The 57671-nt window shown below is 37.0% G+C and carries 60 protein-coding genes and 4 pseudogenes (2 of these 64 cut by a window edge); 43 read left to right on the top strand and 21 right to left on the bottom strand.

Annotation, left to right across the window (positions count from 1 at the left end; all coding sequences use genetic code 11):
• The 7 genes and pseudogenes from AC1DKZ_RS07640 to aceA all read left to right on the top strand — a co-directional run.
• Nucleotides 1–378, top strand: partial view of a DMT family transporter gene (locus AC1DKZ_RS07640; protein WP_476995889.1) — the 3' portion only. It extends 531 nt beyond the left edge of the window; the window shows 378 of its 909 coding nt (coding positions 532–909); its start codon lies off the left edge, out of view; it ends in the stop codon at nt 376–378.
• Nucleotides 379–455: 77 nt separating this feature from the next.
• The gene (locus AC1DKZ_RS07635; RefSeq protein ID WP_476995888.1) at nt 456–1133 is read left to right on the top strand and encodes an S-layer homology domain-containing protein; all 678 of its coding nucleotides are present in this window, start codon (nt 456–458) and stop codon (nt 1131–1133) included.
• 85 nt (nt 1134–1218) lie between these two features.
• A pseudogene (locus AC1DKZ_RS07630) lies at nt 1219–1323 on the top strand (S-layer homology domain-containing protein); the annotation flags it as partial.
• 629 nt (nt 1324–1952) lie between these two features.
• Nucleotides 1953–2603: an S-layer homology domain-containing protein gene (locus AC1DKZ_RS07625; protein ID WP_404445976.1), complete on the top strand. Its 651-nt coding sequence runs from the start codon at nt 1953–1955 to the stop codon at nt 2601–2603.
• A 361-nt stretch (nt 2604–2964) separates the two neighbouring features.
• Nucleotides 2965–3630 (top strand): S-layer homology domain-containing protein, encoded by a 666-nt coding sequence (locus AC1DKZ_RS07620; protein ID WP_113937642.1) that lies wholly within the window; start codon nt 2965–2967, stop codon nt 3628–3630.
• A 187-nt stretch (nt 3631–3817) separates the two neighbouring features.
• Nucleotides 3818–5407, top strand: coding sequence for a malate synthase A (aceB, locus tag AC1DKZ_RS07615; RefSeq protein WP_476995887.1), 1590 nt, complete (start codon nt 3818–3820; stop codon nt 5405–5407).
• Nucleotides 5408–5432: 25 nt separating this feature from the next.
• On the top strand, nt 5433–6710 hold the full coding sequence (aceA, locus tag AC1DKZ_RS07610) for an isocitrate lyase (RefSeq protein WP_002125874.1): 1278 nt from the start codon (nt 5433–5435) through the stop codon (nt 6708–6710).
• A 136-nt stretch (nt 6711–6846) separates the two neighbouring features.
• Here aceA and AC1DKZ_RS07605 read toward each other — a convergent pair whose 3' ends face one another.
• A complete protein-coding gene (locus tag AC1DKZ_RS07605; protein ID WP_113937645.1) occupies nt 6847–7341 on the bottom strand; it encodes a DUF6584 family protein in 495 nt (164 codons plus the stop codon).
• A 279-nt stretch (nt 7342–7620) separates the two neighbouring features.
• On the opposite strand from AC1DKZ_RS07605, the gene cspA reads away from it, so the two are divergent.
• On the top strand, nt 7621–7824 hold the full coding sequence (cspA, locus tag AC1DKZ_RS07600; RefSeq protein ID WP_002011282.1) for an RNA chaperone/antiterminator CspA: 204 nt from the start codon (nt 7621–7623) through the stop codon (nt 7822–7824).
• Between the two features lie 58 nt (nt 7825–7882).
• Nucleotides 7883–8111: pseudogene (locus tag AC1DKZ_RS07595) on the top strand (hypothetical protein).
• A 50-nt stretch (nt 8112–8161) separates the two neighbouring features.
• Here the strand turns inward: AC1DKZ_RS07595 and AC1DKZ_RS07590 are convergent.
• Nucleotides 8162–8347: a hypothetical protein gene (locus AC1DKZ_RS07590; RefSeq protein WP_219301615.1), complete on the bottom strand. Its 186-nt coding sequence runs from the start codon at nt 8345–8347 to the stop codon at nt 8162–8164.
• A 303-nt stretch (nt 8348–8650) separates the two neighbouring features.
• Between AC1DKZ_RS07590 and AC1DKZ_RS07585 the strand changes: the two are divergent.
• From AC1DKZ_RS07585 to AC1DKZ_RS07550, 8 genes and pseudogenes are all read left to right on the top strand, one after another.
• Nucleotides 8651–8728 (top strand): annotated as a pseudogene (locus AC1DKZ_RS07585) (RNA-guided endonuclease TnpB family protein); the annotation flags it as partial.
• Nucleotides 8729–8777: 49 nt separating this feature from the next.
• On the top strand, nt 8778–9359 hold the full coding sequence (locus tag AC1DKZ_RS07580) for a competence protein ComK (RefSeq protein ID WP_002011279.1): 582 nt from the start codon (nt 8778–8780) through the stop codon (nt 9357–9359).
• Between the two features lie 316 nt (nt 9360–9675).
• On the top strand, nt 9676–10269 hold the full coding sequence (locus tag AC1DKZ_RS07575) for a TVP38/TMEM64 family protein (RefSeq protein WP_002030302.1): 594 nt from the start codon (nt 9676–9678) through the stop codon (nt 10267–10269).
• Between the two features lie 210 nt (nt 10270–10479).
• Complete coding sequence (lepB, locus tag AC1DKZ_RS07570; protein ID WP_113937649.1) at nt 10480–11043, top strand: signal peptidase I; 564 nt, start codon at nt 10480–10482, stop codon at nt 11041–11043.
• Nucleotides 11044–11160: 117 nt separating this feature from the next.
• Nucleotides 11161–14676 (top strand): helicase-exonuclease AddAB subunit AddB, encoded by a 3516-nt coding sequence (gene addB / locus AC1DKZ_RS07565; RefSeq protein ID WP_476995886.1) that lies wholly within the window; start codon nt 11161–11163, stop codon nt 14674–14676.
• Entirely contained in the window at nt 14673–18398 is a 3726-nt protein-coding gene (gene addA / locus AC1DKZ_RS07560; protein WP_476995885.1) for a helicase-exonuclease AddAB subunit AddA, read from the top strand. The genes addB and addA overlap by 4 nt, the downstream gene beginning before the upstream one ends.
• Before the next feature lie 23 nt (nt 18399–18421).
• Nucleotides 18422–18700 (top strand): RNA polymerase alpha subunit C-terminal domain-containing protein, encoded by a 279-nt coding sequence (locus AC1DKZ_RS07555; protein ID WP_002011271.1) that lies wholly within the window; start codon nt 18422–18424, stop codon nt 18698–18700.
• Between the two features lie 95 nt (nt 18701–18795).
• Nucleotides 18796–19503: a DNA alkylation repair protein gene (locus tag AC1DKZ_RS07550; protein WP_476995884.1), complete on the top strand. Its 708-nt coding sequence runs from the start codon at nt 18796–18798 to the stop codon at nt 19501–19503.
• A gap of 55 nt (nt 19504–19558) precedes the next feature.
• Here AC1DKZ_RS07550 and gerPF read toward each other — a convergent pair whose 3' ends face one another.
• From gerPF to AC1DKZ_RS07515, 7 genes are all read right to left on the bottom strand, one after another.
• Complete coding sequence (gene gerPF / locus AC1DKZ_RS07545; protein WP_001141570.1) at nt 19559–19774, bottom strand: spore germination protein GerPF; 216 nt, start codon at nt 19772–19774, stop codon at nt 19559–19561.
• 42 nt (nt 19775–19816) lie between these two features.
• Entirely contained in the window at nt 19817–20203 is a 387-nt protein-coding gene (locus AC1DKZ_RS07540; protein WP_476995883.1) for a spore germination protein GerPE, read from the bottom strand.
• Nucleotides 20204–20217: 14 nt separating this feature from the next.
• Nucleotides 20218–20412: a spore germination protein GerPD gene (gene gerPD, locus AC1DKZ_RS07535; protein WP_001052805.1), complete on the bottom strand. Its 195-nt coding sequence runs from the start codon at nt 20410–20412 to the stop codon at nt 20218–20220.
• Nucleotides 20413–20418: 6 nt separating this feature from the next.
• A complete protein-coding gene (gene gerPC, locus AC1DKZ_RS07530; RefSeq protein WP_476995882.1) occupies nt 20419–21033 on the bottom strand; it encodes a spore germination protein GerPC in 615 nt (204 codons plus the stop codon).
• A 67-nt stretch (nt 21034–21100) separates the two neighbouring features.
• A complete protein-coding gene (gene gerPB / locus AC1DKZ_RS07525) occupies nt 21101–21307 on the bottom strand; it encodes a spore germination protein GerPB (RefSeq protein WP_001012506.1) in 207 nt (68 codons plus the stop codon).
• A 14-nt stretch (nt 21308–21321) separates the two neighbouring features.
• Entirely contained in the window at nt 21322–21543 is a 222-nt protein-coding gene (gerPA, locus tag AC1DKZ_RS07520; RefSeq protein ID WP_001111190.1) for a spore germination protein GerPA, read from the bottom strand.
• Nucleotides 21544–21639: 96 nt separating this feature from the next.
• On the bottom strand, nt 21640–21819 hold the full coding sequence (locus AC1DKZ_RS07515; RefSeq protein ID WP_002087032.1) for an aspartyl-phosphate phosphatase Spo0E family protein: 180 nt from the start codon (nt 21817–21819) through the stop codon (nt 21640–21642).
• A 243-nt stretch (nt 21820–22062) separates the two neighbouring features.
• On the opposite strand from AC1DKZ_RS07515, the gene AC1DKZ_RS07510 reads away from it, so the two are divergent.
• Nucleotides 22063–22965, top strand: coding sequence for a fumarylacetoacetate hydrolase family protein (locus AC1DKZ_RS07510; RefSeq protein ID WP_219301622.1), 903 nt, complete (start codon nt 22063–22065; stop codon nt 22963–22965).
• A 34-nt stretch (nt 22966–22999) separates the two neighbouring features.
• On the opposite strand, the gene AC1DKZ_RS07505 is transcribed toward AC1DKZ_RS07510, so the two are convergent.
• Both AC1DKZ_RS07505 and rocD read right to left on the bottom strand, forming a co-directional pair.
• Entirely contained in the window at nt 23000–23284 is a 285-nt protein-coding gene (locus AC1DKZ_RS07505) for a hypothetical protein (RefSeq protein ID WP_000925332.1), read from the bottom strand.
• Nucleotides 23285–23389: 105 nt separating this feature from the next.
• The gene (gene rocD, locus AC1DKZ_RS07500) at nt 23390–24580 is read right to left on the bottom strand and encodes an ornithine aminotransferase (protein WP_219301624.1); all 1191 of its coding nucleotides are present in this window, start codon (nt 24578–24580) and stop codon (nt 23390–23392) included.
• A 149-nt stretch (nt 24581–24729) separates the two neighbouring features.
• Here rocD and AC1DKZ_RS07495 point away from each other — a divergent pair, with 149 nt between their 5' ends.
• The gene (locus tag AC1DKZ_RS07495; protein ID WP_002134930.1) at nt 24730–25098 is read left to right on the top strand and encodes a YisL family protein; all 369 of its coding nucleotides are present in this window, start codon (nt 24730–24732) and stop codon (nt 25096–25098) included.
• A 69-nt stretch (nt 25099–25167) separates the two neighbouring features.
• On the opposite strand, the gene AC1DKZ_RS07490 is transcribed toward AC1DKZ_RS07495, so the two are convergent.
• Nucleotides 25168–25722 (bottom strand): DUF2777 domain-containing protein, encoded by a 555-nt coding sequence (locus AC1DKZ_RS07490; protein ID WP_242309824.1) that lies wholly within the window; start codon nt 25720–25722, stop codon nt 25168–25170.
• 242 nt (nt 25723–25964) lie between these two features.
• Here AC1DKZ_RS07490 and asnB point away from each other — a divergent pair, with 242 nt between their 5' ends.
• The 11 genes and pseudogenes from asnB (at nt 25965) to AC1DKZ_RS07435 (ending at nt 38868) form a co-directional block, all read left to right on the top strand.
• Entirely contained in the window at nt 25965–27812 is a 1848-nt protein-coding gene (asnB, locus tag AC1DKZ_RS07485; protein WP_476995881.1) for an asparagine synthase (glutamine-hydrolyzing), read from the top strand.
• 192 nt (nt 27813–28004) lie between these two features.
• Nucleotides 28005–28447 (top strand): annotated as a pseudogene (locus AC1DKZ_RS07480) (ferrochelatase).
• 58 nt (nt 28448–28505) lie between these two features.
• Nucleotides 28506–29972 (top strand): catalase KatB, encoded by a 1467-nt coding sequence (katB, locus tag AC1DKZ_RS07475; protein ID WP_113937656.1) that lies wholly within the window; start codon nt 28506–28508, stop codon nt 29970–29972.
• A gap of 267 nt (nt 29973–30239) precedes the next feature.
• Nucleotides 30240–30545, top strand: coding sequence for a hypothetical protein (locus AC1DKZ_RS07470; RefSeq protein ID WP_476995880.1), 306 nt, complete (start codon nt 30240–30242; stop codon nt 30543–30545).
• An 807-nt stretch (nt 30546–31352) separates the two neighbouring features.
• Nucleotides 31353–31703 (top strand): YtxH domain-containing protein, encoded by a 351-nt coding sequence (locus tag AC1DKZ_RS07465; protein WP_002087015.1) that lies wholly within the window; start codon nt 31353–31355, stop codon nt 31701–31703.
• Nucleotides 31704–31759: 56 nt separating this feature from the next.
• A complete protein-coding gene (locus tag AC1DKZ_RS07460) occupies nt 31760–36349 on the top strand; it encodes a cation-translocating P-type ATPase (RefSeq protein WP_476995879.1) in 4590 nt (1529 codons plus the stop codon).
• A gap of 13 nt (nt 36350–36362) precedes the next feature.
• A complete protein-coding gene (locus tag AC1DKZ_RS07455; RefSeq protein WP_002087012.1) occupies nt 36363–36665 on the top strand; it encodes a hypothetical protein in 303 nt (100 codons plus the stop codon).
• Nucleotides 36655–36888 (top strand): hypothetical protein, encoded by a 234-nt coding sequence (locus tag AC1DKZ_RS07450; protein ID WP_002087011.1) that lies wholly within the window; start codon nt 36655–36657, stop codon nt 36886–36888. Before AC1DKZ_RS07455 ends, AC1DKZ_RS07450 begins: the two co-directional genes overlap by 11 nt.
• A 132-nt stretch (nt 36889–37020) precedes the next feature.
• Nucleotides 37021–37638 (top strand): sporulation membrane protein YtaF, encoded by a 618-nt coding sequence (gene ytaF, locus AC1DKZ_RS07445; RefSeq protein WP_002087010.1) that lies wholly within the window; start codon nt 37021–37023, stop codon nt 37636–37638.
• Nucleotides 37639–37765: 127 nt separating this feature from the next.
• On the top strand, nt 37766–38002 hold the full coding sequence (locus AC1DKZ_RS07440) for a hypothetical protein (protein ID WP_002087009.1): 237 nt from the start codon (nt 37766–37768) through the stop codon (nt 38000–38002).
• Nucleotides 38003–38226: 224 nt separating this feature from the next.
• A complete protein-coding gene (locus AC1DKZ_RS07435; protein ID WP_476995878.1) occupies nt 38227–38868 on the top strand; it encodes a helix-turn-helix domain-containing protein in 642 nt (213 codons plus the stop codon).
• A 132-nt stretch (nt 38869–39000) separates the two neighbouring features.
• Here the strand turns inward: AC1DKZ_RS07435 and AC1DKZ_RS07430 are convergent, their stop codons facing one another.
• A complete protein-coding gene (locus AC1DKZ_RS07430) occupies nt 39001–40236 on the bottom strand; it encodes an ammonium transporter (RefSeq protein ID WP_476995877.1) in 1236 nt (411 codons plus the stop codon).
• 156 nt (nt 40237–40392) lie between these two features.
• Between AC1DKZ_RS07430 and AC1DKZ_RS07425 the strand changes: the two genes are divergently transcribed.
• Complete coding sequence (locus tag AC1DKZ_RS07425) at nt 40393–41754, top strand: alpha-amylase family glycosyl hydrolase (protein ID WP_476995876.1); 1362 nt, start codon at nt 40393–40395, stop codon at nt 41752–41754.
• An 18-nt stretch (nt 41755–41772) separates the two neighbouring features.
• On the opposite strand, the gene AC1DKZ_RS07420 is transcribed toward AC1DKZ_RS07425, so the two are convergent.
• A complete protein-coding gene (locus tag AC1DKZ_RS07420) occupies nt 41773–42264 on the bottom strand; it encodes a YajQ family cyclic di-GMP-binding protein (protein ID WP_002030284.1) in 492 nt (163 codons plus the stop codon).
• 284 nt (nt 42265–42548) lie between these two features.
• On the opposite strand from AC1DKZ_RS07420, the gene AC1DKZ_RS07415 reads away from it, so the two are divergent.
• A complete protein-coding gene (locus AC1DKZ_RS07415; RefSeq protein WP_002011240.1) occupies nt 42549–43403 on the top strand; it encodes a CvfB family protein in 855 nt (284 codons plus the stop codon).
• A gap of 194 nt (nt 43404–43597) precedes the next feature.
• Here the strand turns inward: AC1DKZ_RS07415 and prsA are convergent, their stop codons facing one another.
• Both prsA and AC1DKZ_RS07405 read right to left on the bottom strand, forming a co-directional pair.
• The gene (gene prsA / locus AC1DKZ_RS07410; protein ID WP_476995875.1) at nt 43598–44455 is read right to left on the bottom strand and encodes a peptidylprolyl isomerase PrsA; all 858 of its coding nucleotides are present in this window, start codon (nt 44453–44455) and stop codon (nt 43598–43600) included.
• Between the two features lie 130 nt (nt 44456–44585).
• Nucleotides 44586–44717 carry a DUF3941 domain-containing protein gene (locus AC1DKZ_RS07405; RefSeq protein ID WP_001120851.1) on the bottom strand — a complete coding sequence of 44 codons (132 nt, stop codon included), beginning with the start codon at nt 44715–44717 and terminating at the stop codon, nt 44586–44588.
• Nucleotides 44718–44817: 100 nt separating this feature from the next.
• Here AC1DKZ_RS07405 and AC1DKZ_RS07400 point away from each other — a divergent pair, with 100 nt between their 5' ends.
• Entirely contained in the window at nt 44818–45675 is an 858-nt protein-coding gene (locus AC1DKZ_RS07400) for a YitT family protein (protein ID WP_002134951.1), read from the top strand.
• Between the two features lie 26 nt (nt 45676–45701).
• Here AC1DKZ_RS07400 and AC1DKZ_RS07395 read toward each other — a convergent pair whose 3' ends face one another.
• The 3 genes from AC1DKZ_RS07395 to AC1DKZ_RS07385 form a co-directional block, all read right to left on the bottom strand.
• Complete coding sequence (locus AC1DKZ_RS07395; RefSeq protein ID WP_002011309.1) at nt 45702–45899, bottom strand: DUF3813 domain-containing protein; 198 nt, start codon at nt 45897–45899, stop codon at nt 45702–45704.
• Nucleotides 45900–46040, bottom strand: coding sequence for a hypothetical protein (locus AC1DKZ_RS07390; protein ID WP_000516816.1), 141 nt, complete (start codon nt 46038–46040; stop codon nt 45900–45902).
• A gap of 105 nt (nt 46041–46145) precedes the next feature.
• Nucleotides 46146–46955, bottom strand: coding sequence for a Cof-type HAD-IIB family hydrolase (locus tag AC1DKZ_RS07385; protein WP_002011310.1), 810 nt, complete (start codon nt 46953–46955; stop codon nt 46146–46148).
• A 490-nt stretch (nt 46956–47445) separates the two neighbouring features.
• On the opposite strand from AC1DKZ_RS07385, the gene AC1DKZ_RS07380 reads away from it, so the two are divergent.
• On the top strand, nt 47446–47625 hold the full coding sequence (locus tag AC1DKZ_RS07380; RefSeq protein ID WP_002086997.1) for a YjzC family protein: 180 nt from the start codon (nt 47446–47448) through the stop codon (nt 47623–47625).
• Nucleotides 47626–47797: 172 nt separating this feature from the next.
• Nucleotides 47798–50398, top strand: a complete 2601-nt coding sequence (gene clpB, locus AC1DKZ_RS07375; RefSeq protein WP_476995874.1) for an ATP-dependent chaperone ClpB — start codon at nt 47798–47800, stop codon at nt 50396–50398.
• 31 nt (nt 50399–50429) lie between these two features.
• Here the strand turns inward: clpB and AC1DKZ_RS07370 are convergent, their stop codons facing one another.
• On the bottom strand, nt 50430–50612 hold the full coding sequence (locus AC1DKZ_RS07370; RefSeq protein ID WP_001211111.1) for a YjzD family protein: 183 nt from the start codon (nt 50610–50612) through the stop codon (nt 50430–50432).
• Nucleotides 50613–50768: 156 nt separating this feature from the next.
• Between AC1DKZ_RS07370 and AC1DKZ_RS07365 the strand changes: the two genes are divergently transcribed.
• The 8 genes from AC1DKZ_RS07365 (at nt 50769) to AC1DKZ_RS07330 (ending at nt 57082) form a co-directional block, all read left to right on the top strand.
• Nucleotides 50769–51503 (top strand): lipase family protein, encoded by a 735-nt coding sequence (locus tag AC1DKZ_RS07365; protein WP_063217364.1) that lies wholly within the window; start codon nt 50769–50771, stop codon nt 51501–51503.
• 29 nt (nt 51504–51532) lie between these two features.
• Nucleotides 51533–52405 (top strand): NAD-dependent epimerase/dehydratase family protein, encoded by an 873-nt coding sequence (locus AC1DKZ_RS07360; RefSeq protein WP_476995873.1) that lies wholly within the window; start codon nt 51533–51535, stop codon nt 52403–52405.
• Nucleotides 52406–52469: 64 nt separating this feature from the next.
• Complete coding sequence (locus AC1DKZ_RS07355) at nt 52470–52646, top strand: ComZ family protein (RefSeq protein WP_002011319.1); 177 nt, start codon at nt 52470–52472, stop codon at nt 52644–52646.
• Between the two features lie 144 nt (nt 52647–52790).
• Nucleotides 52791–53063, top strand: a complete 273-nt coding sequence (locus AC1DKZ_RS07350) for a hypothetical protein (RefSeq protein WP_476995872.1) — start codon at nt 52791–52793, stop codon at nt 53061–53063.
• Between the two features lie 21 nt (nt 53064–53084).
• The gene (gene fabH / locus AC1DKZ_RS07345) at nt 53085–54017 is read left to right on the top strand and encodes a beta-ketoacyl-ACP synthase III (RefSeq protein WP_001100550.1); all 933 of its coding nucleotides are present in this window, start codon (nt 53085–53087) and stop codon (nt 54015–54017) included.
• A gap of 31 nt (nt 54018–54048) precedes the next feature.
• Nucleotides 54049–55287, top strand: a complete 1239-nt coding sequence (gene fabF / locus AC1DKZ_RS07340) for a beta-ketoacyl-ACP synthase II (protein ID WP_476995871.1) — start codon at nt 54049–54051, stop codon at nt 55285–55287.
• A 115-nt stretch (nt 55288–55402) separates the two neighbouring features.
• The gene (locus AC1DKZ_RS07335) at nt 55403–56194 is read left to right on the top strand and encodes a DUF2268 domain-containing putative Zn-dependent protease (protein WP_002030365.1); all 792 of its coding nucleotides are present in this window, start codon (nt 55403–55405) and stop codon (nt 56192–56194) included.
• Between the two features lie 141 nt (nt 56195–56335).
• A complete protein-coding gene (locus tag AC1DKZ_RS07330) occupies nt 56336–57082 on the top strand; it encodes a DUF3603 family protein (protein WP_476995870.1) in 747 nt (248 codons plus the stop codon).
• A gap of 142 nt (nt 57083–57224) precedes the next feature.
• Here AC1DKZ_RS07330 and trpS read toward each other — a convergent pair whose 3' ends face one another.
• Nucleotides 57225–57671, bottom strand: the 3' end of a protein-coding gene (trpS, locus tag AC1DKZ_RS07325) for a tryptophan--tRNA ligase (protein WP_000110999.1). It continues 543 nt past the right edge of the window; 447 of the gene's 990 nt are visible here — the last part of the coding sequence; the start codon falls outside the window, past its right edge; the stop codon is at nt 57225–57227.

The following is a 57671-nucleotide window of genomic DNA, read 5'->3' as shown; positions in this document are numbered from 1 at the left end:
ACGAGCGCATATGCGATGACCTTTTTACAAACGTTTTTAGGCATGTTTTTATTGCTACCATTCGTAGATTTCGGGAAATTTCAAGGATTAACAGAGATGAACTGGATGATGATCACAGCGACAGGTCTTATACATACTGGGTTTGTATATTACTTGTTTTTTGACAGTTTAAGAGATTTACCGACGAGACTTATTTCTGTATTAGTGTTTTTAGATCCTGCTGTTGCAATTTTGTTAGATACGATCTTTACCGGCTTTAGACCGACTAGTATGCAAATTGTAGGGATTATTCTTATATTTGTAGGAATGGCATTTACTTTTCGAAAAACGAAGGATGAAAAAGTGGTGGTAAAAGAAAATACGTATTATGAAGTGTGAAAAATTACCTCCTATCGCATTGGGAATTTTCTTGTTTTTCGTACAATATAAAAGTGGGAAAATAAAGGAAGAGGCGGATGAGAGAGATGAAAAAGTTATTAAAGATAGCGATATCATTAACTTTAATAGGGGGGATATTTGTTAGCGGTAATATTGTTTCAGCAAATACAGATGGAATTCAACAATCTCCACCTCCACCTGATATTATGCTAGAATTTGATGATTTAGCAAATGATCATTGGGCTTATAATGAAATTATGAATTTAGTATATCACCGTATTATGTATGGATATGGAAACGGTAAGTTTGGGGTAGAAGATAATATAACACGTGAACAAGCAGCAGCAGTACTACATCGCGCACTCAATTTAAAAAGAAGCCCATTTGAAGAGAATCCATATGGAGATATTAGTGGGAAATCAACAATGTTCCCTTACGAAATTTTACATTTAACAAGCCTTGGTATTTTTAAAGGAGACGAAAATGGGAATTTCCGTCCGAAAGCAACATTGACTCGTGCAGAATTAGCACAAATTTTAACGAAAGCATATACGTTAAAAGCAAAGCATCCGCATACATTTACAGATATACTAGAAAACTATTGGGCAAGAGATGCAATTAGTGCATTGCAGTCTAATAAAGTCGTGGTAGGAACCGGAGATGGTAAGTTCGAGCCTGAAATGCTCGTTACACGTGGGCAATTCGCTAAGTTTTTACAACAAGCAATTTATAATTCACCAGGGAAATGGGAATAAATAAGAGTATAAAAAAAGTACAAGTAGATTATACTTGTACTTTTTTGTCTGAAAGGTGAAGTTTTTAGAAATAAAGGTTTTCTAAGTGAAAGAAAAACATACATTTACTGACATACCAGAAAACGATTGGGCTAAAGATACGATAAGCACCTTACAATCTAATAAAGCTATAGTTGGAACTGGTAATGGTTTATCCCGCTATTTGTGGGCAGTAAAACTCCCACCTCAAAATTCAGGTGGAGCAAAGAAGTTAGGTGGGAGCCCTGCTGCCCGTAAACGCCCGATTGGTGAGAGCCAATAATCAGTGGGGGATGAACAAAACCCCCACTGATTAAAGTTTCACTTTATTTGAACCAGAAAAACTTGTAACCCGTGAACAGTATGCGAAGTTCTTAAATAATGCAATTCATAGATTCTACGCAAACGATTAATCTATGAAGATCGAAAAAAGCGCAAATATGATATTTGCGCTTTTTTTGTCTATAAAGTGAAATTTTTATAAGTGAAGGACTTGATTAGTAGATAGTAGAATATTGTATATATAACATCTTTGCAAAAGCTTTTGTTTATCCTTTTTGAAAATCAAACAGAGAAACTAGAGCGCAAAGATAAGAATATTTCTTCAAATGATTTGCATGCAATTCAGAATACCAATTGGAATTGAGAGCGAATTGGCTCTCCTAGTAATCTTCAAAATAATAGATGTTAAAAATGCAATATATTACATACGGCTTGCAAATACAGCATATGTAATATGGGGAAAGAATTTAGTCTATTATGTTCCACTTTTAATAAAGTGGAAATGAAGGAGCGAGGACTATGAAGAAAAAAATGTTCCGTATAATGGCGGCAGCGACTATTATGGGTGGATTATTGGTAAGTGCAAATGTTCCTAACATAAAAGCAGAAGAATATCCTGAAATGATTGTATTTGACGATGTCCCAGTAAACCATTGGGCATATGATTATATTCTAGATGCGGCATATAATAAAATTATGCTAGGTTATGGAAATGGAAAGTTTGGTGTAGGTGATAACGTAACACGTGAACAAGTGGCGGCAGTACTGTATCGCGCACTTAATATAAAACATGAAGGCCCATTAAAAAATCCTTATAAGGATATTTCTGAAAGATCAACAATGTTTCCAAATGAAATTTTAGCATTAACAGAGCGCGGTATTTTTAAAGGTGATGAGAAGGGGAACTTTAGACCTAGGGAAACAATTACACGTGCAGAAGTAGCGCAAGTTCTTACACAGGCATTTTCATTTGAAGTGAAGCAACAGCATACATTTAAAGATGTACCGAATAATTACTGGGCAAAAAATTCAATTAGTGCTCTGCAATCAAATAATGTCATAGTAGGGACAGGAAATGGAAAGTTTGAACCGAATAAAGTTGTAACACGTGAGCAATATGCAACATTTTTATATAAAGCTATTATTAATTTTCATTTGAAAGATGAATAACATGAAACGGAAGTTTTTAAAAAAATAGTACAAGAAAAATAAAATTATATTAATATATCATATTTCTTTAAAAAAAGCGCGGAAATTACGCGCTTTTTTCTTATTTTAAATTGTTTATCTGTATATTTATTCTGCTGTTCATAGTTCCGGGGTTAGTATTTATGGAAAAAACAGGTTAATTATAGTTACTTTTTATTGAAAAAAAGTACGATTTAGTAACTTTATTGTTAATTAAGTATAAAGATAAGTATGTGAAATACAGTTCACAAATTAGACAAACATTATATGGATAAGTGTATTGTTACTTTTCCATAAATTCTTTATATTAGAAAAAATATGTTTTTTTTAGGGAGAGAATACAGTGAAGAAAAAGATTTTAAAAGTAGCAACAGCTTTAACAATTATGGGTGGAATTGCATTTAGTGCTGAAGGCGCTACAGCGAATGCTGAAGTAGCTGCTAAGCCTAAGCCACAACAAGCAAGTCAGGCTATCTTTAAAGATGTACCAGCAGGACATTGGTCTTACGAAGCAATTCAAACTTTAGCACAAGAAGAAATTATGCTTGGTTATGGAAATGGCGTGTTCGGTTTTGGACATAACATAACTCGTGAACAAGTAGCTGCTTTAATTTATCGTACTATCGATTTCAGTGAAGTATTCGAGGAAGGCGATATCCTTGAGAATCCATACAAAGATATTAATGAAAAATCAACAATGTTCTTAGAAGAAATTTTAGTATTAACAGAGGTAGGTATCTTTAACGGTGATGGAACTGGAAACTTTAGACCGAAAGATACACTAACACGTGCAGAAATGGCTCAAGTGCTTACAGTAGCATATGAATTAGAAGTAAAAGGAACACAAGGATTTAAAGATGTACCGAAAGGACATTGGGCATACAATGCGATTAATGCAGTAGGTTCAAATGGTATTTCTGTAGGAGATGGAACTGGAAACTTTGCTCCAAACATGAAAGTAACACGTGAACAATATGCGCAGTTCTTATTTAAAACAATTTTTGAATAAATAATAAAAAAGAGTCAGTGTTATATAACACTGACTCTTTTTTTACTTGAAATCATAATGGATAAACACAGTTTTGTAAAAAAAACCATTAAATTTCCAAAAAAACTTCCTTTTCTGAATATTTGTTATATAATATAAAACATAAAATCAAATCTGTTATAAGACAGTTTAAGAAGGGGATGCTAATATGTCGACGCAAACTTCACGGGTTACACTGGCCGGAGAAATGTTACCAGCGTACAACGAAATATTGACACCTGAGGCGCTTAGTTTTTTAAAGGAACTGCATGAAAATTTCAATGAACGCCGCACGGAACTTTTACAAAAGCGTGTGGAGAAACAAAAAAGAATTGATGCGGGGGAGTTTCCTACGTTTTTAGAAGAGACAAAGCATATACGTGAAGGGGATTGGACAATCGCCCAGCTTCCGAAAGATTTAGAGGATCGCCGCGTGGAGATTACTGGTCCGGTGGATAGAAAGATGGTCATTAACGCTTTAAATTCAGGAGCACATCTTTTTATGGCAGACTTTGAAGATTCGAATGCACCAACTTGGAGAAATGCTGTCGAAGGTCAAATTAACTTACGAGATGCTGCTGTGAGAACGATCTCACATAAAAATGAAAACGGAAAAGAATATCGTTTAAATAGTAAAACAGCTGTATTAATTGTGCGTCCGAGAGGGTGGCATTTAGAAGAAAAGCATATGCAAGTTGACGGTAAGAACATGTCTGGCAGTTTAGTAGATTTTGGCTTGTACTTTTTCCATAATGCGAAGGTGCTTTTAGCAAGAGGAAGTGGCCCGTACTTTTACTTACCAAAAATGGAAAGTTACTTAGAGGCAAGATTATGGAATGACGTTTTCATATTCGCTCAAAAGTATATCGGTATTCCGAATGGAACGATTAAAGCGACTGTGTTAATAGAAACGATTCACGCTTCATTTGAAATGGATGAAATTTTGTATGAACTAAGAGATCATTCTGCTGGTTTAAACTGCGGACGATGGGATTATATATTTAGTTTCTTAAAGAGCTTCCGTAATCATAATGAATTTTTACTTCCGGATAGAGCGCAAGTCACGATGACAGCGCCGTTTATGCGCGCGTATTCTTTGAAAGTTATTCAAACGTGTCATCGTCGTAACGCGCCAGCAATCGGAGGGATGGCGGCGCAAATCCCAATTAAAAATGATCCAGAAGCAAATGAGGCAGCTTTCGAGAAAGTGCGTGCTGATAAGGAGCGCGAAGCTTTAGACGGTCATGATGGGACTTGGGTTGCCCACCCGGGACTTGTACCGGTTGCAATGGAAGTATTTAATCACATAATGAAAACGTCAAATCAAATTTTTAGAAAGCGTGAAGAAATACGTGTAACAGAAAAGGATTTATTAGAAGTACCGATGGGAACGATTACAGAAGGTGGTCTTCGCACGAATATTAACGTCGGTATTCAATATATTGCATCTTGGTTAAGCGGGAGAGGAGCAGCTCCAATTTATAACTTAATGGAAGATGCGGCAACAGCGGAAATATCAAGAGCACAAGTATGGCAGTGGATTCGTCATGAGGGTGGAAAGCTAAGTGATGGCCGTAATATCACTTTTAAATTGATGGAAGAATTGAAAGAAGAAGAACTAGCAAAAATAGAAAGAGAGATTGGTAAGGAAGCATTTAATAAGGGGAGATTTGAAGAGGCTACAAAACTGTTTACAAACCTTGTTCGTAATAACGAGTTCATGCCGTTTTTAACATTACCGGGTTATGAAATTTTATAAGAAACAAGAAAAGGGGATGGAACATATGAAAAACGAAAGAATTGATAAATTGCAGGAAAGCTGGGAATTAGATACGCGCTGGAAAGGGATAACACGTCCATATACAGCTGAAGATGTAATTCGTCTGCGCGGATCGATTGATATTGAACATACGTTAGCGCGCTGCGGTGCAGAGAAGCTTTGGAAATCACTTCATACAGAAGATTATATTAATGCACTTGGGGCATTAACAGGAAACCAAGCGATGCAACAAGTGAAGGCTGGATTAAAAGCAATTTATTTAAGCGGTTGGCAAGTAGCGGCAGATGCGAACCTTTCTGGACATATGTATCCTGACCAAAGCTTATACCCGGCGAACAGTGTGCCGGCTGTTGTAAAACGAATTAACCAAACACTTCAACGTGCTGATCAAATTCAACATATGGAAGGTAGCGGTGATACGGATTATTTCGTCCCAATTGTGGCGGATGCTGAAGCTGGGTTTGGTGGACAGTTAAACGTATTTGAATTAATGAAAGGGATGATTGAAGCGGGTGCATCTGGCGTGCACTTTGAAGACCAATTATCTTCAGAGAAAAAATGCGGGCATTTAGGCGGAAAAGTATTATTACCGACGCAAACAGCGGTGCGTAATTTAATTTCGGCACGTCTTGCTGCGGATGTAATGGGTGTACCAACAATTATCGTTGCAAGAACAGATGCAGATGCGGCAGATTTAATTACGAGCGATATCGATCCAGTTGATCAAGAGTTTATTACAGGTGAAAGAACGCCAGAAGGGTTTTATCATACGAAAGCAGGTCTTGATCAAGCAATTGCACGTGGTTTAGCGTATGCGCCGTATGCAGATCTCGTTTGGTGTGAAACGTCGGAGCCAAATTTAGAAGATGCAAAACGCTTTGCGGACGCAATTCATAAGAAATATCCAGGGAAGCTACTTGCTTACAACTGTTCCCCTTCTTTTAACTGGAAACAAAAATTAGATGAAAAAACGATTGCAAGCTTCCAAAAAGAAATTGCATCGTACGGTTATAAATTCCAGTTCGTAACGCTTGCTGGATTCCATTCGTTAAATTACGGCATGTTTGAATTAGCGCGTGGTTATAAAGAGCGCGGCATGGCAGCGTACTCTGAATTACAACAAGCAGAGTTCGCAGCAGAGAAATACGGTTACTCAGCAACGCGCCATCAACGCGAAGTAGGAACAGGATACTTTGATGAAGTAGCACAAGTGATTACAGGCGGTACTTCATCAACGACTGCTCTAAAAGGATCCACAGAAGAAGAACAGTTTACGAAATAAAGGTATAAGTAGGTGCCCCCCAAAAAATTTTTGGGGCACTTTTCTTATTTATTATTACGTCGCTGACATTGTTAAACTTTGTCGGAAAGTGGATGTGATTTTATTTGTCGTCGTATTGTGGGACGTTCACTTCTATTTAAAATATCCAATCCAATATAGTGAATATACCAATAATAGCAGTAAAAAGAAGGAATGCGAATAATGATAGACAGCCCCATGTAAATAGTTTGTCTTTCCATGTTTCTTCATAATCATCAATTAGTTTCTCTATCACTTTTTTCTGCAATGGCTGTAAGGGACGTTCGGTGTGTAGTCCTGTAATAATGTTACGATCTCCTTTGAATTTTAAAGCACGTACAATATGATAAGAGTCGTTTCCCATCGATTTTTCAAATTGTAGACATGCCGCGTGCATAACATCTGTTTTCTCTTTTTCAAGATACCAATACCGTCCAGCCATTTCTGGGTATTGTAATGTAAAGTAAATGTCACCGAGTTTTTTCCTAATTTCTAATTCATTCGGATAAGTAGCGATTAATCCGTGTAATCTATCTCTTGCTTTTCCAAGGTTGTTATTTTCAATATCTTTTTCAATTCTCTTTAATGTTTTTTTAGGGATTATTTCTGTCATACACGCCTCCTTATTAGAATAGGTGTGGTTATATTTTATAAAAAATACTAAAATTTAGAAACTTTATTTTTAAAAAGGATTGTACATTCTATTTTAAGTATGCTATGATAATACCAGTTGAATAATTAAATTAAGCAATCCATATATTATCAAGTGCCGAAAACAAACGGGGAAAAGTATGTGAGAACTAGTTTATGTTTCGAATTTGATAATGTGTGGATTCTTTTTTTATACATGAAGACTAAATAATAAAATGTATTTTCTTAGGAGGAAATAATTATGACAGTTACAGGACAAGTAAAATGGTTTAACAACGAAAAAGGCTTCGGTTTCATCGAAGTTCCAGGCGAAAACGATGTATTCGTACATTTCTCTGCAATCGAAACTGATGGTTTCAAATCTTTAGAAGAAGGCCAAAAAGTTAGCTTCGAAATCGAAGATGGCAACCGTGGACCTCAAGCTAAAAACGTAATCAAACTATAATTTTATAGTTTATTATAGAAAAAAGGATGGCTTATGCCATCCTTTTTTTGTTGTTGAGATATACGATATTTATATTAGTAATAAAGACAGCCTAAAAAGTACGATTGAAGAAATAAAGGCGTACTCGAAAACTTATGAAAATGATAAAGTGACGGTAATTGATTTGAGGAAGTCTCATTCTCGTTATTTAGATCAAGAACCATATATAATCATAGTACAGGTTGAAAGAGATACAGAGAATCTTGGAAGAAAAAATAGTAGGTTTTTTTGAGGATGAAGAAGAATGAAGGAAATGGTAATCAGTATGTAAAAAGGCTTTCCCGTAAAGGAAGGCCTTTTAGTGTTCTTTCACAGCTTTTTTCTTTTCACGTTTCTTGCATTCTGGACATTTAGATTTACGAAAAGGCTTCGCGAAGAACAGTAAAATAAAAAATAAACCGAATATAATACTCGCTGAATTTTTTACGATAACAATGCTACTATTTTTCATTTGAATTGTTGGATGATCTTGATTTTCTTCCATGAGAGACCTCCGTATATTTGATTTATATTTTAATTATAGCAAAATTAATTGCTGTAATTATATGAAAAGGGGAATGTGTTAAACATATTACAAATGATATAAATTCTTTTTTCGTATATAGAATCCTTTTTTTTATACAGATTATTCCTTTAATATTCACATATCATTATTAACAGATTTGTATTATATTTGATTTATTATAAGTATTTGTAAAGAATCGTGGAATGTAAACCATTTCCTTTTCGTAGGTGCTACTATAAAAGGGAAATGAAGAAGGGAAATTAAATAGCAATCGAAAATTAAAAAAAGAGAGGTGAAAAATCTGTTACTAACAAAAGAGCGAGTATAGATAAAAGTATTCTTAGCGTGCAAAAACTACATACTTTAAGGATATACATTTGCCTATATTTGTAGTAGCAGACAGTAGACTATGGAAAGTAAAGTAGAACGTTATGTCGAAAACTATGTTGTAAGCAAAAATACAATGGCCTTACTTCCTGTTGTTCTAGGAGAAAAGAAAGTTGTTACGCGAATTGTTGAAATGGAAGATTCTTTTTTCGTATTTCAAAAGCCTCTTGATATTATAGAGAGAAGCTGCCGGAAGCATGGTTCTAGTTTCTTTGGAAGAAAAGAAGGAACGAAGGAGTTAACTCGTATTACACATAAAGCTCCTATCGCAATTAGCCCGACAGATCAACTTTATTTTTTCCCTACGTATTCTTATTCTCGAAAAGAGTGTGCGTGGTTGTCTCATTTTCATATTGAAGATAATAAAGAATTAAAAGATGGAAATCTTATTATTAGATTTATAAATGGTTTCGCTGTGAAACTAGAAATGTCAAAAAGTAGCTTTGAAAATCAGCAAAATCGTACAGCGAAATTACGGACAGAGTATGAAGATCGTAAGAAAAAACAAGGAAATCCTTGCTTTAAAGAGATTGATAAAAATGAAGAATCTAAATTAACACCAGCATATGAGAAAGTGTATTTTGTGAAGGAAGGCGAAGTGTGAGAGGGAAAGGATGGGGAGACTCATCCTTTTTATTTGTCTGTTTTTGTCGGAAAGTCGATAAAAATCAAATTGTAGTCGATGTATTCAGAAGATTACCGAAAAAATTATCAAAAAATATTGTTCCTCAAACAACCAAACGTACAACAAACCTTGTCGAATATTGAAAGATTATTATAGCATAATAATGAAGGAATTCTAGCGAATGATATGGAAACTTTAATAAATACATCTCCATATGTCGTATCTACCATTTCCTCTTTCATTTAAGCGATGATACAGTAGAGGTAGTAATTAGAGTAAAGGGGTAAAGTGTAGAATGGATTTTCAAACAATCAAAGAGTATTTTTCACCAGAAAATATGGATCATATTGTTGAAAGTTATCGTGCGTTCGGACCGCTTCTCGGTATTGGCTTACCGATGATAGAGGCGCTTATTCCGGCATTGCCACTCATTGTGTTTGTGTTGGCGAATGCTGTTGCATTTGGTTTTTGGTTCGGTTTTCTTTATTCATGGATTGGGTCAGTAATTGGTGCAATGCTTGTATTTTTCATTATTCGTAGCTTTGGAAGAAGTCGTTTCTTTTCTTTTGTAAATAAGCATGAGAGAGTGCGAAAAGCGATGGGATGGATTGAAAGAAAAGGGTTCGCGCCAATCTTTGTTATATTTTGTTTTCCGTTCACACCATCTGCGCTTATAAACGTTGTAGCTGGTTTATCTCGCATTAGCGTAAAACAGTTTGGACTAGCATTAGCATTTGGAAAGCTTGTTATGATCTTTATTTTAACGTATATCGGTCATGATTTAGTGTCATTTATTCATAAGCCGGTGAAATCGGTTATTGTGGGCGTTGTTATTTTTATTTTATGGTATGTCGGTAAAAAAATTGAAGTAAAGTTAGAACTACAGTAGGAAAAGTCTTCTTTGTCCCGCTATTTGAGGGCAATAAAACTCCCACCAAAAAATTCGACTGAAGCAAAGAAGTTAGGTGGGAGATCAAACTGCCCGTAAATGCCCGATTGGTGCGGGCTAATAATCGGTGGGGGATGAACAAAACCCCCACCGATTAAGTTTCACTTTATAAATGCAAGCTTCATTATTAAAGGGCGAGGGGAGAAGCGAATGAAGAAAACTTTGAAAAAAGAAGGGCTAGAGTGGATAAGAACAATTTTAATTGGTGTACTATTAGCTGTATTTTTTCGAACGTTTTTCTTTTCAACGTACGTTGTAGAGGGGAAGTCAATGATGCCGACATTGCAAGATGGAAATATGCTCGTTGTGAATAAGGTGAGTTATCAAGTAGGGGACTTGAATCGATTTGATGTCGTCGTTTTTCATGCGAATAAAAAAGAGGACTATGTAAAGCGAATTATCGGTTTACCTGGGGATCATATCGAATATAAGCATGATAAATTATATATAAACGGACAATTCGTGGAGGAACCTTATTTAGAGACGTATAAGAAAGAGACGAATGGACGGCAATTAACAGGTGATTTTAAATTAGAAGAATTAACGAAAGAAAAGTTTGTACCACCCGGTTCTATTTTTGTAGTTGGTGACAACCGCCTTGGTAGTTGGGATAGTAGGCACTTCGGCTTTGTGAAAGCTGATACAGTTGTCGGTAAAGTTGATTTACGATATTGGCCGATTCAAGAGGTACAAACGAATTTTTCAAAAGGCTGATATAATAAAATGAAGTATAAGGAAAAGACAAACGAGTATGTTTGTCTTTTTTATCGTCCTATAATACAATTGTGATAGCAAACTAACGTTCGTTATGTAAGTGAAAGGTGGGGTTACATGTCACTTCGATTTGTGATTGGTAGAGCTGGAAGTGGAAAAAGTACACTTTGTTTACACGAAGTGCAAGAAGAGTTAAAACAGCGCCCAAGAGGGAAAACAATATTATATCTTGTGCCAGAACAGATGACATTCCAAACGCAGCAGGCGTTAATTGGGAGCGAAGATGTAAGAGGTTCTATTCGGGCACAAGTTTTTAGTTTTTCGCGATTAGCGTGGAAGGTGCTGCAAGAAGTTGGCGGAGCGAGTCGTCTTCATATTGATGAAGCTGGTGTACATATGTTGCTTCGTAAAATTGTAGAATCTCGTAAAGATGGACTATCTGTGTTTCAAAAAGCAGCGGAGCAAAACGGTTTCTTTGAACATCTTGGTAGTATGATTGCTGAGTTTAAACGTTACAATGTGACGCCGTCTAACGTATATGAAATGTGGCAACAATTAGACACACATAGCAGTAGTGCAGAGCAAAAGCTACTAGCGAATAAAGTGTATGATTTACAGTTACTATATGATGATTTTGAACGTGCTTTAATCGGAAAGTATTTAGATTCAGAAGACTACTTACAATTATTAATTGAGAAGCTTTCAGACTCTGAGTATGTAAAAGACGCGGAAATTTATATAGATGGATTCCATTCATTTTCTCCTCAAGAGCTAGAAATCGTTAGAGGGCTAATGAGATTAGGAACAAGAGTAACAATAACATTAACGATAGATGAAAAAACGTTAGCGCAGCCAGTGAATGAACTAGATTTATTTTATGAAACGACGTTAACGTATGAAAAAATAAAACAAGTAGCGCGTGAAGAGAAAATAGAAATTGAAAAAACAATTCCACTTATGGAACAACCGCGTTTTCATTCTCCAGCATTAGCTCATTTAGAAACACATTATGAAGCGCATCCGAATGAAAAGTATCATGGTGAAGCGAGTGTGACAATTAGTACAGCAGCTAATTTACGAGCTGAAGTAGAAGGTGTAGCTCGTGAAATTAGAAGACTTGTGGCGGATGAAGACTATCGTTACCGAGATATCGCAGTCCTTCTTCGTAACGGAGAAAGTTATTACGACGTAATGCGAACGTTATTTACGGATTATAATATCCCACATTTCATCGATGAAAAACGCCCAATGTCACATCATCCGCTAGTAGAATGTATTCGTTCTGCACTCGAGATTATTAGCGGGAATTGGCGTTATGATGCAGTATTTCGCTGCGTGAAAACAGAGCTTTTATATCCATTAGATGTAAGAAAAGAAGCGATGCGCGAAGAGATGGATGAGTTTGAAAACTACTGTTTAGCGTACGGTGTACAAGGGAAGAGATGGACTTCTGAAGATCCGTGGATGTATCGTCGTTATCGTTCTCTTGATGATGCGAGCGAAATGATAACAGACAGTGAGCGTGAAATGGAAGAGAAAATAAATCGACTTCGCGACGTTGTAAGAACGCCAGTTATTCGTATGCAAAAAAGACTGAAGCGTGCTGGAACAGTTATGCAAATGTGCGAAGCGGTATATTTATTTTTAGAGGAGCTTGACGTTCCGAAAAAACTAGAAGAATTACGTGCTCGTGCAGAAGAAAATGGAGATTTCTTATTTGCGACAGACCATGAGCAAGTATGGGAAGAAGTGATGAATCTTCTTGATACGTTCGTTGAGATGCTTGGCGAAGAGAAGATGTCCCTTTCAATGTTTACGGAGGTTATGTCGACAGGTCTTGAGGCACTTCAATTTGCGAACATTCCGCCGTCACTAGATCAAGTGTTAGTTGCTAATATTGATCATTCTAGATTATCAGATATTAAAGCGACGTTCATTATTGGAGTAAATGAAGGAGTGATTCCAGCAGCGCCTATGGATGAAGGTATGCTTTCTGATGAGGAAAGAAATGTTCTCACCGCTGCAGGTATCGAATTAGCACCAACGACGAGACAAACTTTATTAGAAGAACAGTTCGTTATGTATCAAATGGTGACGAGAGCATCTGAGAAGTTATACATTTCCTGTCCGCTTGCGGATGAAGAAGGAAAGACGTTACTTGCTTCTAGTTTTATTAAAAAAATAAAAAGAATGTTCCCTGATGTGAAAGAATCGTTTATTACGAATGATGTAAATGACTTATCGCGTTCGGAACAAATCTCATATGTAGCAACGCCAGAAGTAACATTGTCTTATGTCATGCAGCAATTGCAAACGTGGAAGCGTTACGGATTTGAAGGCAATTTAGACTTTTGGTGGGACGTATATAACTTCTACGTTACTTCAGATGAATGGAAGCAAAAAAGTAGCCGTGTGTTATCAAGTTTATTCTACCGAAATCGTGCACAGAAACTAAGTACAGATGTAAGTAGGGATTTATATGGAGATACAATTAAGGGAAGCGTTTCTCGTATGGAGCTATTTAATCGCTGTGCGTACGCTCATTTTGCTCAGCACGGTTTATCGCTAAGAGAGCGTGATATTTTCAAACTTGATGCGCCAGATATCGGTGAGTTATTCCATGCAGCGCTGAAGAGAATTGCAGACAAGTTATTACGTGAAAATCGGACTTGGGCGGATTTATCAATAAAAGAGTGTGAACACCTTTCTGCTTTAGTAATAGAAGAAATTGCACCGTTATTACAAAGACAAATTTTATTAAGTTCGAACCGTCATTTCTATTTAAAGCAAAAACTACAACAAATCATTTTCCGTACGTCACTTATTCTTCGTGAACATGCGAAGTCGAGTGGATTTGTACCAGTTGATTTAGAAGTACCGTTCGGTATGGGCGGGACTGGATCTCTTCCACCAATGGAATTTGCGTTGCCAAATGGTGTGAAGATGGAAGTAGTTGGCCGTATTGACCGTGTTGATAAGGCGGAAGATGAGTGTGGTACGTTCCTTCGTATTATTGATTATAAATCAAGTTCGAAAGCGTTAGATTTAACAGAAGTGTATTACGGACTCGCACTTCAAATGTTAACGTATTTAGATGTTGTTACTTCAAATGCACATACGTGGATGAAAAAGGGCAGTACTGCATCACCGGCGGGTGTATTGTATTTCCATATTCATAACCCGATTGTTGAGATGAAAGGCGATGCATCTGAAGAAGAAATTGAGAAAGAAATTTTAAAGAAATTTAAAATGAAAGGTCTCGTACTAGGAGATGCTGACGTTGTGCGTTTAATGGATAATAAACTTTCAACAGGAAGCTCTGATATTATTTCTGCTGGTCTGAAAAAAGATGGTAGTTTTAGTGCGCGTTCTAGCATTGCAAGTGAACAAGAGTTTAACGTACTTCAAAAATATGTACACCACTCGTTTGAAAACATCGGAAAAGACATTACAGAAGGTGTTATCGATATTGCTCCTTACAAAAAGGGGAATAAAGCGGCATGTACGTTCTGTAACTTCAAATCTGTTTGTCAGTTTGATGAATCACTTGAAGATAACCAATTCCGTACGTTAAAAGATATGAAAGATAGCGAAGCGATGGAGAAAATTAGAGAGGAGGTTGGCGGAGAATGATAGAAAATTGGCCTCAGAAACCAGAAGGTAGTCAATGGACAGATGACCAGTGGAAAGCGGTTGTAGCGAACGGACGTGATATTTTAGTTGCAGCGGCAGCTGGATCAGGGAAAACAGCGGTATTAGTTGAACGTATTATTAAAAAGATTATAAGTGAGGAAAATCCAGTCGATGTCGACCGCCTGCTCGTTGTAACATTTACGAATGCAGCAGCGCAAGAAATGAAAAATCGAATTGGGGAAGCGTTAGAAAAAGTATTAATTGATGGGCCAGGTTCACAGCATATAAGAAAGCAGCTTAGCTTATTAAATAAAGCTTCCATTTCTACAATTCATTCATTTTGTTTACAAGTTATTAGAGGATATTATTACATGCTTGATGTCGATCCTCGTTTTCGTATTGCGAACCAAACAGAAAATGAGTTATTAAAAGAAGAAGTGCTAGATGACATATTAGAAGAAGAATATGGAATCGAAGATAATAGTATTTTCTTTGAACTAGTTGATCGTTATACGAGTGACCGTAGTGACGATGACTTACAACGAATGATTTTAGCGCTTCATACAGAATCAAGAGCGCATCCAAACCCGGAGAAGTGGCTTGATAAATTAGTAGAAGCATACGACGTTGAAGGAAAGACGATTGAAGATTTAGTGTACGCTTCTTACTTATTAGAAGATGTGAAGTTTCAGCTTGAAACAGCGGAAAAGCATATTCGTAAGGCGACTGAACTCGCAATGCTTCCTGATGGTCCAGCGCCTCGCGTTGAAACTTTACAAGCGGATTTAGCTTTACTTGGAACGTTATCCTCAGCAGCGCGTGGATCGTGGACAAGCGTTTATGAAGCGATGCAAAATGTATCGTGGCAAACGTTAAAGCGTATTAAAAAAAGTGATTACAACGAAGATGTTGTAAAACAAGTAGATTCTCTTCGTAATAAAGCGAAAGATGAAGTGAAGAAATTACAAGAAGAGCTATTTAGCCGCAGACCCGAAAGTTTCTTACGAGATTTTCAAGATATGCATCCTGTATTAGAGAAACTCGTGAAGCTTGTAAAAGTATTTACAGAGCGTTTCCAAGCGATTAAGCGAGATAAAGGAATGGTCGATTTCACAGATTTAGAGCATTTCTGTTTGCAAATTTTAAGCGAGCAAAGTGAAGACGGTGAAATGAAGCCGTCAGCAGTAGCACTTCAATATCGTAATAAATTTGCTGAAGTACTAGTCGATGAATATCAAGATACGAATTTCGTACAGGAATCAATTATTAAATTTGTAACGAAAGATTCCGAGAGTGAAGGAAACTTGTTCATGGTTGGTGATGTAAAACAGTCAATCTATCGTTTCCGACTAGCAGAGCCTGGTTTATTCTTAGGAAAATATAAACGTTTCACACAAGAAGGATCGGGCGGCGGAATGAAGATTGACTTAGCGAAAAACTTCCGTAGCCGTCATGAAGTGCTAGCAGGTACGAACTTTATTTTCAAACAAATTATGGGCGAAGAAGTCGGCGAAATCGATTATGATGCTGACGCTGAATTAAAGCTAGGTGCTAGCTATCCAGAAGGTGAAGATGTAGCGGCAGAGCTATTATGTATTCAGCAAACTGAGGAAGAAGTGCAAGACGGTGAAGAAGGTGCCGAAGTAGAAAAAGCGCAGCTTGAAGCTCGTCTTATGGCGCAGCGTATTAAAGCAATGGTCGATTCAGGCTATGAAGTGTATGATCGTAAAACCGATAGTATGCGCCCAGTGCAATATCGTGATTTCGTTATTTTACTTCGCTCCATGCCATGGGCGCCGCAAATTATGGAAGAGTTAAAACTACAAGGAATTCCGGTATATGCTGACCTTGCGACTGGTTACTTTGAAGCGACAGAAGTAAATATTATGATGAACGTATTCCGCGTCATTGATAACCCGATGCAAGATATTCCGCTTGCAGCTGTACTTCGTTCACCGATCGTTGGACTAAATGACGAAGAACTTGCGACGCTTCGTGCTCATGGAAAGAAAGGCTCGTTTTATGAAGTGATGAGCTCATTCTTAAAGGGAGCGCCGCTTGAAGAAGAACAAGAACTGCATGATAAATTAGAGTGGTTTTATAACTTACTGCAAGGGTGGCGTGAATTTGCGCGTCAACAATCTCTTTCTGATTTAATTTGGAAAGTGTACGGTGAGACAGGCTATTACGACTTTGTCGGCGGTTTACCAGCCGGAAAGCAAAGGCAAGCAAACCTGCGTGTACTTTATGACCGTGCAAGACAATATGAAGCAACATCGTTTAGAGGATTATTCCGCTTCTTACGCTTTATTGAGCGTATTTTAGAACGCGGTGATGATATGGGAACGGCGAGAGCTTTAGGTGAACAAGAAGATGTCGTTCGTATTATGACGATTCATAAAAGTAAAGGGCTAGAGTTCCCAGTCGTATTTGTAGCGGGACTAGGTCGTCGTTTTAATACACAAGATTTAATGAAACGTTTCTTACTGCATAAAGACTTCGGTTTCGGTTCACAATTTATCGATCCTCGTAAACGAATTAAATATACGACATTATCGCAACTAGCAATTAAGCGTAAAATGAAAATGGAATTAATCGCGGAAGAAATGCGCGTGTTATACGTAGCGTTAACGCGTGCGAAAGAGAAGTTAATTTTAATTGGAACGGTTAAAGATGCCAATAAAGAAATGGAAAAATGGCTCGATGCAAGAGAGCATAGTGAATGGTTATTACCAGACCATATACGCGCTGGAGCGTCATGTTATTTAGATTGGATTGCACCTTCCTTATATAGACACCGTGATAGTGAAAGGCTTCTTGAATTAGGACAAGGAAATATTCCAGGTGAAATTTATGAATATAGTGCTAGCTGGAAAGTAGAAGTTGTTGAAGGAAAAGATTTACTTGCACCAGAACCAGTTCAAGAAGAGAAACAAGAGTTATTAGAAGCGCTTCGCGATAAAAAAGCTGTTCCGTTAGAAAGTGAACGGAAAGAAGAAGTGTACGACAGATTGATGTGGGAATACGGGTATGCGGACGCGACATCTCACCGTGCGAAGCAGTCTGTTACAGAAATAAAGAGAAATTATCAATCTGAAGAAGGTAGCGATAACGCCTTTATTAAAAAACTTCGTGCACCAATTAAAACACGTCCGCGCTTTATGGAGAAAAAAGGGCTAACATACGCAGAGCGAGGGACAGCAGTCCATGCCGTTATGCAGCATGTAGATTTGAAGAAACCAATTACGATTGAAGTTCTTCAAGAACAAATTGCAAGAATGGTAAATAAAGAGCTATTAACATTTGAACAAGCTGAAGAAATAGCGATTGAAAAGGTAATTTCATTCTTTGACAGTGACTTAGGTAAAAGGGTATTAGCAGCAAAAAGTGTTGAGCGCGAAGTACCATTTACGATGATGCTTTCAGCAGAAGAAGCGTATCAAGATTGGCAAGGGAAGAAAGGCGAATCAATACTTGTCCAAGGGGTTATCGACTGCATGATCGAAGAGGAAGACGGAATTACTTTAATCGACTTTAAAACAGATACGATTGAAGGAAAGTTCCCAGGCGGATTTGATCTAGCGAAACCAATTTTAGAAGACCGATACAAAGTACAGCTTTCACTATATGCAAAAGCACTCGAGAAAAGCTTAAAACATCCTGTGAAAGAGAAATGTTTATATTTCTTTGATGGAAATCATGTTGTAAATATTGACGAATAGAGCTTAGAAAGGGGTTATGGATTATGGCGACGTTAAGAACTTGTGATCAAGGACACGAGTACTACAAAAGTAGCGATTGTCCAACTTGCCCAACCTGTGAGAAAGAGAGAAAGCCAAAAGAAGGCTTTCTTTCTCTTCTTTCAGCACCAGCAAGGCGAGCGTTAGAGCACCATGGAATAACGACTGAAGCAGAACTTTCAAAGTATAGTGAAAAAGAAATTTTGAAACTGCACGGTATAGGGCCAGCATCTTTACCTAAATTGAGAGCGGCTTTAGAAGATAAGGGATTATCATTTAAATAAAGAAAAACTAATCATTAGTGGGGAGTAGTATCTTCACTAATGATTAGTTTATATAATCGAATTGATTATAATATTAAGAAAGGAAGTGCAATACTATGGATTTCGAAACAGTAATGCAAGAGCTTGAAACTCTCGGCAAGGAACGAACTAAAAAAATATACATATCCAATGGTGCAAAGGAGCCACTTTTTGGAGTAGCTACAGGTGCTATGAAACCAATCGCGAAGAAAATAAAAATCAATCAAAGTTTAGCTGAAGAGCTGTATGCCACAGGTAACTACGATGCGATGTACTTTGCAGGCATTATTGCAGATCCAAAAACTATGAACGAATCGGATTTTGATCGTTGGATGGATGGGGCGTACTTTTATATGTTGTCCGATTATGTGGTGGCAGTAACTTTATCTGAATCAGATTTTGCACAAGACGTTGCTGATAAATGGATTGCAAGTGGTGACGAACTAAGAATGTCCGCGGGCTGGAGTTGCTACTGCTGGCTTTTAGGGAATCGAAAAGACAATGAATTTTCCGGAAGTAAGATTATCAGTATGCTAGAAGTTGTGAAAAATACAATTCACGATGCGCCAGAACGAACGAAATCCGCTATGAATAATTTTCTAAACACTGTGGGGATTTCATATGTGCCGCTACATGAAAAGGCAGTTGAAACTGCAAAGGAAGTAGGCATAGTGGAGCTAAAACGGGACAACAAAAAAAGCAATTTTCTAAATGCTTACGAAAGTATTCATAAAGAACTTGATAGAGGAAGACTCGGATTCAAACGTAAATATGTAAGATGTTAAAATTAAAAGAAACAGCCCTAGCTCTACACAAAATAGAGCTAGGGCTGTTTCTTTTTTACGCTGTTCCAATTTGATCTTGGTCTGCTACATCAGAATCAAATGTATTCGTTGCGCTAACACCGCTAAAGGTGTTGACGACAAATCCGACATTGGAAGCCCCAGATCCGTTATAAGCTTTCGTATTTTCTTTCGGAGACACGTTATAAAAATCTCCTAAGTTGAAAGAGCCGTTACTGTTTTGAACGACAAGATTTCCTACAACCGAAGGCATACCATCCACCTACTTTACTAAGCTTTTTAATTACTATATGAATTATTTAGAGGAAGGTTCATCAGTAATAAATTGGCGGATTTGTAGCGTGCGAGAATTATTAAAAACATAGTCAACATTGCCGATTTGGAAGCACGCGGAATTTAAAAGCGTTCGCAAGTGAACATCATTTACTTCAATAAAAGGGCACTCATTTACAATATTTAGTTTTACATCTGTTGTTCGCTTTGGAATTGTAATGTGTTCATCTGTAAAGATTTTAAACGCATCAAAACGACCTTCACCTTTTATATAACAAGGGATTTCTCGATGAACGATAAGCGCTCTATTTTTTAATTCTATTTGATTAGCATCCCCGGCCTGGAAGACAGCTGCAACCCCCATAGAAATGATAGAAACATTTTGTACAACTGAAGTATGACGGAGCATAATTTTTCCTCTCCTCAACCTGGAGTCGGAGGGACATCTGTTACTAATGGTACAAATGGTCCCTCTGTAACGGATTCGAATGGCGTATCAAGAATAGAAGAAAGGATGAGAAGGTTAGCATCTCCAATTAAAAATAATGCGGAAGAAGAAACCCCGTTCATTTTAATCTGCCCTACTTTTAACTCGCGGTTCACAACATTTAAATTCATACATACTTACTCCTTTCGGAAATTACCTGGTATGTGTTGAATAAAGGAAAGAAAGGCTTTGTCAATATCTTGTTTCATTGCTTGAATAATGACGTCTCGTAAATAATCGGGATCTGAGGAAATACCCTCATACGATTGAACTTGTGATAAATAATATGGAAGTCTATGTTCCATCTGTTTTTTTATGTCATCCACCATCATTTGTCGATACATCTCATCAAGCGGCGTTCTCTCTTCTTGTTCAAAATGGAGAATTCGACTATATGCTTCTTCATCTAAATAGCGATGCATTTCTTGAAGGATACCTTGATAAAAATCTGGATTTGTTTCTGTTTCAGGATTTACTTTTAATGTTTCTGTATCCACTTGAAAATCTTCAATTTGTTGCCCCTTTGATGAAAATGGATTCAAGCCAATATTTAAAGTGCCGTTTAAATTTTCTACTTTTAATTGATCGAATTTATATTCCACTTTTCCTATAGAAGAGGAGGGACGACTTTTTAACTCATTAAGCTCTTCTTGTAGTAGGCGAACTTGCTCTTCAAGGTTTAGAATAGTTTGCTGCTGTATTTGGAGAGCTTGTTGAAGTTGGTGTAGGTAAGTATATATATATTGATTCATTTGTGAAACCTCCTTTTCAATAGGGAGGGGAAATATATTCCTGCTATATATTTATGACAAGGATACCTTAAGAAGAACTAGTTGATGGTTTGATGGAAATAATTTGTCCTTTCGCCTGTAATGGACGAAGAGGTTCTGTAAATCCGCCGGAATTTGAGAATTTAGAAAGAGCTTTAATACTACCTGCAGTTCCAATTTGAAAAACGGAAGAGGTCGTAATGCTATCGATTTTAATGCTGTTAATGATGATACTTTGGTTCACATAAAAATTCAATGCAATCGCCCCCTTTAGTTCGAACCAATTATTGCTTGATCAATTACATCTGAATCATTGACGGTCGTTGAGCTTTGATAATTGTAGACAGAGACGTTATCCCCAACATTAAATGAACCGGCTCCGGCAAAAGCGCGTGAATAACTAATAGGCCTAATCGCAAATACATCTCCAATATGAAAAATACCACTTGATCCAATGTTAACGATACGAATATGTCCGACCATAGCTGGCATACAAAACACCTTTCGTTTTTAAAATTTTCTTTTCTACTATTGTATGGGCGTTTTCAATAAAATGTGTATTTTTTCGAAATAAAAGAAACACATACGTTATTGCGTATGTGTTTCGAACATTTGAGTATGTGTGCAATCTGTATGTATAGGCCAAACAACATTTAAGAGCCTGTCCAATTCCTGGCTACAATCTACTGTTTTTTGAGAAGTCATTCCGTAGCGTTCAGCAAAATAGATCATTTTTTCGCGTTTTTTTTCGATAGCTTGCTCAAACATTGAAATCGGCTCCATCTCTCAATAAATTTTATGTATATATGTAGTACATATTATACAAAAATCCCATAAAAAAGAAACATCTTCGCTAAAAAAAGTATAATTTCTACATTTTATGTCAAATAACGGATGAGGAACAAATGTAAGAATGGTTGAATATTGTAAAAATTAGCGTGTATAAGAAGGTTTTTTTCTTAAGGATGCGAATACAATTATAGGGTATGAGTTTTAGGATGGAGAGTGGGAATGTTGCGTTTTGTAACGGCGAAGAAAGAAGAAAAGGTATTTGTAGGTATTGTGGATGAAGAGGAAGAAAAAGTATTACATTTAAGAGAAGCGCAAAGACAAAAAGGGGAAAAGGTTACTATCCCTATTACCATGTTAGAGTGTATTGAAAGAGGAAGCGAATGTCTTGAGAAAGTGTGCGACATTGTAAATTGGGCGAAGGAAAATGCGGGATCGGCGTATTATCCGTTAGCAGAGGTGAAAATATTAGCACCGATTCCAAGGCCGAGAAAAAATATTCTTTGTGTTGGAAAGAACTATCGTGAGCATGCGGTAGAAATGGGCGGAGTAGAGTCTATCCCTGAAAATATAATGATTTTTACAAAGGCGCCAACAACAGTTATCGGAATTGATGAGCAAATTAATGGTCACCCTCACGCGACGAATGAACTTGATTACGAAGGTGAACTAGCAATCGTTATCGGTAAGCGAGGGAAACAAATAAAAATAGAAAAAGCTCTTGATCATGTTTTTGGATATACAGTTATAAATGATGTAACTGCTCGGGATATTCAAAGGAAACATAAACAATTTTTCCTAGGGAAAAGTTTCGATACATTTTGTCCGATGGGACCGTATTTAATTCATAAATCGATGGTTAGAACGCCGAATGCATTACACATTGAAACAGTGGTAAATGGAGAAGTAAGGCAAACTTCAAATACGAGAGAAATGATTTTTTCAGTAGAAGAAATTATTTCAACTATAAGTAAAGGCATGACATTAGAGCCAGGAGATATCATTGCAACAGGGACACCAGCTGGTGTTGGTAAAGGTTTTACACCACCGAAGTTTTTACATGCTGGTGATGAAGTTGTTATTACAGTAGAGGGAATTGGTACGTTAAGAAATATAGTGAAATGAAAAAAGAGCTATCTTGTGAAAAGATAGCTCTTTTCTATGGGCGTGGATTAACGGAGTAATCTATAATGGCGAAAATATACAATCCGATTAATGCTAAAGTACAAATTCCAATTAGCATAACTGCAAGTGCGCTTCTCTCACGGCCAAAACCGATAATTGTAAGGAAAACAGCAGCCCAAAATGATGTTTTGAGTAGTGTGAATGTATTAGGAGTTGAATAATGACTGAGTAAAGTTGTAGATAATATGAAGCCGATGAATGTCATAGAAATAAAAATTGTAGCTAAATTATTAATGTGTTTACCGTATTTCAATAGCATACAGTTACCCCCTTTTTAACAAAAACAGAATATTCAATTTTATTTTACGATAAACTACTAAAAAAAGAAAGAGGTTGTCCTATATTTAGGACAACCTCACTATAATTAAGATAGTACAGCTTTAATTTTTTGGAACGCCCACTCTAAATCTTCTTCAGAGATTACTAGAGGTGGTGCAATACGAATTACGTTTTCGTGTGTTTCTTTACATAATAGACCAGCTGCTTTTAGTTGTTCACAGTAAGGACGAGCTGGCTCGTTTAATTCGATACCGATGAATAAACCTTTACCGCGAATGTCAGTAATCATTGGGTTATCAATTTCTTTTAATTGCCCAACTAGTTTTTCTCCTAATTGAAGAGAACGCTCTGTTAATTTTTCTTCTTCTAATACTTCAAGAGCTGCAATAGAAACAGCACATGCAAGTGGGTTACCACCGAATGTAGAACCGTGAGAACCTGGCTCGAATACACCTAAAATGTCGCTGTTTGCTGCAACACAAGAGATTGGGAATACGCCGCCGCCAAGTGCTTTACCAAGTATGTACATGTCAGGAGTTACATTGTCCCAGTCGCAAGCAAATACTTTACCCGTACGGCCTAAGCCTGTTTGGATTTCATCTGCTACGAATAAAACGTTTTCTTTTTTACATACTTCAAAAGCTTCTGTTAAGAAACCAGCTGGTGGAATGTTAATTCCTGCTTCACCTTGGATTGGCTCTAAAATGAATGCAGCTGTATTTGGTGTAATCGCAGCTTTTAACGCTTCTAAATCACCGTAAGGAATTACAATAATGCCAGGAAGCATTGGACCGAAGCCGCGCTTGTACTCTTCGTTTGATGACATAGAAACAGCACCCATTGTACGTCCGTGGAAGTTATCTTCACAAACGATGATTTCTGCACGGTTTGCTTCTACCTTTTTCACATCATAAGCCCAGCGACGAGCTGTTTTAATTGCAGTTTCAACAGCCTCTGCACCTGTATTCATAGGAAGTACCATATTTTTATTTGTTAGTTTCGCAACTTTTTCGTACCAAGGACCTAATTGATCGCTATGGAAAGCACGAGAAGTTAACGTAACACGATTTGCTTGGTCAATTAAAGCGTTAATGATTTTTGGATGACGATGACCTTGGTTTACTGCAGAATATGCACTTAGTAAGTCCATATAGCGGTTTCCTTCAGGATCTTCTACCCAAACGCCTTCTGCTTTAGAAATAACGATTGGAAGTGGATGGTAGTTATTTGCCCCGTATGTGTCTGTAAGTTCGATAATATCCTTAGTTTGAATCATGATTGTTCCCCCTTTTGTTATTACAAGAAGTTTGTAAATACTCTAAATATTATAGCATTTAAATATAAAAAAGCGAAACATTTCCTGAAAATAAATGAACATGTTATCATATAGAGTGAAAAAGTGTGAAAAGAGGAGGCAGGGATACGATGGTACATATGCATATTACAGCATGGGCGTTAGGATTAATTTTATTCTTCGTTGCGTATTCACTTTATTCAGCAGGAAGAAAAGGTAAAGGTGTACATATGGGGCTTCGCCTTATGTATATCATCATTATTGTGACAGGTTTCATGTTGTACATGAGTATTGTGAAGACGGCAACAGGTAGCATGCACATGTGGTACGGCATGAAAATGCTAGCTGGTATATTAGTAATCGCTGGAATGGAAATGGTTCTTGTGAAAATGAGCAAGAACAAAGCAACAGGGGCATTTTGGGGATTATTTATTGTTGCACTAGTAGCGGTATTTTACTTAGGACTAAAATTACCGCTTGGCTGGTACGTATTCAAATAAAAATAAAAATAAAAATAAAACCACCTTATAATCTCACATGTTTGGGAGATTATAAGGTGGTTTTTTACTTTATGTCGCATCGATATGTAACTCTTCTCCGTTTACTTTCGTAAATCGCAAAATATTTTTATTAGAGGAAGAGTGGCGTACAAAATGATGCTGCAATGTACAAATCATTTCGTCGTTATCGAATAAAAGAATATTTACTCCTTCACCTGCTTCATCTTTCGGCAAGAATGATAAATAATTATGACAATACATGCAATCATATAAAGAGTAATGAAGCGATTGCAATGATTCGGTTAATAATGTAAAGACAGAGTCAGGTAATTCCTCAAGCCATTCATTATAGCTAAGAAGTAATTTTTTTCGAATTCGTATCATTTCCCCGTTTTGGAGAGAATGTTGTTCATTTGCAATTTGTAATATGTCTTGTTCATAAAAACGAGCTGGTAGCCAATTGTTGTTATATAAAATTTCAAAACCATCTTCAGCAATATCTTCTAATAGAAAAGCCTCATCATTTTCATCATCAAAGAATACCCATTCTTTGTTTATATATTCTACATTACCGACTGTATGAGCGCGCGGTTGGTTATACAAAATATGTTTGCGTTGTATCATAGTTCATTTCTCCTTTTATAGAAATAGTTATTCTTGTTATGGACAGTTCGTACGTTCTTTATAACTAGACACACCTAAAGATAGATGGGCATACAATAAAACACGCTTTACACTGTGAAACTGCTATTCCATATATGGATAGTTAGTTATCGTCAAGTTTGTTGTTTTTATGTATCCGCACTCATAGGGTGGGGATTACTGCACGTTCAGAAACAGATATTAGATTAGGAAGGATGATTCTTATGTGCGGGATTACAGGATGGGTGGATTATAAACGCTCATTAGAAGGGGAAAGGGACATCGTGACGAAGATGGCGGAAACGCTAGCGAAACGCGGTCCAGATGATAATAAAGTTTGGATTAAAGGGAACGTCGCATTTGGGCATAAACGGTTAATCGTTGTAGATCCTGAAGGTGGTAAACAACCCATGACTTGTTTAAAAGACGAAACGAGTTATGCGATTTGCTATAACGGAGAGCTCTACAATACAGAAGATATTCGCAAAGAGTTATTAAGAAGAGGTTATACATTTAAAGGGCATTCCGATACAGAAGTACTATTGGCATCTTATATTGAATGGAAAGAAGAATGTGTCGATCATTTAAACGGTATATATGCGTTTGTAGTATGGGATGAGAAAAATGAAAGAGTCTTTATTGCCAGAGATCGATTAGGTGTAAAACCGCTTTTTTATAAATATGATAGCGGACGATTATTATTTGGTTCAGAGTTAAAAGCGATACTAGCGCATCCAGATGTGAAGGCGGAAGTAACGTTAGAAGGGTTGTCAGAAATATTTGGCCTCGGACCATCTAGAACACCTGGTCACGGTATATATGCTGGTATTCAAGAACTGCGTCCGGGTCATGCAATGACGTTCTCAAAAGACGGTTTATGCATATGGAGATATTGGAATGTAGAAAGTAAAAAACATGAAGATTCATTTGAAGAAACAGTAGAGAAAACTCGTTTTTTATTACAAGATGCGATTACGAGACAATTAGTTTCTGACGTACCACTATGCACTTTTTTATCAGGAGGTGTAGATTCAAGTGCTATCACAGCAATTGCCGCGAAAGAGTATGAAAGATCAGGGAAAGGTCAATTGCACACGTATTCTGTTGACTATGAAGATAACGACAAATATTTTAAAGCGAATGCGTTTCAGCCAAATTCAGATGCACCATTTATTAATTTAATGACGGAGACGTTTCAAACAATTCATCATCGCTGTGTCATTTCTAATGAACAACTAGCACAGTATTTAACAGAAGCAGTACTCGTTCGCGACTTGCCTGGTATGGCAGATATTGATTCTTCATTATTATGGTTTTGCCGTGAAATAAAACAAGATTTTGTCGTCGGTTTATCTGGAGAATGTGCAGATGAAATATTCGGCGGTTATCCGTGGTTTTATAGAGAAGATGATTTACAATCAAGTGCATTTCCGTGGATGCGTTCTACAGAAGCGCGTGAACAACTTCTGAAGAAAGAATGGAGAAATAAATTAAATTTACAACAATATGTACAACAACGCTATGAAGAATCCATTCAAGAAGTTCCTATTTTAGAGGGAGAAAGCCCATTAGAAGCGAAGAGACGACAATTATTTTATTTAAACATGGTATGGTTTATGACAACATTATTAGACAGAAAAGACCGTATGAGTATGGGGGCAAGCTTAGAAGTACGTGTTCCATTTGCGGACCACCGACTTGTCGAATATGCGTGGAATATTCCTTGGGAAATGAAAATGTATAAAAACCGCGAAAAAGGTCTATTGCGTAAGGCGTTAGAAGGATTACTTCCAAATGATATATTATATAGAAAGAAAAGTCCGTATCCGAAAACGCATAATCCGCACTATACGAAAGCAGTAACAGTATGGCTCCAAGATTTATTAACGGATAAAGGCTCAATTTTGCATGAATTGTTCGATAAGGAGCAATTGAGCGGATTGATCCAGTCTGGCGGCAGTGCATTTCAAAAACCGTGGTTTGGACAATTAATGACTGGGCCGCAACTTTTAGCTCATTTAGCGCAAATTCATGTTTGGTTTAAAGAGTATGGGGTAAATATTAAAGAATAGGGGAAAGGGCGGCTTACAAAATATATGTAAGTCGCTTTTTTATTAAATGAATTGTCATATAAAATTCGAAATTATATTAGAAATAATACTTATTTAGAATTATTATTTTGACGTATTTATTATTGTTTGTTATACTTGGAAACAAATGTTCTTGAAAAAGATTCTCATTTCCAAAATTGAGGTGTTATATAGATGACGAAGAAGAAACTAGGTTTGCTTGTGATGGCGTATGGAACGCCGGAGTCATTAGATGATGTACACTCACATTCGTCACGGGCGTAAGCCGTCGGAAGAAGCGCTCCAAAATTTAATCGGACGGTATAAAGCAATTGGAGGAATTTCACCGCTTGCGAAAATAACGAAAGAGCAGGCACATAAATTAACAGATTCAATGAATAAAATGTTTACAGAGTATGAATTTGTTTGTTGCTTAGGTTAAAAACACATTGATTCATTTAGAAGTTTTATATGACAACGATTATGAAGATAAAGTTGTAACTGATGAATTAAATGCCGCATATTTTAGACTAAATATGCCCAATTCACAATCTGTATTTATTGATTGTTTAGCTGAAATTGTTTCCAAAAAAATGAAGGAAATAGTTGACAAGGATTTAATTTTGAATAATAATTAGTTTGTAATAATTTTAAATAAATAATAATTACTATTAAAGAAAGAGGAGGATCCCCCTGATGAATCCAAATAATCGCTTAACAACAAACCAAGGTGCTCCAGTTGGAGATAACCAAAACTCTCGTACAGCTGGTCGCCGTGGACCGGTATTGTTAGAAGACTATCATTTAGTAGAAAAACTTGCTCACTTTGATCGTGAACGTATTCCGGAGCGTGTTGTGCATGCACGTGGTGCAGGTGCTCACGGTGTATTCGTAACGAAAAACAGCATGAAGCAATATACGAAAGCAGCGTTTTTACAAAATGAAGGAACTGAAACACCTGTATTCGTTCGTTTCTCAACGGTTATTCATGGTCAAGGCTCCCCAGAGACAGCTCGTGACCCTCGTGGTTTCGCTGTTAAATTCTACACAGAAGAAGGAAACTACGATATCGTAGGTAACCATTTACCAGTTTTCTTCATTCGTGACGCAATTAAATTCCCTGACATGGTGCATTCTTTAAAGCCAGCACCTGATACAAATGTTCAAACGCCAGATCGTTACTGGGATTTCATGACGTTAACTCCAGAATCTACACATATGATGACATGGGTATTTTCTGATTATGGTACACCAGCAAACTACCGTGAAATGGAAGGTTTCGGCGTACATTCATTTAAATGGATTAATGCAGAAGGTAAAATTGTTTACATTAAATATCATTGGAAGCCACAGCAAGGTGTGCGTAACTTAAGTGCAAAAGAAGTCGAGCAAGTACAAGGAAAAGACTTCAACCATGCAACTCGTGATTTATTCGATGCAATCGAAAAAGGAAATTATCCAAAGTGGGATTTACACGTACAAGTAATGCAACTAGATGAAACGGACTCTTTAGACTTCGATCCACTAGATCCAACGAAAGTATGGCCAGAAGATCGTTTCCCATTAATTGAAGTAGGGACGATGACGTTAAATCGTAACCCGAAAAACTTCTTCGCAGAAGTAGAGCAAGTGGCGTTCTCTCCAAGTGCAACTGTAAATGGCATCGAACCATCTGAAGATAAATTATTACAAGGGCGTTTATTCTCTTACCCAGATACACAGCGTTATCGCCTTGGTGCAAACTACTTACAAATTCCTGTAAACTGCCCATACGCAGCTGTTCATAACCAACAACGTGATGGTGCAATGCAAGTAAATCAAAACCCATCTACAGTAAACTACGAACCGAGCCGTCATACAGAAAATCCGGTTGAAGATCGGGCTTACCGCGATTCAACTATGAAAGTAGAAGGCTACGTATCTCGTGAAAAAATTGAGAAACCAAATGACTTTAAACAAGCAGGTGAGCGTTACCGTTCATTCTCTAAAGAAGAACAAGACAACTTAATTGCAAACTTAACAAACGACTTAAAAGACGTAAATGAGCGCACGAAATTATTAGCTGTTTGTAACTTCTTCCGTGCAGATCAAGAGTACGGCATGCGTTTAGCAGGGGCGTTAAATGTTGACATTACGCAGTATGTAGGGAATGTTCCGAAGTAAAGTGAAACTTTAATCAGTGGGGGGCATCCCCACTGATTATTAGCCTTCACAAATCGGGCTTTTACGGGCAGTTAATCCCTCGCCTAACTTCTTCGCTTTCGCTGAATTTTGAGGTGGGGGATCTTACTGCCCGCAAATAGCGGGATAAATAGGAAAAGACGACTGGAAGAATTTTCGGTCGTCTTTTTATGTAAAGGATTTTTTATATTATGTGTAAAAGATGTTATACTTTTGTCAAATGAATTTTACATATAAGAGGTGTATTTTATGAATGTTGCTATTTTTATTATTGCTGCATGTGTATTTTTATTCGTAGTATTTGCTATTGTAAAAATGTTTATAGCAATCGGGAAACAGGGTGATGAGCGCGCCACGTTTATAAAAAATAAAGCGATGGCTGAGACGTTTCAAATTGCGATGGGGTTAATGGTACTTGAGATGATATCTTTTATTTATCATCGGTTTAATGAAACGGTAGGGACACCGTTTAATCCAGTTCGCTTTTTAGCTGTAATAGCGATTGCGTTTCTTATTATATTAAGCTTGAACAAAAGTAAGTACGGTGATTCATAAGTTGTGCAGAGGTATTTCTCCTTTGAGTTACGTAGAATTTTGCAGATAAATCGATATGTTGTGTCGAAAAGTCGATATAATAGAAGGAAACGATCGGTATATTTAAAAAATCGTTGATATATTTTCTATAATACTAGATGGGGTATACATGAGCGCAAATGCGAATAAATTATATGTATAAATTTCGCTATATAGCAAAAACGATAAGTGTAATAATTTCCTTTTACTTAGTAAAACTAAGTGGCCTGAGTTCTACATCAATAGGAACTCAGGCTTTTTTATGCGAAAAATTTATGAAGTCTTTTTGGAATAAAACTTAGGACAAGAAAGAGTGCGATTTCACCTAAAATAGCGACAGTAATATTGAATAAGAAGGTGCGGAAATTTACAGTGATGTGATTGAGGATAGCGTATTTCCAGTAGGATAAGCTCATGAAAATCACTCCTTATAGTGTTTTTTATAGTATATAAAAGTTGTTTCGTAAAAGTGCATGTCCTTGTTTATAATTTGTAAAAATACAAAATGAATTCTCAACAAAATCTCAACAATTGAGTAAGAAAAGTTTATGGAATATATTACTTATCCCATTACGTAGAAATAGAAGTATTTACAAAATAATCTTCAGAATTAACATAAAATTTACAAAAAACTAATAAATTGTTGAAATAACACAAACAAAAATATATACTCTTTATATACTTTTTACAAAATAAGGGATGTGATGAAATGGTTTACAAGGTTACTTAATTGTATATGAATTGTTCGTTTTAAAGATTCGAAATAACTTTAAGTGAGGAGAAATGAATATGTTTCGATTTATGAAATCTCCAATTGGTATAGCGATTGGGGTAGCAGCGGTTATATTGGCATCACCAAAAGCAAGGAAAGGATTACGAAAACTAGCAGTAAAAACAGTATCAGCTTTTCTTGGTGCGAAAGAACAAATTCAAAGTGCTGGTTCAGAAATGGAAGAAGCTTTACCAAAAGTGAAAGAAGCGGCACGTAAAGTGGCTGTGAGAACAGTATCACCAATTTTAGGAGCGGTAGAAGCTGTTCCAAATACAATTTCTAAATTCCAGGAAAAATGGGTTTCTCGTGTAAATGCGTATCATTCGGAGCAAAATATAGATTATGAAAATTTGCCTGTCAGTCCTTAAGTACCACATGAGCAATAAACCTTTTTACTTCCTTCAAGACGATAAGGAGGATGATGATGCAAAGTAAATCATTAAAAACGAGATTTATACGATCGTTACCTGGAAGAATTCGAATTGAAATTTACAAGCTAAAATACAACAAGAACATGGCGAACTTGATATTAGACCGATTTAGTCAAGCGGAAGGTATTTATCAAGTAAGTCCCTCAATTTCTACAGGAAGAGCCCTTATTACTTACGATATCAACAAGACCTCTCTACATAACATTTGCAAAATAATTCAACTTATAGAAGAACAAGTGACCAAGCGAAAGAAAACTAGTACAAATAGCAGTGAAGAAAAGAAGGAATTAATAGATTATTCATCTAGTGTAGTTTCTCGTAATAATGACACGGTTCATAGTAAAAAGGATGAAGGTGTGCCGTTACCGTTAGCACTTTCGATTGTTGGGTTAGGTGCTTTCGGCATAAAACAATTATTTATGGGTAGATCTGCCTTAGCTAGAAGTCCTGGTCTTTTTTATGTATCTGGAGCTTTATCTGTTGTGACGGGTTATCCGTTCTTGAAGCGAGGATTCAAAAAAATGGTTGCTAGCAAAAAGATGAATTCTGATCTTGTGCTTGGTGTAGGAACACTTGCACTTGCGCTCGCGCGGGAGAATATTGTCGTGCTTGCCGGTCTTAGTCTATTAAACTACTTAAACTGGAAGCGTAGTCAAGCAAACATAAACGAAGAAAATGAAGTGTATAAAGAAAATCTCCTTTCTCCGGAGATTAAAGCCTATAGTGAAAAACAATCAAAATGGGGAATGATTTTTGGGGGAGCAACTTGGGCTTTCACTAGAAATCCTTTGCGCGGAATGGCAGTTTTATTAGCTGCTAATCCCAAACCAGCTGTCTCATCGGCAGAATATGCGTGGCGACAAGGTGATCTTGTTGCAAGAGAAAGAGGATATGTCATTCCGAGTGGTGGGTCGTTATCGCAATTGTCTCGGACAAAAACGATAGTATTGGATGATACATCTCGTATATTCCAGGTCTCAGCAGAGGGAATGAGTTGTATTTCACAAGATGAAAATGACGGGCAAGTTTGGTGCACAGCCGCTTCTCTTATTGAAAAAAGTGAGCATGTTTGGAAAGAAGAAGTCGTGCAACAGGCGGCGAAAACTGGAAGAACGTTAAGAAAGGCGTTTGAAGTTCAAGTAGAGAATGAAGGGATAAAAGGTGAAATTCAAGGGATAACTTCCTTTTTCGGAAGTAAAGATTTTGCCGAGCGAAATGGTGTAGATATAAGTGCGTATGAGCTGGAAGCGAAGAGACTTGAAAAAGAAGGTTTTCAAGTTCAGTTCGTCGCTAAAAATAAAAAATGCTGCGGTCTATTAGTTGGATCGAAGGTTACCATTATTCCTGAACTCAAAGAAGTAGTCAATGGGTTACGTAAAAATAAGTGGAGTATAGGCGTTTTGCAAAATAGTTTACATGTAAATCGTAACATTCTTTCTCGATACGGTGTGGATGATAGCTGGCAGCAGGGTGATGCTACCAAACGGGTGGAATTGCTTCGTTCAAATGGAGAAGAGGTATTATTTGCAACTGATCAAAATACCGATTTTTCGTCTATATCATTTGAAGAAATAAAAAATATCTCTCAATCTACAGCGTATGCAAACCGAATCAATATGTTGGTGAATGAGCATTTCCGCGCAGCGAAAGTGTGGAATGTGGTGGGAGAGATGTTAGCAGTTTGGTCTATATTCACAGCACCTGTAATCGCCTTATTTGCAAATGCTTTATCGTTAACGTTCTTATCTAGGGCGAAAAGAATGAGCGAGAAGATATTTTCTTATGGAGAATTGTCGAAAATGGTTTCTTCTCAGCAAAAAGTGATTCCTGCTAAACAAGATCAAATTCCGTGGTATACATTTAATCAAGAAAAAGTGATGAATAGATTACAAGTTGAGAAACAATATGGATTAAGTGATGCACAAGTGAATATGCGAAAAGAAGAATACGGAATGAATCAAATTGAACCGAAACCGTCAGTTCCTTGGATTGCATCATTTATGGGCCAATTTAAAGAATTTACATCGCTTATTTTACTTGGAGCAGCCGGATTATCTGTTATATCTGGTGGGTGGTTTGATGGATTAGCAATGGGGACAATTCTCGTTGTAAATGCAATAATTGGGACGCTTCAAGAACGGAAGGCGGAAAAGGTAGTTGAGGCTTTAAATCAATTCCGCGCTCCTATTTGTAAAGTAATAAGGGAAGAAGCGGAAATAGAAATATCAAGTAGTGAACTCGTTCCTGGGGATATCGTCTGCCTTAAAGCAGGAGACCGTGTACCTGCTGATCTTCGCGTTGTTAACTCTTGGAACTTAGAAATTAATGAAGCGATGTTAACGGGAGAATCACTTCCAGTTGAAAAGAAAGCTGACGCTATGCTAGAAGAATGTTCGTTAGCAGAGCGAAACAATATGCTCTTTATGGGGACGTCCGTAACACGCGGTAAAGTGGTGGCAATCGTAGTGGAAACAGGTATGCGTACAGAGATGGGCTATATGATCTCCTTAATGAAAGGGGAGGAAACAGAGCCTACGCCATTACAGCAAAAGGTGACATCTATTAGTAAAACATTTATTAAAGGGGCATTTGTAGCTGGTGGTCTTGTGCTTGTAGCGGGTCTAATTAGGGGACTGCCAATTGCGCAAATGATTACAACGTCGGTTGCTCTTACTGCTTCTGCTGTTCCAGAAGGCTTGCCAATTATGATTACGATTGCTTTAAGTGCGGGTATATTCCGTATGCAAAAGCAAAATGCGCTCGTTCGGAAGCTTTCAAGTTTAGAAACGCTTGGTAGAACAACGGTTATTTGTTCTGATAAAACGGGAACTCTTACGAAAAATGAAATGACTGTTAAAGTAATTGCTACGCCAAATCGTTTATGGAGTGTAACGGGTAATGGGTATGAACCAGTAGGGACAATTGCGGATGTAACTTCATCTAAAGTTGCTGCTTCTGTAGATATGGATGTAGAAGATGCTATTTATCATGAAACGGAAAGTATGCCGCTAGAAAATCCTGATTTAGCTCGCATTCTTCAAATTGGTGTCCTTTGTAACAATAGTAAATTAGAGCAGGAAGATGACCTATGGGTTGTGAAAGGTGATCCGACTGAAGGGGCTTTATTAAGTTTAGCTTCTAAAGCGGGTGTGCTGCATGAAGATATGGCGTCATTTGAACGCCATCATGAAGAACCGTTTGATTCTGAGACGAAAATTATGAGTGTTGTTTGTAAAGAGAGTAACGACGAAGAGTTGTATAAGTTCTCGAAAGGTTCTGTAGAGGCAATTCTTCCTCGTTGTAAATGGTATCAAGATAACGGTCAAATATATCCGTTATGTGATAAGGAAAAAGAAGTCGTTTTACAACAAAATGAAAAATTTGCGGAACAGGCATTACGAGTATTAGGTTTTGCGTACAGTGCTAACGAAAATGATGATCTTATTTTTGTTGGGTTAGTCGGTATGGTTGATCCGCCGAAACCTGAAGTGGAAGAGAGTATTCATGAAGCGATTGAGTTAGGTGTGAAGCCAGTAATGATTACGGGAGATCATCCGACTACAGCGATTTCTATTGCGAAACAAACTGGGATTTGGAATCGTGAAGATCGTGTTTTAACGGGATTAGAAATTGATAACATGACAGATGAGGAATTAAAAGAAGTTGTAAAAAGTACATCTGTTTTTGCTCGTGTGACCCCGGCTCACAAATTACGAATTGTAACTGCATTCCAAGCTGACGGTCAAATCGTCGCTATGACTGGAGATGGTGTAAATGATACACCGGCTATAAAAAAGGCGAATGTTGGTATTGCGATGGGGCAAACCGGAACAGAAGTAACGAAAGAAGTTGCTGATTTAATTTTGAAAAAGGACCATTTTGGTTCAATCGTTGAAGGGGTAAAAGAAGGTAGAACGATCATCGGAAACATTCGCAAAGCAGTTGGTTGTTTATTAACGGGCAATTTAGCGGAAGTATTAGTGACGAGTGCGGCTGTTATTGCAGGAATGCCGATTCCGTTAGTACCAATTCAAATTTTATTAATGAATCTTATTACCGATGCTTTACCAGCGATGATTTTAGCTGTAAACCCTGGAAACAAAACGAAGCAAACGAAACGCCAAGATATTGTTGATAAAGAATTGTATAAAAAAGTTGTGACAAGAGGAGTATTGCTTGGGGTAGGTTCGCTCGCTGTATTTGGTATTAGTTTAGCGGCTGGAGTACCTCTTCCAGTAGCGCAAACATCAGCGTTTGCGGCTTTAGTTGCCGGACAGCTCATTCAAACTTTCTCCTGGAGACAAGAGGGATCAGAAGAAACAATTCGCGATTGGTCAAAAGACCGTTTCTTTATTGCAGCGTTAGGAACGTCTTGGTTCGTATTGTTATCAGCTATATATGTACCGCCGTTAGCTCGTATATTCCATACCGTTCCGTTAACACTGACGCAATGGATACCTGTTCTTCTTGTAGCGGGTACAGTATCTAAAATTTCGAAGCCTATTATTAATTTAGTTTCATATAAGAATAATAATCTAGTAAAGCCGATAGTTTCTGGATCTGCATTATTAAAAACAGTGTAAAGGAGCAATGAAAATGATACGAAAAGTTGTTATTGGATCTACTTTAGCGTTAGCGAGTGCGGCTTTATTACCTGTCGTAAGAAATACACTTCGTCCGCTTGTTGAATCAGGAGCAAGAGGTGTGAAGTCTACTTTTGAAACAATTAAAGAAGAAGTAGAAGATATTATTGTGGAAGCGAAAATGGATAGGATGCAAAAGCAATTTGAAAAAGAACTTTCTTATGTGGAAGATGACACAACTGATGAACAAGAAATTATAGAAGCGGCAGCTGAACAAGCGCAAGATGAAGAGGAGGAGATTAAGCATGATGCATAAAGCTGTAGAAAAAGATGTAGATTATCATTTGGAAAAAGCGTTAGAGCATTTTGAGCAGGCGTTAGATTTAAGTGTAAAAGCGGCATCAGAAAATAAAGCGATGCAAAAAGAGGTTGCTACGAAAATGGGATCTTTCACTGGTGAAATTTTTCACTCTGTTCGTGAAAAAGGAAAAGCAAATCGTATGAATGTAATGAAATGGTTCACTCTTCCTCGCTTTTAAGCGAGGAGGGGGATTAAGTGGAAGGAATATAGGGAGTTTGTATCTCCCTTATTAATATTCCATACTATGTATGTCAAATAAGTTATCTTAATATTCAGAAATATATTTTGCGCGGAGGAGTGAATGAATTAAATGACAGCATGGATGATGGTATTAGCACTGACATTTTCATCAAGCATTGATAACTTAGGAGTGGGAATTTCTTACGGCATTCGCAACATACGAATTAGTCATTTTTCCAATCTTATCATTTCGGTTATTTGCTTTTTGTTTAGTGTGGCCGGGATTTATTTTGGGTTATGGCTTTCGAAAATTTTGCCTGGGATTATGCCAGTAGTCATTGGTTCTTTCTTATTAGTTGTCATTGGTCTTCGAATTGTATTATTAGCAATTCCTCGTAAGGTGGTAGCTGAAGGTGCAGAAGGTGAAGTAGCATCTACAGAAATAAATGGTTTAACGAAAAATATAGGTGAATCTGGAGGAATCGGATTTGTAGAATCCATCTTTCTTGGCATTGGTCTGTCTGCTAATGCATTAACGAACGGATTAGGTGCTGGTTTATTCGGTTTGAATCCGATAGCGATATGTGTTGCTGCGGCAATTGGTAGTTTCATAACAGTTTGGGGCGGAGTTGCATTAGGGAGAAAGATAGCTCACGTTCGTATTGGGAAATTTACTTTAGGACAATTTGGAACATTGATTAGCGGAACGTTACTATTAATTATTGCGTTTGCTGCGTTTTTTGATTGATTTATCCCGCTATTTGCGGGCTTATAACCAGCAGGGATGATCATAACCTCCACTGATTAAAGTTTCACTTTATAGAAAGAGAAAGGAATGATATTTTTAACATCAGATGAATAGAAGGTGAGCGAAAGTGAGATTACTTTATAAAAGGTTGAAGTACTCTGAACTTGAGGCTGAATTACAATTAGTAGAAAGTGTTTTAAGTTCAGGATATTTTATTTTATTAGATTTATTCTTTTTGTCTTCGTTATTAACAGTGCTAACTTTTTCCTTGCACCATTCATTTCTAGTAGCATTTTTCACTTTTATTAGTTCTTATATTGTTTGTAGTAGCATATTTTTTTTATTGAGAAAGTGGTTGCAATAAGTTGCTCTATTAAACTACGCAGAAAAAGCCGTCTTAAAAAATTTCGATTTTTTGAGATGGCTTTATTTTATGATTCGTAATATATGTTTACAAAATGTAAACATATATTACGAATCCCCATCTTGTAACTTGGCAAAAAAATTTGTTAATATAATTGTATAGAAGTTGTAGTTATTTTGCATGTGACAACTATGATTATTCTCATGAATAGAGGGGAATGGAATATGTCTGAAGGAACTGAAAGAAGTAATCTTGGGTTGTTATTAAAAGAATTACTGAAGGAAAAATCTTTATCGATGCGAAAACTGAGCGCGCTTACTGGAATTGATACTGCTACTATTTCAATGATTATAAATGGTAAGCGAAAAGCAAATCCAAAGCATTTGCAAAAGTTTGCAGATTGCCTCGGTATTCCGATCGCAGATTTGTTTGTGGCGGCAGGTTATTCTATTGGAACAAAGCAGGAAGAACAATCTGATATTCATGTATCTATTAATAACATTGAGCATTTACTTGAATCTTCACAGTTATATGATCAAAAGTTTAGTATCGCGAATGTAGAGCAACAATTGGCTAATTACGAACAATATTCGCAAACAGAAGAAGGACAAGAAACGATTGAAAAGGGGTTTACCGAGAAGATTCAGAAGGTAAGCAGTATTGGACCATTTATTAATGATCTGAAAGAATTGTATGAGAGATTTATGAAAAAGAAGGGGACACCTGTAGAACTAGCTTTAATGGGAAGTGCTCTCATCTATTTTATTCTATCAGTCGATGTGATTCCAGATTACATTTTTCCTATCGGTTATTTAGATGACGCTGTTGCTGTGCAACTTGTTTTAAATTCGCTATTGAAAAGATAAGATGCTTATATGAATAGATAGATAAAGATATTTATATACCAATAGTTTGGAATATTTGTGTTGTTATGAATATACGAAAAAGGTGTACCCCGTGTTAGAACGGAGTACACCTTTTTCGTATGTTTGTAAGTTTTAGTTCACAGATCTCTCTGTATACTCATAAGCTTTCTCCCCGTGCATCGAAATATCAAGCCCCATTTGTTCTTCGTGCTCATCGACGCGAACAGGGAGGAAGAAGTTAATCGCTTTAATGATGGCGTACGTCATTATGATTGTGAATGCATATGTTGCGCCGATTGCTACAAGTTGTTTGAAAAGGAGAGATGCGTTTCCGTAAAATAATCCGTTAGCGCCATCACCGTTTACAGTAGTAGTTGCAAATAGTCCAGTTGCAATACCGCCCCAAGTTCCTCCGATGCCGTGGCATCCAAATGCATCAAGTGTATCGTCGTACCCGAATTTGTTTTTTAAGAAGAAGACAGCACCAAAACATAATATACCGCCAATTGCTCCGATAAGAAGAGCGGAGAAAGGTGTAACGAATCCGCAAGCTGGCGTAATTGCGACTAAACCAGAAACAACCCCGCAAGCAGCTCCCATCGCAGTCGGCTTCGATTGGAAGAACCATTCAGAAAGCATCCAAGTTAAAGTGGCGGCAGCGGCGGCTATATTTGTATTAATAAATGCAGTTAAAGCTACGTCATTTAAAGATAATGCACTACCGACGTTAAAACCGAACCAGCCGAACCAGAGTAAGCCTGCGCCTAACATTGTAAATGGTAAATGATGAGGAGAGGTACCGCTTATGTTTTTTCGTTTTCCTAGGAAAATAGCCAATACGAGACCAGCAACTCCAGATGTGATGTGAACGACGTTACCGCCAGCAAAGTCTAGCGCACCAAGTTCTCTCAGCCATCCGCCAACGCCCCACACCCAATGAGCGACAGGATTGTAAACGATTGTTGTCCAAAGCAGGATAAAAATAAGAAAGGCAGAAAATCGCATTCTTTCGGCGAATGCACCTGAAATTAAAGCGGGAGTTAAAATAGCGAACATGAGTTGGAACATCATAAATAAATTGTGAGGAATAGTAGATGAGTAGTCTGGGTTTGGTGCGTAGGTAACTCCGTTTAGACCGAACCAATCGAGATTGCCGATAAGTCCGTGCCAATCTGGTCCGAATGATAAAGAATAACCGATAACAATCCATTGAATCGAAACGATAGCCATTGCGCTATAACTGTGCATTGTCGTGCTGAGTACGTTTTTACTGCGAACCATACCCCCATAAAAAAGTGCCAATCCTGGTGTCATCAACATGACCATTACTGTCGTTACAAAAATAAAAACTGTATCCCCCGTATTCATTCTCTCTCCTCCTATGATGTTAGAAAAAATAACATCTATATGTTATGTTTCATATCATATTCGAAAAAAAAGAAAAATCAACTAAAAATTCAGAAAACTTTTTAGGTAATGTTAGAAAACCTAACATAATGTATTTTGGAGGGATAAAATCAACGTATGCGATTTGCTCTAAAAATTGGTATAATATTCTTACAATTGGAAGTTTGGGGGATGCGTGTGAAAAAAATATGGACTAAGGAACTATTCATTTGTTTTTGTTTAGCTGTTATTTTGTTTGTACCAGTACATACTTTTGCGGAAGAAAAAAGGGAATGGCGAGATGAAGTTATATATTCCATTATGATTGATCGCTTTAATAACGGAGAATCGAAAAATGACAAACAGTTAGACGTTGGTAATTTAGAAGGGTATCAGGGCGGAGATATACGTGGGATTATAAAAAGATTGGACTACATAAAAGAAATGGGATTTACTACTATTATGCTTTCGTCGCTTTTTGAAAGTGAAAAGTATGATGGATTAAGCGTTCGAAACTTTCAAAAAGTAAATGAACATTTCGGAACAGAAAATGATGTGAAAGAACTTGTAAATGAGGCTCACAAAAAAGGAATGAAAGTTGTCTTTCAATTTCCGTATGAAGAAAATGAACAACAATTAATTGACTCGATGAAATGGTGGATAAAAGAAGTCGATTTAGACGGAAGTTATGTGATACATAGTGAAAAAAAGCCGCGTGCTTTTTGGGATGAAGTACAAAAGGATTTGCAGAAGGTAAAGAAAGATTTTCACATTATGACAAAGGAAGATAATGAGTACTATAAAAAAATAGTAGAGTCATTTTCAAAAGCAGATATGTCTGTGAAACCTTTATATGATGTGAGTGGAAAAGAAGAGGAATTCGCTACGTTTTTAGATAATCAAGAAACAAAGCGATTTGCACGTATTGCAAAAGAAAATATGTATTACCCGCCGTCTCGTTTAAAACTAGCGATCACTTACTTATTAACATCCCCGGGGATACCGAATTTTTATTACGGAACTGAAATCGCATTAGATGGGGGGGATGCTCCAGATAATAGACGATTAATGGATTTCAAATCTGATGAAAAGTTTATGCAGCACATAACGAAGCTAGGTGAACTTAGACAAACGAGACCATCTTTACGACGTGGTACGTTTGAACTTCTGTATGATAAAGATGGAATGAGTATACTAAAAAGAAAGTATAAAGATGAAGTAACACTAGTAGCGATTAATAATACGAAAAAAACGCAAAAGGTTTCCTTACCTGTAAGTGCAATTGGTGAAAAACAAGAGTTAAGAGGATTGTTAGAAGACGAAATTATAAGAGAAGAAAACGGAAAGTTTTATCTTGTTTTAAAGCGCGAAGAGTCGAATGTGTATAAAGTTAGCGAAGAAACAGGTGTGAATTGGTTGTTTATCTCCTTAATAGTCGGTGTGAACGTATTATTTATTGCTTTTTTAATTGCGGTTAAAAAGAAAAGATCCTCTGTATAGATAGAGGATCTTTTTTTCTTAGCGATAGTTAATGAATTGTACGTCGATTGGTAAGTCAACGCTGCGAACGGCTGCAATTACTGCTTGTAAGTCATCACGGCTTTTCGCTGTTACACGTACTTGGTCATCTTGTACTTGTGTTTTCACTTTTAATTTCATTTCTTTAATGATGTTGTTGATTTTTTTCGCGTTATCTTTATCGATACCTTGTTGCAGAGTTGCACGTTGGCGAACGGTATTACCAGATGCAGTTTCAACTTTTCCATAGTCCAAGTTTTTAATTGGAACGTTACGTTTTACAAGTTTAGAAATTAGAACGTCTTTTACTTGGTCTAATTTGAACTCGTCATCAGAAGTTAAAACAAGTACTTCTTTTTCTAATTTAATATCACTTTTACTACCCTTAAAGTCATATCGGTTTTGGATTTCCTTTAATGCGATGTTAATTGCGTTTGTTACTTCAGGTAATTCTACTTTCGAAACGATGTCAAAAGAACTCTCTTTTGCCATAGTTAGCACCTCCAAATAAATTTCTATCTTTTCATGCACCTAAATAGGCTATGTAATATACATATTAAAGTATAGCGGAAAATACATCGATTAGATAGAGTGTTGCAACTTAAGTGTTTTGACGGATCATCCGTAGGGGAATATAGTCCTATAGATACAGTCTTTATTTAATTATAGTGAATTTTGGGCAGTTGGACAAATAAAGGAAAAATCGTGTTATAATTAACTTTTGTTTGGAATGATAAAAAAGATAATTTTATATATATAGAAGGGAATTAAAAAATATGTATTTGCAATTAGGATCGATTGAACAGGTAACTGTTTTACGCGAAACGGAAATCGGATATATGGTTGGAAACGAAGAGGAAGAAATCTTCCTACATAAAAACGAATTAGCTGGAGAAATTGCAGAAGGCGATACGATTGATGTATTCTTATACCTTGATCACCAAAATCGTATTTCAGCAACAATGAAGGAACCAATTATTACAACGCATGATTGGAATTGGGTAAAGGTTGTAGAAGTTATTCCTAGTTTAGGTGTGTTTGTTGATATTGGTGTATCGAAAGATATACTAATTCCACTTGATGAGTTTCCAATTTATATGCCAGTATGGCCTCAGGAAGGCGACGAATTATATTGTACGTTAAAATTAACGAATCGAGATCGTTTAATTGCTCTTCCGGCAAGAGACAGTGATATGCAAGAAATTATCGTAGATGCAACGCCATCTATGCGCAATAAAAACGTAAATGGACGTGTGTATCGCTCACTTCAAGTTGGTTCATTCATACTAACTGACGAGCATTTCCGTGCTTTCTTACACCATACAGAAAGAAAAGAACAAGTCCGCATCGGTGAGCGCGTAACAGGCCGTATTATTGACGTGAAAGATGACGGCACAATCAACATTTCACTTCTTCCTCGTAAAGAAGAAGGAATGGAAGATGATGCAGCAGTACTTTATGCATATATGGAAGAACGAGGCGGAGCAATGCCGTTTTGGGATAAGAGCAACCCAGAAGACATTAAAGAACGTTTCAATATGAGTAAAGCTGCCTTTAAACGCGCACTTGGTAAACTGATGAAAGAAGAAAAGATTTACCAAGAAGAAGGCTGGACTTACTTTAAGAAATAAAGTGGACTAAAAAGAACTATCTTTTCTCTAAGTTTATTAGGGAAGAGATAGCTCTTTTTGCGTTCAGTAAAATAAAGACGACTTAATAGATATATTAATCGAAGTAGAGGCAGAACTAGATCACATCAATTGGCATTATAAAAGTCTGAAGAAAAAGCACGACCTTATTTGAAAAAATAAGATCGTGCTTTTTTTTAGTTCTCTTTCCCAAAAAGATGAGAAAATGTATCTTTTAAGTCACTATCGTTTATTTTAATATCCGCCTTTTTTAATTCATCTTGTAATAATTTTTGACCGAAGGAAGGGTCGGCAAGACGTTCTTCTTCTAAGTCTTTACGTATAGAGTCTTTCACTTTATCGTAAGGTTGTAAATCTTTTTTATCAGTTAGTTTAATAATGTGATAGCCGTTTGGTGATTTTACGGGATTGCTAATTTGGCCGGGCTTTAATTTGTAGGCAGCTTTTTCAAATTCAGGTGTCATTTTGCCTGCCCCGAAGTATCCGAGGTCTCCGCCATTATCTTTTGATGCTAGATCTTGAGATTCTTGGTTTGCTAATTCTTCAAATGAAGTGCCGGTATCTAATTTCTTCTTTATCTCTTTCGCTTCATTTTCGTTACTTACTAAAATGTGACTAGCTTTAATTTCTGGTTTATAGTGGTCTTTCACATCTTTTTCTGTAACGCTTTGTTTAATCGCTTCATTCAATGCAAGTTTGAATTTAATTTGATTTTTGAAATCTTCTTCATCTTTTAAACGATTATTTTCTAGTGTTGCTTTGAATTGTTCTCCATATTGATCTTTTGCTTTTTCTACTTCTTTATCTACTGCATCATCAGATACTTTATATTTTTTAGTAATAACATCTTGTGCTACCATTTCGTATAGCGTGTCTTTTCCGTATCGATCTTTCAATTGTTTTTCGAAATCGCTCTTCGTAATGGTTGAGTTTGTTGTTGTAGCGATTGTGGCCGAGTCACTTTTTTGTCCGCAAGCAGATAGTATTAATATACTTATTAGTGCAGTGATAATGAATGTACTTTTTCCTTTCATGCTAACACCTCATCCGAATATGTTATCGCTATTGTAGAATATAGAAGTGAACATGAAGTGAATTTTTAATGTTTTTTCCCTGTAAAATGTAAAAAAAGTACATCAACATTAAAGTTGATGTACGATGTAATCAAAGGTGATCGGTTTTCTTAGAATATGCACGTTTTCCTTGCTGAATATTTTTTTGCTCTTGTTCATTTTTTTGAGTGCGCTTTGCATTATTGTCGCGTGCTTTTTTGTCGTTATCGCTAGTATGTGGCATATGTATCAACTCCATTTCTAAACGTTGTATGTTTATCATTTCCTTTTTCGTAAAGACTATGTATAGCGGTGCATTCATGAATACTAAAGGTGGATTAGAAATGGATTTGAAGCTGAATTATACTGAACTTATTAAGAAGTTAGTCGTTGTAATTATTGCGGGTTTATTAAATGCGATTGGGATGAATTTATTTTTAACACCAGCGAAAGTGTATGCGAGTGGTTTTGCTGGATTGTCTCAATTATTGTCACAAATATTAGGTGACTTTTTATCTATTCATATATCTACGGGGGTATTGTTTAGTTTGTTTAATATTCCTGTCGTTATTTTAGCGTGGAAAAAGGTTGGGAAGGCCTTTACATTTTTTAGTTTTCTTTGTGTTGTATTTATGACTTTGTTTTTAGAAATTATCCCAGTTAGAGCGGTTTCGAACGATATTATATTGAATGCGATTTTTGGTGGTATTATTTCAGCGATTGGGGTAGGGGTTGCTTTAAAGTGGGGGGCTTCTACAGGTGGCCTAGATATTATTGCCATGATTTTATCAAAAATAAAAGATAAGCCTGTCGGTACGTATTTTTTCTTCTTTAATGCACTTATCATTATCGCCGCTGGCTATGTGTATGGATGGGAAAAGGCATTATATACTTTAGTCACTTTGTATGTATCAACGAGAATTATTGATGCGATTCATACCCGTCATGTGAAAATTACGGCATTAATTGTTACAAAGAACGGGGCAGATGTGCGAAAAGCGATTCACTCTCGCTTAGTGAGAGGGATTACAACTATACCAGCAACAGGTGCTTATACAAATGAAAATAAAGAAATGTTAATGATTGTTATCACTCGTTACGAGTTGTACGAATTAGAGAGGGTTATTAAACAAGTGGACCCAGGTGCATTTACAAATATACTGCAAACGGTCGGTGTGTTTGGATTGTTTAGAAAAGATTAAAGAGGACCAAAGCTGGTCCTCCTTTTTTAATGCGAATTCGTAATGTTTTGCAATTGCTCCTGCATTTCACGTAGCTGAACTTTTTCAGCAGTTGAAGAGTTTGCATAAGCAGAGTGCAAAGAGTTTTTTGCTCTATAAACGAGTTCCTGTTGTTCAGCACCACTTGAACAAGAAACGGCACTTGAAACAGCGTCTCTAGCTTGTTGGAATAGTAAGTTCCCCATTTAAACCCCTCCAAACGAAGAGTTACTTCTCGCTTTTTCTGCCTCAGCTAATGTACCTCTGTACGGGAATCTTGCATCATGCTTCATAACAGCATCGGCTCCTTGCTGGATAAAACGTTTTGATTTGTTCTTTTTACCCATTCGAAAAACCCCCTTTATTTAGCTGAAAACAATTGACGCGCTGACTTTTGCGTCTAATAATAGTATGAGCGTTTGGCGAGAAACTATAAGCAGGGAATTTTTAGATTACAATCCAAGAACCTCTTCTAAATATAGAGCGATACCATCTTCTTCATTCGTTAATGTCGTATGATTTGCAAGTGATTTTAATTCAGGAATCGCATTACCCATTGCGATTCCATGACCAGCAAATTCGATCATTTCAAAGTCGTTATCCTCATCACCAAAAGCGATAATTCGCTCTTTAGGAATGTTATAATGGCCTGAAATTTTTTGTAATCCGACAGCTTTATTTAATCCGCTTTTTACAATTTCAATAATTGGCCAAGGTGCACCCCATTTTCTATGGTCGATGACTTCAGCATGCATATCTGTTAAATGCTGGCGAATTGCAGCAGAATGCTCGTCATGTGCATCGATTAATAAGCAAGTTGGATGGTCGTTTAAAATATTTAATAAATCTCCTGTGAAAATCCTTGGAGAACCGAATTCAAAAATATGTTTTTTATCTTCATCAATTTCACGGACATACACATCATCGATGACTTCAGCGTAGACATTTTTCACGCCGAAATCAAAGCAAGCTCGGACGATTTCTTGCGCTGTTGAAAGTTCAAGAGGAGAGTGATGTGTTCCCCAACTTGAATCAAGAGGGTGATGCACGTAAGCTCCATTAAAGTTTACGATTGGTGTGTTAAGGCTAAGTTCTTTATAATAATCGTAACTAGCGCGGAATGGACGTCCTGTTGAAATAACGACAATATGTCCTTGTTCTTTTGCTTTTGCAATTGTGTTTTTCGTTCTTGGAGAAATTATTTTGTTGTCTGTTAATAAAGTTCCGTCTAAGTCTAATGCGATTAAATGTTGTTTGTTCATAATTTCACCTCTTATAATAAATTTTTTGATTCTATCTGTATTTCCGTTTTTAATATGCAGAAATAAGAGGTTAGACTGGGTGAAACTACTGTAGATGAAAGTTTCACTATATATCCATTTTACGTCGCGAAGCGCTGTGGTGTCTACTATTTCTCGTTGGAAATTAGGAAAAGTCAATATCTTTTTAGAAAGTTCAAACAATGTTTCTTTCATTATGTACAATTTGTGAAAAGGGTTACATTGTTTGAATGATGCGACTTATAATGAACATGTAATCTTCTCGTATATGTTTGACTCTCCTTTGAAACTGGCCTAAAGTAGGTTGGTTTCTTTTTTTTCAACAAATATGCCAATAATTCCTGCTTAAGCTTGTGTAATTATATATATGTACATGGGTAAACGGTAGTACTTGTTTCCTAAACATGACAGAAAGGCTTTCTTTTAAAATGGATATACTAATGAGGCAAGACGTCATGGAAGGAGAATGAAAATGGGACAAAATCGCAGGTTTCGTTCAGGGCAAAAGGCGCCAAATGATGGCATTTACGTAGAAATTGGTGAAACGGGAAGTATGGTGAAAAATCCGCAAATGGTACAATTAACTGCCGGTGAAAAGTTTCCAGAGAACGCAAATCATAACCGTCAGTGGACATATAAAAGAAAACCGTAACAGAAGCCGCAATCGTTATTGCGGCTTTTTTGATTAGGAAAATGAATGTTACTTTTTTCTTTTTCCAATAATAAGTTTGAACTACATAAGCAAAATTATTGTATAAAAAAGTCAGTTGGCGTATAATCAAATCAAAGGTCAAAGAAAGTCAAACATTTGGAGGGCTGTAAAGATGGACTTAAATCAAATGACAACGAAAACACAGGAAGCGATTATGAGTGCTCAATCTTTAGCGGTATCTCATCATCATCAAGAAGTAGATACTGTTCATCTATTGCTTACGTTATTAGAGCAGCAAGACGGATTAACAGTACGTATTTTTCAAAAAATGAATGTCGATATAGAAGCGTTAAAACAAGGTGTAGAAAGTTTAATTAAGAAAAAGCCTTCTGTAACTGGAAGCGGGGCAGAGGCAGGGAAATTATATGTAACAGGTGCTTTGCAACAACTGCTTGTAAAAGCGGGAAAAGAAGCGGAGAAATTGCAAGATGACTACATTTCAATCGAACATGTATTACTTGCTTTTTCTGAAGAGAAAGGCGATATAAATCAATTATTTGCAAAATTTTATATTACGAAAGATAACTTATTACAGTCTTTAATGACAGTTCGGGGGAATCAAAGAGTGACTAGTCAAAATCCAGAAGCAACTTATGAAGCGTTAGAAAAATATGGCCGTGATTTAGTGGCTGAAGTAAGAGCGGGGAAAATTGATCCTGTAATTGGCAGAGATAGTGAAATTCGCCGCGTGATCCGCATTCTTTCACGCAAAACGAAAAATAACCCCGTTTTAATCGGAGAGCCAGGTGTTGGTAAAACAGCAATCGTTGAAGGATTAGCGCAGCGTATTGTGAAAAAAGATGTTCCAGAAGGATTAAAAGATAGAACAATTTTCGCTTTAGATATGAGTGCACTTGTGGCCGGAGCAAAATTCCGCGGTGAGTTTGAAGAACGTCTGCAAGCTGTATTAAATGAAATTAAAAAGAGTGAAGGTCGCATTTTATTATTCATTGATGAACTTCATACAATCGTCGGCGCTGGTAAAACAGAAGGAGCGATGGATGCGGGAAATATGTTAAAACCAATGCTAGCGCGTGGTGAACTGCATTGTATCGGGGCAACGACATTAGATGAATACCGTAAATATATTGAGAAAGATCCGGCGTTAGAAAGACGTTTCCAACAAGTGTTAGCAGAAGAGCCAACTGTTGAGGATACAATTTCCATTTTACGTGGTTTAAAAGAGCGTTTTGAAATTTATCACGGTGTAAATATTCATGACCGCGCGATTGTAGCGGCATCTGTTTTATCAGATCGATATATTTCAGATCGTTTCTTGCCCGATAAAGCAATTGATCTTGTTGATGAAGCTTGTGCAACAATTCGAACAGAAATTGATTCTATGCCAACAGAATTAGATGAAGTAACGCGCCGCATTATGCAGCTGGAAATTGAAGAAGCTGCTCTTGGGAAAGAAAAAGATTTAGGCAGTCAAGAGCGCCTAAAAACATTGCAACGTGAATTATCGGATTTAAAAGAAGTTGCAAGTAGTATGAGAGCGAAATGGGAGAAAGAAAAAGAAGACATTCACAAAGTGCGTGACTTACGTGAGCATTTAGAGCGCTTGCGCCGTGAGTTAGAAGAAGCAGAAGGAAATTACGATTTAAATAAAGCAGCTGAGCTTCGCCACGGGAAAATTCCAGCTATCGAAAAAGAGTTAAAAGAAGCGGAAGAGATGGGTGCACATAATAAACAAGAGAATCGCTTATTACGCGAGGAAGTAAGTGAAGAAGAAATTGCAGACATTGTTTCAAGGTGGACTGGTATTCCTGTTGCAAAACTTGTTGAAGGTGAACGTGAGAAATTATTACGTCTTGAACAAATTTTATCAGAGCGTGTTATCGGTCAAGAGGAAGCGGTAAGCCTTGTATCAGACGCAGTACTTCGTGCTCGCGCTGGCATTAAAGATCCGAATCGTCCAATTGGTTCATTTATTTTCTTAGGCCCTACAGGTGTTGGTAAAACTGAGCTTGCAAAAACGTTAGCGCAAACATTATTTGACAGTGAAGAGCAAATGATTCGTATCGATATGTCTGAGTATATGGAGAAACACGCAGTGTCACGCTTAATTGGTGCGCCTCCTGGATATGTTGGATATGAAGAAGGGGGACAATTAACAGAAGCAGTAAGACGTAAACCGTATTCTGTTATTTTGTTAGATGAAATCGAAAAAGCACATCCAGAAGTATTCAACATTTTATTACAAATGTTAGACGATGGCCGCATTACAGATTCACAAGGACGTACAGTAGACTTTAAAAATACGGTTATTATTATGACTTCAAATATTGGATCTGCTCATTTATTAGAAGGGCTAGAAGAAGATGGTTCTATTAAAGAAGAGTCAAGAGAACTTGTAATGGGACAATTAAGAGGACATTTCCGACCGGAATTCTTAAACCGTGTCGATGAAATTATTTTATTCAAACCTCTGACAAGGAATGAAATTAAAGGTATTGTTGATAAGATTGTACAAGAATTACAAGGGCGTTTAGCAGATCGCCACATATCATTAGAATTGACGGAATCTGCAAAAGAATTTGTTGTAGAAGCTGGATTCGATCCGATGTACGGAGCTCGTCCGTTAAAACGATACGTACAGCGTCAAGTTGAGACGAAATTAGCGAGAGAATTAATTGCAGGAACGATTACTGACAATAGTCACGTAGTGGTTGATGTAGAAAATAACGAATTAGTCGTTCATGTAAAGTAAAAAAAGAGTTCGGATAAAATCCGGACTCTTTTTAGTGTTGTTCTACTGGCTCGTTTGGAATCGCAGCTGCAATCGCTAATACTAATACCGCAAGAACAACTGAGAAAATAGACGCTTGGTTAAAATCGTATGTACCGCCAGTCATAGAGCCGATTACGTAGCTCATCATATGTACAAGCGCGAACGACCAAATTAATGCCCAAATGAAACGCATATTTTACACCTCTATTCGTTCAATCTGTCCTTATTGTAACACAATTGAAAAAAGAATATAGAAAAATATTTGTAGATTTTTCAACGCAAATTTGCATTCTGTTCATACAGTATAAAAGAGTACTTTTATACGTTTAGAAAATAAGGCGGGAGAAAAATGAGTATTACGGAACGTTTTTTTTACTTAGAAAAAGAACCATGTGTAATTTATTTACCGGAAAAGCCAAATGGATTTTCTGTTATGCTCCTAGGAGATTATAACTATTTTATTGAGAATGGTACAAGTTTATGGACACAGCATGCAGGGAGAGCTTATTTTTTACAGGGCCTTATTGAAAAAGGCTATACGGTCTTTTCATCTAACTTATATGGAAGGCATTGGGGGAACGACCGAGCTGTTCGTCTTGCAAAACGTTTGTATGATGTCGTTCTAAGAAAAGAGACATTGAATGCGAAAATGCACATTATGGCAGATGGTATGGGAGCGCTTGTAGCGCTGGAGATGATGAACAAATACCCTGAATGTATACGTTCTGTCGTTATGTTAAATCCGTGTTTAGATTTACCAGAATATGTGGATTTTGAGAAAGAGCATAAGTTTTTTTACAAAAGATTAGTGAAGGAATTAAGTTTGGCGTATGATTCCAAAGAAGAAGAATTAGAATCAAAAATAAATAAGAAATCATTTGCGCTTCTGCCGTCTTGTGTACCTGTTAAAATTTTTGTCTCAACACAGGAAAAAAGAGGAAGAAAACAATTGTTACGTAAATACGAGAAAATGAGGCAATTTAATCAATGCGATACTTCTGTTTTATTCCATCTGCAAGATGTGAAATATAAAATGGTTAGACAAACGACTGATTTCTTTAAAAAATATGAAGAAGAATTGTGAAGCTCCCATATACATAAATGAGGAGCTATTTGTTTCAAGGGGAAAGGGTTGGTGGTATGAAACGCGTGCTGATTATAGGTGCACTTACGTTTGTAGGTTATCACCTTGTGAATAAAATGATTGCGGAAGAAGTAGAAGTATATGGTCTTGATTTTGATGAATTTGATAGTATGACAAAAATTAATGAAGAGAAATTATTGTTGATTGGGCGGAATGCGTTATTTACGTACTATTCTATAAGGGATGAAGACGGATGGCGATCGGTAGAGGAAGAGAGTTTCGATACAGTTTATTTTTGCTTGTATGAGCCGAATCAGCAAAGTGGATTTCGGAATGAAAGGGTCATATTACAATATTTAAAACGAATCGTAAGGATGTGTGAAAAAAATAAAGTAAAGTTAAATCTAATTTCTTCTATTGAAATAGGAAGCACTGAAGAATCCGAAAACAAACATCTATTTTCGAAAGTGGAAGAAGGGTTGAAAAAAGGCGAATTACAATATAGTGCATATCGAGTTCCTACATTATATGGGCCGTGGCAACCGTCGTTTATGATGTATCATCAGCTTATTTTATCAGAACTTGATGAAAAAGAGTGCCGTTGTATAAATGGAGAAAAAGGAAGTGATTTACTTTACGTTGAAGATGTATGTGAATATTTATGGGAAAATGGAATGAATGTAAAACACCTCGGTATATATAATTTACTTAGTGGAAAAGAAGAGTTATGGGAAAAAGGTATGAGTCTTTTACATGCAGATGATAAAGTAAATAACAAAAATGTGGAAGTAAGAGATGAAGCTGTAGAGGCTATTTCTATTCAAAAAAATACACCAGTAGAATTCGGTTTAAATAAACAATTGGCACATATGAAAAAATATAAAGAGTTATACGAAGGGTAGCACGCGTGTTACACTATTGTATGGATAATTGATTGAAAAGCTTTAATGGAGAGGAAGAGATTACATGAACGAAAAAAGTATGCAATTTTTACAAATCGCAATGAAGCATTTACCAGAAGCAAAGGCAATTTTAGATTCTAATGGAATTGCACTTGATATGGAGAAAGCACAGCCGGTGTTAGAGCTATTGATGAAAGTAATGGGCGAAGCATATGAGCTTGGGAAAGCGGATAAAGAATAAAACCAAACAAAACCCTTCTTTTTTGATGGGAGAGAGGCTCGAACCGTGGATAGAAGCGGTAAGGGCCTTTTTTTGTTTCGAGCGGAGTGAAACCAGAGGGATGAGGTAGTTAAGGGAGAATGTTATGAGGAGAAGGTCTTAGTTTTGAAGGGAAAGCAGATAAAGAATAAAACAAAACCCTTCTTTTTTGATGGGAGAGAGGCTCGAGCCGTGGATAGAAGCGGTAAGGGCTTTTTTGTTTCGAGCGGAGTAAGGTCAAAAGTATTGGGAAGTTTATCTTTTGAAAGGATAGGAATTTTTCTGTTTCTTTTAATGAAAAATAAAGTTAGTAATACGCTGTCTATTTTTTTAGCTGAAATATATTCTAGACAAAAGTACATTTATGTTTTAAAATTAGTACCAAGTCATAATAATTGATATAAAACGGAGGGCTGCGATGTGAACGTGGGCATTTTAGGGATCGGAAGATATGTGCCAGAAAAAGTAGTCACAAATCACGATTTAGAGAAAATCGTAGATACATCTGATGAATGGATTCGTACGAGAACGGGAATTGCAGAAAGACGCATTGCCGATGATACAATAGATACTTCATATATGGCGGTAGAGGCTTCTAAAAAAGCACTTGAAGATGCCGGGATTAGCGGAGAGGATATCGATCTTATTTTGGTGGCAACAGTAACGCCAGATCGCGCATTCCCAGCAGTAGCCTGTGTAATCCAAGAAGCAATTGGCGCAAAACACGCAGCCGCAATGGATTTAAGTGCAGCATGTGCTGGCTTTATGTACGGAATGATTACAGCGCAGCAATTTATTCAAACGGGAACTTATAAAAATGTATTAGTAGTTGGTAGTGACAAACTATCTAAAATTGTAGACTGGAACGATCGAAATACAGCCGTACTATTTGGGGACGGAGCAGGTGCTATCGTAATGGGAGCTGTTTCGGAAGGAAAAGGTGTACTTTCTTTTGAATTAGGAGCGGACGGAAGTGGCGGTAAGCATCTTTATCAAGACGAGTATGTTATGATGAACGGCAGAGAAGTCTTTAAATTTGCTGTTCGCCAACTTGGTGATTCCTGTCTTCGCGTGTTAGAAAAAGCGGGACTTACGAAAGAGGATGTGGACTTCTTAGTACCACATCAAGCGAATATTCGTATTATGGAATCTGCAAGAGAAAGATTAAATTTACCGAAAGAAAAAATGAGTATGACAATTGAAAAGTTCGGTAATACATCGGCTTCTTCAATTCCAATTGCAATGGTAGAGGAATTGCAAAATGGACGTATTCAAGATGGTGATTTAATTATACTAGTCGGTTTTGGCGGCGGGTTAACATGGGGAGCAGTAGCTCTTCGTTGGGGTAAATAAGGACTGAGAGAAAAAAAGGAGTGTATTTTGTATGGAAAAAAAGAGGGTCGTAATTACAGGGCTAGGAGCTGTTACACCGATCGGAACAGATGTTGAAACAGCTTGGGAAAACATTAAAAACGGTGTATCCGGAATCGGACGACTTACAAGAATAGATTCAGAACAAATTCCTGCAAAAGTAGCAGCAGAAATTAACGACTTTGAAGTCGAAAAATATATAGATAAAAAAGAAGCGCGCCGTATGGACCGCTTTACGCAATATGCAGTAGCAGCAGCGAAAATGGCAGTTGCGGATGCGAAGCTTGAAATTACAGAAGAAAATGCACCACGCATTGGTGTATGGGTTGGTTCTGGTATTGGTGGTATGGAAACATACGAAGAACAATTTAAGATTTTTACTGAAAAAGGTCCACGCCGCGTGAGCCCATTCTTCGTACCAATGATGATTCCAGATATGGCAGCAGGTCAAGTGTCAATCGCTACAGGAGCGAAAGGAATTAATACTTGCTCTGTAACAGCTTGTGCATCTGGAGCAAACTCAATTGGTGATGCGTTTAAAGTAATCCAGCGCGGTGATGCTGATGCGATGATAACAGGCGGAGCAGAAGCGCCATTAACAAGTATGGCATTCGCTGGGTTTAGCTCAGCGAAAGCATTAACATTCAATGAAGATCCAGCAACGGCTTGCCGCCCATTCGATAAAAATCGTAGCGGTTTCGTAATGGGTGAAGGATCAGGAATTCTTATTCTTGAAGAATTAGAGCACGCATTAGCACGTGGTGCTCACATTTATGCGGAAATTGCTGGTTATGGTGCAACTGGTGATGCGTTCCATATTACAATGCCTGCTCCTGGCGGTGAAGGCGGAGTTCGTGCGATGCGTCAAGCTTTAGTTGATGCAGGTCTAGAGCCAAAAGATATTGATTACATTAATGCACATGGTACAAGTACAGATGCAAATGAAAAGTATGAAACGATGGCAATTAAAGAAACTTTCGGTGAGCATGCATATAAAGTAGCGATTAGCTCAACGAAATCAATGACAGGTCATTTATTAGGAGCAGCTGGTGCTGTTGAAGCGATCTTCTCTATTAAATCAATTACAGACGGAGTAATTCCTCCGACGATTAACTATGAAACACCAGATCCAGAATGTGATTTAGATTACGTACCAAATACAGCGAGGCATCAAGAAGTGCGAGCTGTATTAAGTAATTCATTAGGATTCGGTGGTCATAACGCAGTATTAGTATTTAAAGCATATAAATAATATGTACAATAAGGTGTCTTTTCGTAAAGTATTACGAAAAGACACCTTATTTATTTTTAATCACCTTTACGTTCCTTTCTTTTTTGCATATACATAAGAAAAGGAGGGATGAAGGTTGGGGGTTGTTGAAACGGCAGAATGGTTACATCTGTATTATGGACGTCCAGAGAAGCTTTGTGAGAAATTTACAAAGTATATTCCATTGCCAAAAGAGAGACTGTATCGCTTTTTAATCTCTAAAGGTATGTATCGCCCAGTAATGCGGGGGGAGCAGGAAATTAAAGAGTTAGAGAAGAAAGAAATTTGGAAAGAACTTAGCATGGAGTATGAAAAATTGAAAGGTTGGCTAAAAGGTCCAGATGTCCCTATCTTTATTTTATTATCAGATTCATACAATCGAACTGTACAAGAGGAATATAACGGGAAGGCTGGCTTATCTATGCGTCACGTTATTTTCTTATTCGTATGTGGGCGTAATTCAGTAGAGGAACTAAAAGCTTTATTAACGCATGAATACCATCATATATGTAGGTTACATCAAATTGAGACGAAAGAAACAGAGTATACATTACTTGATACGATGATTATGGAAGGGTTAGCTGAACAAGCTGTGTATGAAAGGTATACAGAAAAAAGATGTGCACCGTGGACTACTTACATTTCAAAAGAAGATGCTATTTATTATTGGAGGAATTCAATACAAGAACGAATAGGCGTAAAGAGAGGTACGAGGGAGCATGATGTTTTATTAAATGGACTGCACTCGTATCCGAAAATGCTTGGCTATGCACTTGGATTTCATATTGTGAAAGATTGTGTAGCATTTGAAGGAGAAAATACACTTTCTTTATTATCTATAGATGCGAAAGAAATATTGAATAAAGCAAATACATTTCATGTTTCATGAAAAACAGGGGAGCTATCTCCTGTTTTTTTAATATTATAGAAGAAAAAATAATAATTAGAATATATTTCCTCAAGTGGAATAAAGTTAAGCAAAACTGAACATAATGATTGGTACAAACAGTAGTGAAGTGAGGGGTAGTGAATGTTATATCTACATGATGTATGGGTAAATTGGTTTGAAGGTGAAGAGAATGGGTATAACGTTTGTCATTTTTACGAATGGCGGAAAGATGATACGATTGAGCTATTAGATCAAGTGCCATTATTAAAAGTAGATGCCACATTATATCATTACATCGAGAACGAATTATTAGAGCTTCCGCAAAAATTATTGGAAGACGTATATCATAAGGCTTATATTCGTAAAAATCACGAACGCTTGCAACAAGAATATTGTTTTGTAGTTACAGATGGAAAAGGAATTATTGCGATTGATTCAATCGGCTATAATGTGCCAATTAGAAAAAGTAGGCTTATACCGCGTCAAGAACAGATGGTATATGAGATGGTAGAGAATGTGCAAGCAGAAAAGTATGAGTTCCAAGTGGAAGAGATTGAAAAAGAACATCATATTTTATCGCCGTCGCCTTTCATTATGAACGGCCTAACTCGTAAAGAAAGACAGTTAAAACAATTATTATTTATGGCATTAGATCAATTACATACAACGAAAAATCCAGCCGAAATTCGCTATTGGTTCACAGAGTGGGATCCATCAGCGTACGGAATGGTCCAACATATGGAGTTTGAAGATATTTGGGCTAAACTTTATGATGAAGCGAAAACTGGATGGTCTGAGAAGCACGAGCAATTATGTGAGCGCCTTGTAAAAGGACAGCCGTTTTTTGAAAAGTTATGGGAAATGGAAAATGAGCAGAAGGTAAATTAAAAAAACCGCCAATTGGCGGTTTTTTTTATGGAGGTGACAAGAATATTCGGTGGCTTCGCGCCTTCCTGCGAGGCAAAAAACGCCTCTGCGTCAGGAACTCCATCCTCCTCACATTCTGAACGAGCCGCTTCCGCTTTATAAGTTACCTACGTTTTCTACTTAATCCCATTGCGTTTTCTACTTTGCGTAGTTGTTTGAATGCAACGCGGTTTGCTTTTTCTGCACCTTTGTCTAGAATTTCGTCTAGTTCTGGTGAGTTGATTAGTTCGTTATATTTGTCTTGGATTGGACGAATTGCTTCTACGACTACTTGTGCTAGGTCGCCTTTGAAGTCTCCGTATCCTTTTCCTTCGTACATTGCTTCTATTTCTTCAACTGTTTTTCCAGAGAATGAAGAGTAGATTGTTAATAAGTTAGAGATTCCAGGTTTGTTTTCTTTATCAAATTTCACGATACCTTCAGAATCAGTTACAGCACTTTTAATTTTCTTTTCAATTGTTTTTGGTTCATCAAGCATACTGATCATTGCTTTTGGATTCGGATCAGATTTACTCATTTTTTTCGTAGGTTCTGTTAATGACATAACGCG

This window comes from Bacillus sp. 05T21 (assembly GCF_056396785.1).
This window is presented reverse-complemented; position numbering and strand designations above follow the sequence as displayed.

What these genes read in the sequence shown, in the direction of transcription:
- AC1DKZ_RS07635 (WP_476995888.1), top strand. Translation starts at nt 456, where the DNA reads ATGAGAGAGATGAAAAAGTTATTAAAGATAGCGATATCATTAACTTTA.
- AC1DKZ_RS07625 (WP_404445976.1), top strand. Translation starts at nt 1,953, where the DNA reads ATGAAGAAAAAAATGTTCCGTATAATGGCGGCAGCGACTATTATGGGT.
- aceB (WP_476995887.1), top strand. Translation starts at nt 3,818, where the DNA reads ATGTCGACGCAAACTTCACGGGTTACACTGGCCGGAGAAATGTTACCA.
- aceA (WP_002125874.1), top strand. Translation starts at nt 5,433, where the DNA reads ATGAAAAACGAAAGAATTGATAAATTGCAGGAAAGCTGGGAATTAGAT.
- AC1DKZ_RS07605 (WP_113937645.1), bottom strand. Translation starts at nt 7,341, where the DNA reads ATGACAGAAATAATCCCTAAAAAAACATTAAAGAGAATTGAAAAAGAT.
- cspA (WP_002011282.1), top strand. Translation starts at nt 7,621, where the DNA reads ATGACAGTTACAGGACAAGTAAAATGGTTTAACAACGAAAAAGGCTTC.
- AC1DKZ_RS07590 (WP_219301615.1), bottom strand. Translation starts at nt 8,347, where the DNA reads ATGGAAGAAAATCAAGATCATCCAACAATTCAAATGAAAAATAGTAGC.
- AC1DKZ_RS07580 (WP_002011279.1), top strand. Translation starts at nt 8,778, where the DNA reads ATGGAAAGTAAAGTAGAACGTTATGTCGAAAACTATGTTGTAAGCAAA.
- AC1DKZ_RS07575 (WP_002030302.1), top strand. Translation starts at nt 9,676, where the DNA reads ATGGATTTTCAAACAATCAAAGAGTATTTTTCACCAGAAAATATGGAT.
- lepB (WP_113937649.1), top strand. Translation starts at nt 10,480, where the DNA reads ATGAAGAAAACTTTGAAAAAAGAAGGGCTAGAGTGGATAAGAACAATT.
- addB (WP_476995886.1), top strand. Translation starts at nt 11,161, where the DNA reads ATGTCACTTCGATTTGTGATTGGTAGAGCTGGAAGTGGAAAAAGTACA.
- addA (WP_476995885.1), top strand. Translation starts at nt 14,673, where the DNA reads ATGATAGAAAATTGGCCTCAGAAACCAGAAGGTAGTCAATGGACAGAT.
- AC1DKZ_RS07555 (WP_002011271.1), top strand. Translation starts at nt 18,422, where the DNA reads ATGGCGACGTTAAGAACTTGTGATCAAGGACACGAGTACTACAAAAGT.
- AC1DKZ_RS07550 (WP_476995884.1), top strand. Translation starts at nt 18,796, where the DNA reads ATGGATTTCGAAACAGTAATGCAAGAGCTTGAAACTCTCGGCAAGGAA.
- gerPF (WP_001141570.1), bottom strand. Translation starts at nt 19,774, where the DNA reads ATGCCTTCGGTTGTAGGAAATCTTGTCGTTCAAAACAGTAACGGCTCT.
- AC1DKZ_RS07540 (WP_476995883.1), bottom strand. Translation starts at nt 20,203, where the DNA reads ATGCTCCGTCATACTTCAGTTGTACAAAATGTTTCTATCATTTCTATG.
- gerPD (WP_001052805.1), bottom strand. Translation starts at nt 20,412, where the DNA reads ATGAATTTAAATGTTGTGAACCGCGAGTTAAAAGTAGGGCAGATTAAA.
- gerPC (WP_476995882.1), bottom strand. Translation starts at nt 21,033, where the DNA reads ATGAATCAATATATATATACTTACCTACACCAACTTCAACAAGCTCTC.
- gerPA (WP_001111190.1), bottom strand. Translation starts at nt 21,543, where the DNA reads ATGCCAGCTATGGTCGGACATATTCGTATCGTTAACATTGGATCAAGT.
- AC1DKZ_RS07515 (WP_002087032.1), bottom strand. Translation starts at nt 21,819, where the DNA reads ATGTTTGAGCAAGCTATCGAAAAAAAACGCGAAAAAATGATCTATTTT.
- AC1DKZ_RS07510 (WP_219301622.1), top strand. Translation starts at nt 22,063, where the DNA reads ATGTTGCGTTTTGTAACGGCGAAGAAAGAAGAAAAGGTATTTGTAGGT.
- AC1DKZ_RS07505 (WP_000925332.1), bottom strand. Translation starts at nt 23,284, where the DNA reads ATGCTATTGAAATACGGTAAACACATTAATAATTTAGCTACAATTTTT.
- rocD (WP_219301624.1), bottom strand. Translation starts at nt 24,580, where the DNA reads ATGATTCAAACTAAGGATATTATCGAACTTACAGACACATACGGGGCA.
- AC1DKZ_RS07495 (WP_002134930.1), top strand. Translation starts at nt 24,730, where the DNA reads ATGGTACATATGCATATTACAGCATGGGCGTTAGGATTAATTTTATTC.
- AC1DKZ_RS07490 (WP_242309824.1), bottom strand. Translation starts at nt 25,722, where the DNA reads ATGATACAACGCAAACATATTTTGTATAACCAACCGCGCGCTCATACA.
- asnB (WP_476995881.1), top strand. Translation starts at nt 25,965, where the DNA reads ATGTGCGGGATTACAGGATGGGTGGATTATAAACGCTCATTAGAAGGG.
- katB (WP_113937656.1), top strand. Translation starts at nt 28,506, where the DNA reads ATGAATCCAAATAATCGCTTAACAACAAACCAAGGTGCTCCAGTTGGA.
- AC1DKZ_RS07470 (WP_476995880.1), top strand. Translation starts at nt 30,240, where the DNA reads ATGAATGTTGCTATTTTTATTATTGCTGCATGTGTATTTTTATTCGTA.
- AC1DKZ_RS07465 (WP_002087015.1), top strand. Translation starts at nt 31,353, where the DNA reads ATGTTTCGATTTATGAAATCTCCAATTGGTATAGCGATTGGGGTAGCA.
- AC1DKZ_RS07460 (WP_476995879.1), top strand. Translation starts at nt 31,760, where the DNA reads ATGCAAAGTAAATCATTAAAAACGAGATTTATACGATCGTTACCTGGA.
- AC1DKZ_RS07455 (WP_002087012.1), top strand. Translation starts at nt 36,363, where the DNA reads ATGATACGAAAAGTTGTTATTGGATCTACTTTAGCGTTAGCGAGTGCG.
- AC1DKZ_RS07450 (WP_002087011.1), top strand. Translation starts at nt 36,655, where the DNA reads ATGATGCATAAAGCTGTAGAAAAAGATGTAGATTATCATTTGGAAAAA.
- ytaF (WP_002087010.1), top strand. Translation starts at nt 37,021, where the DNA reads ATGACAGCATGGATGATGGTATTAGCACTGACATTTTCATCAAGCATT.
- AC1DKZ_RS07435 (WP_476995878.1), top strand. Translation starts at nt 38,227, where the DNA reads ATGTCTGAAGGAACTGAAAGAAGTAATCTTGGGTTGTTATTAAAAGAA.
- AC1DKZ_RS07430 (WP_476995877.1), bottom strand. Translation starts at nt 40,236, where the DNA reads ATGAATACGGGGGATACAGTTTTTATTTTTGTAACGACAGTAATGGTC.
- AC1DKZ_RS07425 (WP_476995876.1), top strand. Translation starts at nt 40,393, where the DNA reads ATGCGATTTGCTCTAAAAATTGGTATAATATTCTTACAATTGGAAGTT.
- AC1DKZ_RS07420 (WP_002030284.1), bottom strand. Translation starts at nt 42,264, where the DNA reads ATGGCAAAAGAGAGTTCTTTTGACATCGTTTCGAAAGTAGAATTACCT.
- AC1DKZ_RS07415 (WP_002011240.1), top strand. Translation starts at nt 42,549, where the DNA reads ATGTATTTGCAATTAGGATCGATTGAACAGGTAACTGTTTTACGCGAA.
- prsA (WP_476995875.1), bottom strand. Translation starts at nt 44,455, where the DNA reads ATGAAAGGAAAAAGTACATTCATTATCACTGCACTAATAAGTATATTA.
- AC1DKZ_RS07405 (WP_001120851.1), bottom strand. Translation starts at nt 44,717, where the DNA reads ATGCCACATACTAGCGATAACGACAAAAAAGCACGCGACAATAATGCA.
- AC1DKZ_RS07400 (WP_002134951.1), top strand. Translation starts at nt 44,818, where the DNA reads ATGGATTTGAAGCTGAATTATACTGAACTTATTAAGAAGTTAGTCGTT.
- AC1DKZ_RS07395 (WP_002011309.1), bottom strand. Translation starts at nt 45,899, where the DNA reads ATGGGGAACTTACTATTCCAACAAGCTAGAGACGCTGTTTCAAGTGCC.
- AC1DKZ_RS07390 (WP_000516816.1), bottom strand. Translation starts at nt 46,040, where the DNA reads ATGGGTAAAAAGAACAAATCAAAACGTTTTATCCAGCAAGGAGCCGAT.
- AC1DKZ_RS07385 (WP_002011310.1), bottom strand. Translation starts at nt 46,955, where the DNA reads ATGAACAAACAACATTTAATCGCATTAGACTTAGACGGAACTTTATTA.
- AC1DKZ_RS07380 (WP_002086997.1), top strand. Translation starts at nt 47,446, where the DNA reads ATGGGACAAAATCGCAGGTTTCGTTCAGGGCAAAAGGCGCCAAATGAT.
- clpB (WP_476995874.1), top strand. Translation starts at nt 47,798, where the DNA reads ATGGACTTAAATCAAATGACAACGAAAACACAGGAAGCGATTATGAGT.
- AC1DKZ_RS07370 (WP_001211111.1), bottom strand. Translation starts at nt 50,612, where the DNA reads ATGCGTTTCATTTGGGCATTAATTTGGTCGTTCGCGCTTGTACATATG.
- AC1DKZ_RS07365 (WP_063217364.1), top strand. Translation starts at nt 50,769, where the DNA reads ATGAGTATTACGGAACGTTTTTTTTACTTAGAAAAAGAACCATGTGTA.
- AC1DKZ_RS07355 (WP_002011319.1), top strand. Translation starts at nt 52,470, where the DNA reads ATGAACGAAAAAAGTATGCAATTTTTACAAATCGCAATGAAGCATTTA.
- fabF (WP_476995871.1), top strand. Translation starts at nt 54,049, where the DNA reads ATGGAAAAAAAGAGGGTCGTAATTACAGGGCTAGGAGCTGTTACACCG.
- AC1DKZ_RS07330 (WP_476995870.1), top strand. Translation starts at nt 56,336, where the DNA reads ATGTTATATCTACATGATGTATGGGTAAATTGGTTTGAAGGTGAAGAG.